The organism is Agrobacterium tumefaciens, from assembly GCF_017726655.1.
Taxonomy (GTDB): domain Bacteria; phylum Pseudomonadota; class Alphaproteobacteria; order Rhizobiales; family Rhizobiaceae; genus Agrobacterium; species Agrobacterium tumefaciens_B.
Genome location: NZ_CP072309.1, coordinates 484248 through 540824, shown reverse-complemented (window position 1 = coordinate 540824; position 56577 = coordinate 484248). Strand labels below are relative to the sequence as shown.

The 56577-nt window shown below is 59.4% G+C and carries 52 protein-coding genes and 1 tRNA gene (2 of these 53 running past the window's edge); 22 read left to right on the top strand and 31 right to left on the bottom strand.

Annotated elements, in window-relative coordinates; all coding sequences use genetic code 11:
* On the bottom strand, positions 1-88 hold the start of the coding sequence (rpsU, locus tag AT6N2_RS16595) for a 30S ribosomal protein S21 (RefSeq protein ID WP_209090271.1). It extends 140 nt beyond the left edge of the window; the window shows 88 of its 228 coding nt (coding positions 1-88); its start codon is at positions 86-88; the stop codon falls past the left edge of the window.
* 317 nt (positions 89-405) lie between these two features.
* Here rpsU and AT6N2_RS16590 point away from each other — a divergent pair, with 317 nt between their 5' ends.
* From AT6N2_RS16590 to AT6N2_RS16570, 5 genes are read left to right on the top strand one after another with little or no spacing between them, the layout of a single operon-like run.
* The gene (locus tag AT6N2_RS16590) at positions 406-1659 is read left to right on the top strand and encodes a sarcosine oxidase subunit beta family protein (RefSeq protein ID WP_209090270.1); all 1254 of its coding nucleotides are present in this window, start codon (positions 406-408) and stop codon (positions 1657-1659) included.
* Positions 1659-2069, top strand: coding sequence for a hypothetical protein (locus tag AT6N2_RS16585; protein WP_209090269.1), 411 nt, complete (start codon positions 1659-1661; stop codon positions 2067-2069). Before AT6N2_RS16590 ends, AT6N2_RS16585 begins: the two co-directional genes overlap by 1 nt.
* 11 nt (positions 2070-2080) lie before the next feature.
* Positions 2081-2395, top strand: coding sequence for a sarcosine oxidase subunit delta (locus AT6N2_RS16580; protein WP_063947158.1), 315 nt, complete (start codon positions 2081-2083; stop codon positions 2393-2395).
* A complete protein-coding gene (locus AT6N2_RS16575) occupies positions 2392-5352 on the top strand; it encodes a sarcosine oxidase subunit alpha (protein WP_209090268.1) in 2961 nt (986 codons plus the stop codon). The genes AT6N2_RS16580 and AT6N2_RS16575 overlap by 4 nt, the downstream gene beginning before the upstream one ends.
* Complete coding sequence (locus AT6N2_RS16570) at positions 5345-5899, top strand: sarcosine oxidase subunit gamma (RefSeq protein ID WP_209090266.1); 555 nt, start codon at positions 5345-5347, stop codon at positions 5897-5899. Before AT6N2_RS16575 ends, AT6N2_RS16570 begins: the two co-directional genes overlap by 8 nt.
* A 145-nt stretch (positions 5900-6044) precedes the next feature.
* On the opposite strand, the gene AT6N2_RS16565 is transcribed toward AT6N2_RS16570, so the two are convergent.
* The 10 genes from AT6N2_RS16565 to AT6N2_RS16520 form a co-directional block, all read right to left on the bottom strand.
* The gene (locus tag AT6N2_RS16565; RefSeq protein WP_209090264.1) at positions 6045-7085 is read right to left on the bottom strand and encodes a DUF2332 domain-containing protein; all 1041 of its coding nucleotides are present in this window, start codon (positions 7083-7085) and stop codon (positions 6045-6047) included.
* 22 nt (positions 7086-7107) lie between these two features.
* Positions 7108-7596, bottom strand: a complete 489-nt coding sequence (locus tag AT6N2_RS16560) for a MaoC family dehydratase (protein ID WP_209090262.1) — start codon at positions 7594-7596, stop codon at positions 7108-7110.
* Between the two features lie 55 nt (positions 7597-7651).
* Positions 7652-9610 carry a glycogen debranching protein GlgX gene (gene glgX / locus AT6N2_RS16555; RefSeq protein ID WP_209090260.1) on the bottom strand — a complete coding sequence of 653 codons (1959 nt, stop codon included), beginning with the start codon at positions 9608-9610 and terminating at the stop codon, positions 7652-7654.
* 231 nt (positions 9611-9841) lie between these two features.
* Positions 9842-11470, bottom strand: a complete 1629-nt coding sequence (locus tag AT6N2_RS16550; protein WP_209090258.1) for an alpha-D-glucose phosphate-specific phosphoglucomutase — start codon at positions 11468-11470, stop codon at positions 9842-9844.
* Positions 11471-11474: 4 nt separating this feature from the next.
* Positions 11475-12917: a glycogen synthase GlgA gene (glgA, locus tag AT6N2_RS16545; protein WP_209090256.1), complete on the bottom strand. Its 1443-nt coding sequence runs from the start codon at positions 12915-12917 to the stop codon at positions 11475-11477.
* A 5-nt stretch (positions 12918-12922) separates the two neighbouring features.
* On the bottom strand, positions 12923-14185 hold the full coding sequence (glgC, locus tag AT6N2_RS16540) for a glucose-1-phosphate adenylyltransferase (protein WP_063947166.1): 1263 nt from the start codon (positions 14183-14185) through the stop codon (positions 12923-12925).
* Positions 14186-14206: 21 nt separating this feature from the next.
* Entirely contained in the window at positions 14207-16414 is a 2208-nt protein-coding gene (gene glgB, locus AT6N2_RS16535; protein ID WP_209090254.1) for a 1,4-alpha-glucan branching protein GlgB, read from the bottom strand.
* Positions 16414-18876 (bottom strand): glycogen/starch/alpha-glucan phosphorylase, encoded by a 2463-nt coding sequence (locus AT6N2_RS16530; RefSeq protein ID WP_425292745.1) that lies wholly within the window; start codon positions 18874-18876, stop codon positions 16414-16416. The genes glgB and AT6N2_RS16530 overlap by 1 nt, the downstream gene beginning before the upstream one ends.
* Before the next feature lie 473 nt (positions 18877-19349).
* On the bottom strand, positions 19350-20120 hold the full coding sequence (locus tag AT6N2_RS16525; protein ID WP_209090252.1) for a class II glutamine amidotransferase: 771 nt from the start codon (positions 20118-20120) through the stop codon (positions 19350-19352).
* Complete coding sequence (locus AT6N2_RS16520) at positions 20121-20834, bottom strand: aspartate/glutamate racemase family protein (RefSeq protein ID WP_209090251.1); 714 nt, start codon at positions 20832-20834, stop codon at positions 20121-20123. It abuts the gene before it with no gap.
* Between the two features lie 166 nt (positions 20835-21000).
* On the opposite strand from AT6N2_RS16520, the gene AT6N2_RS16515 reads away from it, so the two are divergent.
* Positions 21001-21462 carry an Lrp/AsnC family transcriptional regulator gene (locus AT6N2_RS16515; RefSeq protein ID WP_063947169.1) on the top strand — a complete coding sequence of 154 codons (462 nt, stop codon included), beginning with the start codon at positions 21001-21003 and terminating at the stop codon, positions 21460-21462.
* A gap of 7 nt (positions 21463-21469) precedes the next feature.
* On the opposite strand, the gene AT6N2_RS16510 is transcribed toward AT6N2_RS16515, so the two are convergent.
* The 3 genes from AT6N2_RS16510 to AT6N2_RS16500 form a co-directional block, all read right to left on the bottom strand.
* Positions 21470-22462 (bottom strand): aldose 1-epimerase, encoded by a 993-nt coding sequence (locus tag AT6N2_RS16510; protein ID WP_063947170.1) that lies wholly within the window; start codon positions 22460-22462, stop codon positions 21470-21472.
* A gap of 142 nt (positions 22463-22604) precedes the next feature.
* Positions 22605-23498 carry an NAD(P)-dependent oxidoreductase gene (locus AT6N2_RS16505; protein ID WP_209090250.1) on the bottom strand — a complete coding sequence of 298 codons (894 nt, stop codon included), beginning with the start codon at positions 23496-23498 and terminating at the stop codon, positions 22605-22607.
* Positions 23499-23550: 52 nt separating this feature from the next.
* The gene (locus tag AT6N2_RS16500) at positions 23551-24306 is read right to left on the bottom strand and encodes an SDR family oxidoreductase (RefSeq protein ID WP_063947172.1); all 756 of its coding nucleotides are present in this window, start codon (positions 24304-24306) and stop codon (positions 23551-23553) included.
* Between the two features lie 206 nt (positions 24307-24512).
* Between AT6N2_RS16500 and AT6N2_RS16495 the strand changes: the two genes are divergently transcribed.
* Entirely contained in the window at positions 24513-25544 is a 1032-nt protein-coding gene (locus AT6N2_RS16495) for an L-idonate 5-dehydrogenase (protein ID WP_209090249.1), read from the top strand.
* Between the two features lie 203 nt (positions 25545-25747).
* Here AT6N2_RS16495 and AT6N2_RS16490 read toward each other — a convergent pair whose 3' ends face one another.
* The 7 genes from AT6N2_RS16490 to AT6N2_RS16460 form a co-directional block, all read right to left on the bottom strand.
* Positions 25748-25936, bottom strand: a complete 189-nt coding sequence (locus AT6N2_RS16490) for a hypothetical protein (RefSeq protein WP_063947174.1) — start codon at positions 25934-25936, stop codon at positions 25748-25750.
* A gap of 22 nt (positions 25937-25958) precedes the next feature.
* Positions 25959-26390, bottom strand: coding sequence for a DUF3597 domain-containing protein (locus AT6N2_RS16485; RefSeq protein WP_063947175.1), 432 nt, complete (start codon positions 26388-26390; stop codon positions 25959-25961).
* A gap of 12 nt (positions 26391-26402) precedes the next feature.
* Positions 26403-26654, bottom strand: a complete 252-nt coding sequence (locus AT6N2_RS16480) for a GlsB/YeaQ/YmgE family stress response membrane protein (protein WP_003508605.1) — start codon at positions 26652-26654, stop codon at positions 26403-26405.
* 146 nt (positions 26655-26800) lie between these two features.
* The gene (gene nadC / locus AT6N2_RS16475; protein ID WP_063947176.1) at positions 26801-27667 is read right to left on the bottom strand and encodes a carboxylating nicotinate-nucleotide diphosphorylase; all 867 of its coding nucleotides are present in this window, start codon (positions 27665-27667) and stop codon (positions 26801-26803) included.
* Between the two features lies 1 nt (position 27668).
* Positions 27669-29237: an L-aspartate oxidase gene (locus AT6N2_RS16470; RefSeq protein ID WP_063947177.1), complete on the bottom strand. Its 1569-nt coding sequence runs from the start codon at positions 29235-29237 to the stop codon at positions 27669-27671.
* Complete coding sequence (gene nadA / locus AT6N2_RS16465; RefSeq protein WP_063947178.1) at positions 29234-30205, bottom strand: quinolinate synthase NadA; 972 nt, start codon at positions 30203-30205, stop codon at positions 29234-29236. The genes AT6N2_RS16470 and nadA overlap by 4 nt, the downstream gene beginning before the upstream one ends.
* Before the next feature lie 69 nt (positions 30206-30274).
* Positions 30275-31177: an NUDIX hydrolase gene (locus AT6N2_RS16460; RefSeq protein ID WP_063947179.1), complete on the bottom strand. Its 903-nt coding sequence runs from the start codon at positions 31175-31177 to the stop codon at positions 30275-30277.
* Between the two features lie 208 nt (positions 31178-31385).
* Between AT6N2_RS16460 and AT6N2_RS16455 the strand changes: the two genes are divergently transcribed.
* Positions 31386-31760, top strand: a complete 375-nt coding sequence (locus AT6N2_RS16455) for a PAS domain-containing protein (RefSeq protein WP_063947180.1) — start codon at positions 31386-31388, stop codon at positions 31758-31760.
* Positions 31761-32029: 269 nt separating this feature from the next.
* Here the strand turns inward: AT6N2_RS16455 and AT6N2_RS16450 are convergent.
* A tRNA-Ala gene (locus tag AT6N2_RS16450) sits at positions 32030-32105 on the bottom strand.
* Between the two features lie 153 nt (positions 32106-32258).
* Positions 32259-32645: a TIGR02300 family protein gene (locus AT6N2_RS16445; RefSeq protein ID WP_063947181.1), complete on the bottom strand. Its 387-nt coding sequence runs from the start codon at positions 32643-32645 to the stop codon at positions 32259-32261.
* 226 nt (positions 32646-32871) lie between these two features.
* Here AT6N2_RS16445 and cmk point away from each other — a divergent pair, with 226 nt between their 5' ends.
* Positions 32872-33504: a (d)CMP kinase gene (gene cmk / locus AT6N2_RS16440; RefSeq protein WP_063947255.1), complete on the top strand. Its 633-nt coding sequence runs from the start codon at positions 32872-32874 to the stop codon at positions 33502-33504.
* 169 nt (positions 33505-33673) lie between these two features.
* Positions 33674-35374 (top strand): 30S ribosomal protein S1, encoded by a 1701-nt coding sequence (rpsA, locus tag AT6N2_RS16435; RefSeq protein ID WP_063947182.1) that lies wholly within the window; start codon positions 33674-33676, stop codon positions 35372-35374.
* A 92-nt stretch (positions 35375-35466) separates the two neighbouring features.
* Here the strand turns inward: rpsA and AT6N2_RS16430 are convergent, their stop codons facing one another.
* From AT6N2_RS16430 to AT6N2_RS16415, 4 genes are all read right to left on the bottom strand, one after another.
* Complete coding sequence (locus AT6N2_RS16430) at positions 35467-37023, bottom strand: hypothetical protein (RefSeq protein ID WP_063947183.1); 1557 nt, start codon at positions 37021-37023, stop codon at positions 35467-35469.
* A 247-nt stretch (positions 37024-37270) separates the two neighbouring features.
* Positions 37271-37579, bottom strand: coding sequence for a hypothetical protein (locus tag AT6N2_RS16425; RefSeq protein ID WP_209090247.1), 309 nt, complete (start codon positions 37577-37579; stop codon positions 37271-37273).
* Between the two features lie 48 nt (positions 37580-37627).
* A complete protein-coding gene (locus tag AT6N2_RS16420; RefSeq protein ID WP_063947185.1) occupies positions 37628-38860 on the bottom strand; it encodes a hypothetical protein in 1233 nt (410 codons plus the stop codon).
* An 84-nt stretch (positions 38861-38944) separates the two neighbouring features.
* Positions 38945-39571, bottom strand: coding sequence for a ribonuclease D (locus tag AT6N2_RS16415; protein ID WP_063947186.1), 627 nt, complete (start codon positions 39569-39571; stop codon positions 38945-38947).
* Between the two features lie 160 nt (positions 39572-39731).
* Between AT6N2_RS16415 and AT6N2_RS16410 the strand changes: the two genes are divergently transcribed.
* The 8 genes from AT6N2_RS16410 (at position 39732) to AT6N2_RS16375 (ending at position 48197) form a co-directional block, all read left to right on the top strand.
* Positions 39732-40343, top strand: coding sequence for a nucleoside 2-deoxyribosyltransferase (locus AT6N2_RS16410; protein WP_209090246.1), 612 nt, complete (start codon positions 39732-39734; stop codon positions 40341-40343).
* The gene (locus AT6N2_RS16405; protein ID WP_063947188.1) at positions 40340-41089 is read left to right on the top strand and encodes an SDR family oxidoreductase; all 750 of its coding nucleotides are present in this window, start codon (positions 40340-40342) and stop codon (positions 41087-41089) included. Before AT6N2_RS16410 ends, AT6N2_RS16405 begins: the two co-directional genes overlap by 4 nt.
* A gap of 531 nt (positions 41090-41620) precedes the next feature.
* Positions 41621-42808 (top strand): M24 family metallopeptidase, encoded by a 1188-nt coding sequence (locus tag AT6N2_RS16400; protein ID WP_209090245.1) that lies wholly within the window; start codon positions 41621-41623, stop codon positions 42806-42808.
* 117 nt (positions 42809-42925) lie between these two features.
* Positions 42926-44530, top strand: a complete 1605-nt coding sequence (locus tag AT6N2_RS16395) for an ABC transporter substrate-binding protein (RefSeq protein WP_063947190.1) — start codon at positions 42926-42928, stop codon at positions 44528-44530.
* 63 nt (positions 44531-44593) lie between these two features.
* The gene (locus AT6N2_RS16390; RefSeq protein WP_004437854.1) at positions 44594-45601 is read left to right on the top strand and encodes an ABC transporter permease subunit; all 1008 of its coding nucleotides are present in this window, start codon (positions 44594-44596) and stop codon (positions 45599-45601) included.
* Positions 45598-46512 carry an ABC transporter permease subunit gene (locus AT6N2_RS16385; protein ID WP_063947192.1) on the top strand — a complete coding sequence of 305 codons (915 nt, stop codon included), beginning with the start codon at positions 45598-45600 and terminating at the stop codon, positions 46510-46512. Before AT6N2_RS16390 ends, AT6N2_RS16385 begins: the two co-directional genes overlap by 4 nt.
* A gap of 3 nt (positions 46513-46515) precedes the next feature.
* A complete protein-coding gene (locus AT6N2_RS16380) occupies positions 46516-47355 on the top strand; it encodes an ABC transporter ATP-binding protein (protein ID WP_063947193.1) in 840 nt (279 codons plus the stop codon).
* On the top strand, positions 47352-48197 hold the full coding sequence (locus tag AT6N2_RS16375; protein ID WP_209090243.1) for an ATP-binding cassette domain-containing protein: 846 nt from the start codon (positions 47352-47354) through the stop codon (positions 48195-48197). Before AT6N2_RS16380 ends, AT6N2_RS16375 begins: the two co-directional genes overlap by 4 nt.
* Positions 48198-48246: 49 nt before the next feature.
* On the opposite strand, the gene AT6N2_RS16370 is transcribed toward AT6N2_RS16375, so the two are convergent.
* Both AT6N2_RS16370 and AT6N2_RS16365 read right to left on the bottom strand, forming a co-directional pair.
* Positions 48247-49716: a mannitol dehydrogenase family protein gene (locus tag AT6N2_RS16370; RefSeq protein WP_209090242.1), complete on the bottom strand. Its 1470-nt coding sequence runs from the start codon at positions 49714-49716 to the stop codon at positions 48247-48249.
* Between the two features lie 105 nt (positions 49717-49821).
* Positions 49822-50496 (bottom strand): GntR family transcriptional regulator, encoded by a 675-nt coding sequence (locus tag AT6N2_RS16365; RefSeq protein WP_209090241.1) that lies wholly within the window; start codon positions 50494-50496, stop codon positions 49822-49824.
* Positions 50497-50726: 230 nt separating this feature from the next.
* Here AT6N2_RS16365 and AT6N2_RS16360 point away from each other — a divergent pair, with 230 nt between their 5' ends.
* Positions 50727-51845: a mandelate racemase/muconate lactonizing enzyme family protein gene (locus tag AT6N2_RS16360; protein ID WP_209090240.1), complete on the top strand. Its 1119-nt coding sequence runs from the start codon at positions 50727-50729 to the stop codon at positions 51843-51845.
* A gap of 186 nt (positions 51846-52031) precedes the next feature.
* Here the strand turns inward: AT6N2_RS16360 and AT6N2_RS16355 are convergent, their stop codons facing one another.
* Both AT6N2_RS16355 and AT6N2_RS16350 read right to left on the bottom strand, forming a co-directional pair.
* Positions 52032-53054 carry an LLM class flavin-dependent oxidoreductase gene (locus AT6N2_RS16355; protein WP_209090239.1) on the bottom strand — a complete coding sequence of 341 codons (1023 nt, stop codon included), beginning with the start codon at positions 53052-53054 and terminating at the stop codon, positions 52032-52034.
* A 135-nt stretch (positions 53055-53189) separates the two neighbouring features.
* Complete coding sequence (locus AT6N2_RS16350) at positions 53190-54107, bottom strand: LysR family transcriptional regulator (protein ID WP_063947199.1); 918 nt, start codon at positions 54105-54107, stop codon at positions 53190-53192.
* 211 nt (positions 54108-54318) lie between these two features.
* Here AT6N2_RS16350 and AT6N2_RS16345 point away from each other — a divergent pair, with 211 nt between their 5' ends.
* The 3 genes in view from AT6N2_RS16345 to AT6N2_RS16335 are tightly spaced (at most 27 nt apart) and all read left to right on the top strand, a layout consistent with a single transcriptional unit that may run on beyond the window.
* Positions 54319-55527 (top strand): ABC transporter substrate-binding protein, encoded by a 1209-nt coding sequence (locus tag AT6N2_RS16345; RefSeq protein WP_209090238.1) that lies wholly within the window; start codon positions 54319-54321, stop codon positions 55525-55527.
* 27 nt (positions 55528-55554) lie between these two features.
* Positions 55555-56340, top strand: a complete 786-nt coding sequence (locus AT6N2_RS16340) for an ABC transporter ATP-binding protein (RefSeq protein ID WP_209090236.1) — start codon at positions 55555-55557, stop codon at positions 56338-56340.
* 1 nt (position 56341) lies between these two features.
* A protein-coding gene (locus AT6N2_RS16335; RefSeq protein ID WP_063947202.1) for an ABC transporter ATP-binding protein crosses the window boundary here: on the top strand, positions 56342-56577 show its 5' end (the start). 466 nt of this gene lie beyond the right edge of the window; 236 of the gene's 702 nt are visible here — the first part of the coding sequence; it begins with the start codon at positions 56342-56344; its stop codon lies beyond the right edge, outside the window.

Below are 56577 nucleotides of genomic sequence, written 5' to 3'. Positions count from 1 at the left end.
TTTCACGGAAAATGCCTTCGCGCTGCATCTTTTTCTTCAGGGCGCGGAGCGCCTGATCGACGTTATTGTCGCGGACTAGTACCTGCACGTGTATCCTGTTCCTTTAATTTTGCTGTCTTGCTGGGCGAATAAAGGTATTCGCACGCAAATAAAATTCGTTCATCCGGCCGTAAGGCGGGGCGATTGATCGCGTGGAATATCAGATCATTGGCAACAAGTCCAGCCGCAGACGCATAATCCGCCTGTAAAACGCCTCCAGCAGACGATTCCTGTCGCGATGTCGAAACAAAATCATTGCGGCGTCGCAAAATGGATATTGCCTCCCATCCTGATTTGCCATGTGTAATGATATGGACCGGAACGATGTTGCCGGTCTCTTGCCGGTTCTTAAGGAGCAGACCGAGAATGCGCAAATATTCCGTTTTTGCCGTGGCGCGTGAGGCGCTCAGGGGTCATAAAGGGTGGGATGCGCAATGGGCCTCACCTGAGCCGCGCAAGGAGTATGATGTCATCATCATTGGCGGCGGCGGTCACGGTCTGGGTGCTGCCTATTATCTTGCCAAGGAACACGGTATTACCAATGTCGCAGTTCTCGAAAAAGGCTGGCTCGGCGGCGGCAATACCGGGCGCAACACCACCATTATCCGCTCCAACTATCTCTATGAAGAGAGCATGGATATTTACGAGCACTCCCTGAAGCTTTGGGAAGGCTTGAGCCAGGATCTCAATTACAACGTCATGTATTCGGCGCGCGGCGTGATGATGCTGTCGCACAATATCCATGATCGGCAGTCCTTCAGCCGTCATATCAATGCCAACAGACTCTATGGCATCGACAACGAGTGGCTGACGCCAGAGCAGGCAAAGGCGTATTGTCCGCCGCTCGATATATCAGGCAATGCGCGTTACCCGATCAATGGCGCTGCCCTTCAGCGTCGCGGCGGCACGGCTCGCCATGACGCTGTCGCCTGGGGCTATGCGCGTGCTGCTTCCGATCGTGGCGTGCACATCATCCAGAATTGCGAGGTCACGGGCATTCGCCGCGGGCCGGACGGAGCGGTGACGGGTGTGGAGACCAATCGCGGTTTCATCGGCGCCAAGAAAATCGGCGTTTCCGCCGCCGGCCATTCGTCCGTGATCATGAAGATGGCTGACGTTCGTGTTCCGCTGCACTCAAACCCGCTGCAGGCGCTGGTGTCGGAGCCGCTAAAACCGATCTTCCCCTGTGTCGTCATGTCCAACACGGTGCATGCCTATATTTCGCAATCCGACAAGGGCGAGTTGGTCATCGGTGCCGGTACCGACCAGTATAATTCCTATTCGCAGACCGGTGGTCTCCAGATCATCACCCATACGCTGGACGCCATCTGCGAGCTGTTCCCGATCTTCCGGCGCGTGAAAATGATGCGCCAATGGGGCGGCATTACCGATAACACACCCGATCGGTCCGCCATCCAGAGCGTGACACCGGTGCCGAATCTCTTCGTCAATTGCGGCTGGGGCACGGGCGGCTTCAAGGCGACGCCGGGTTCGGCCAATCTCTTCGCGCATCTCATCGCCCGCGGGGAACCGCATCGTCTGGCGGCTGGCCTGACGCTCGACCGGTTCCGCACAGGCCGGCTGATCGATGAGGCTGCTGCTGCGGCGGTGGCGCATTGATGCTGGCGGCGGCCATGCTTGCGATCAACGTCTCCGGTGCGGCCGACGTCGTGCCTGCCGTCAGCGTCATTCCCGATGCAAAGGATTTCCGCAGCCAGAAAATCCAGAAGATGCAGGGCGAGAAAGACTGGCCCTTCATGGCGGAAAAAGGCCTGCTTTTGTGTGCTCCAAGCCTCGCGAACAAGATGGTCTATTTTGTCGGCGAGAAGGAGGATGGCGAGCAGGACTATCCCTTCGCGATCGATACCGACATGATGGCGGTTGCCATCGTCAATCTGGGCCGGGCCTCGGCGCTGCGCCCCTTCGATAATTTCGAGCAGCTTTTAAAGCGGCTTTCCCCCTTCGTAGCCATGGGGAAGCGGCTGTGTGACCAACCCGCCGGAACGATCCTTCCGGAAAATTCTCTCTAGGTGGAGCGACGATGCTTCTGATCCATTGCCCCTATTGCGGGGAAGACCGTTCCGAACTGGAATTCCGCTGGGCGGGCGAAGCCCATATAGCGCGGCCGGAAAACATCGCCGATATCTCCGACGAGGCCTTCGCGGAGTATTTCTTCATTCGCGACAATGACAAGGGCGTCGTTTTCGAACGCTGGCGGCACATTCACGGTTGCGGCCGCTTCTTCAACGCCGCCCGCGATTCGGTGAGCGACAAATTCCTGATGACCTATAAGGCGGGTGAACCGAAACCCGATGCCGAAACGGTCCTTTCCGCAGAAAAGGGAGCCGGGCAATGAGCGGCGATTATCGTATCAAGGGTGCGGGCCGTCTTACTCCAGCGAGAACCGCGCGCTTTACATTCGACGGCAAGATTTATCCGGCACTGGAGGGTGATACCGTCGCCTCCGCGCTGCTGGCCAATGGCGTGCATCTGGTCGGCCGCTCATTCAAATATCACCGCCCGCGCGGTTTCCTCTCCGCCGGGCCGGAGGAGCCGAATGCGCTGATCGACGTGTCGCGCGACAGCCTGCGTAAGCAGCCCAACGTGCGCGCCACGGTGCAGGAAGTGTTCGACGGCGCGATCATCGCCTCGCAGAACCGTTTCCCGACGCTTTCCTTCGATCTCAGCGCCGTCAATGACCTCCTGTCGCCGATGTTTGCCGCCGGTTTCTACTACAAGACGTTCATGTGGCCGAAGGCCGCCTGGCACAAGATTTACGAACCGCTGATCCGCCGAGCCGCCGGTCTTGGCAAGGCGCCGAGCGAACCTGATGCCGATCATTATTCCGGCCGCTATGCCCATTGTGACGTGCTCGTCGCCGGTGCAGGCCTGGCCGGCCTGACGGCGGCGCTGTCGGCGGCAAAAACCGGTGCCAGCGTCATTCTGGTTGATGAGAATGCCGAGGTCGGCGGTGCGTTGCGCTTCGACACTGGCGCGGTGATCGACGGTCTGCCCGGTTATGAATGGGCGCAGAAGGTTCTTGCCGAACTGCAATCCATGCCCAACGTCCGGGTTCTGACCCGCACGACCGCCTTTGGATATTACAATCACAATTTCGTCGCGCTCGCCGAACGCGTCACCGATCATCTCGCGACACCGGCCAAACACCAGCCGCGCGAGCGCCTCTGGCAGGTCCGTGCCAAAAAGGTCGTATTGGCGGCGGGCGCGATCGAGCGCCATATGGTTTTCGCCAATAATGACCGGCCCGGCATCATGCTGGCTTCAGCGGCCCGCATTTATCTCAACCATTATGGTGTGTCCGTCGGCCACAATGTCGGTGTCTACACGGCGCATGACTCAGCCTATGAGACGGCTTTCGATCTGAAGAAGGCCGGGGTGAAGATCGCCGCCATCGTTGATTGCCGTGAGAACCCGGATCAGCGTCTGCTGGATGAGGCCCGGGCGCTCGGCATCGAAGTGCTGGCGGGCCACAGCGTATACAACACCGCCGGCCGCCTGCGCGTATCCTCGATGACCGTCGGACGCAATGGCGGCTCCAACAAACGCAAGATTGCCATCGATGCGCTTGTCGTTTCCGCCGGCTGGACACCGTCGGTGCATCTTTTCTCCCAGTCGCGCGGCAAACTGAAATTCGACGCGGCGAACCAGCGCTTCCTGCCTGACGTCCATGTCCAGAACTGCGTCTCCATCGGCGCCTGCAACGGCACGGATGATCTTGCCGCAATCATTGCCGAAGCCGCAGCGGCTGGCGGCGGATCGGTCGCGTTTTCGGGCGAGAATGCCAGGGCGTGGACTGGCGGCATGATCGGTGCGGCGGAAGGTGCTGGCGAGGGAACCGGAGTCAAGGCGTTCATCGATTTCCAGCACGATGTCTGCGCCAAAGATATCCGCCTTGCGGTTCGCGAGGGCATGCATTCGGTCGAGCATATCAAGCGCTTCACCACAAATGGCATGGCGTCCGATCAGGGCAAGATGTCGAACATGCATGGCCTCGCCATCGCATCGGAAGCGCTGGGCCGGGACTTGCCCAAGGTCGGTCTCACTACCTTCCGCCAGCCCTATACGCCGGTTACCTTCGGCACGCTCATCAATCATTCGCGTGGCGCGCTGTTTGATCCGGCGCGCAAGACACCGATGCACGACGAAGAACTCGCGGCCGGTGCGGTGTTCGAAGATGTCGGCAACTGGAAGCGTGCCTGGTTCTTCCCGCGTGCAGGCGAGGACATGCATGAGGCGATCAACCGCGAGTGCAAGACGGTGCGTGACAGTGTCGGCGTGTTCGATGCCTCCACGCTGGGCAAGATCGAGGTGGTTGGCCCGGATGCGGCAAAGTTCCTGAACCTCATCTACACCAATGCCTGGGACACGCTGAAGCCCGGCCGCTGCCGCTATGGCATCATGACCCGTGAAGACGGCTTCGTTTACGATGACGGTGTCGTCGGGCGTCTGGCCGAGGACCGCTTCCATGTGACGACGACGACGGGCGGTGCGCCGCGTGTTCTCCAGCACATGGAAGACTATCTTCAGACCGAATTTCCGGATCTCGATGTCTGGCTCACGTCGGCCACCGAACAGTGGGCGGTGATTGCCGTGCAGGGACCGAAGGCGCGGGAGGTGATCGCACCTTTCGTCGAGGGTATCGATATCTCGCCTGACGCATTTCCCCATATGGCGGTGGCCGAGGGCAAGTTCTGCGGCGTGCCGACGCGGCTTTTCCGCGTCTCCTTCACCGGTGAACTCGGTTTCGAAATCAATGTGCCTGCCGATTATGGCGCAGCTGTCTGGTCCGCGATCCGCGACCGGGCGGAAGCCGTGGGCGGCTGCCTCTATGGCACCGAGACGATGCACATCCTGCGTGCCGAAAAGGGCTATATCATCGTCGGTCAGGACACGGATGGCACGGTGACGCCTGACGATGCCGGGCTTGCCTGGGCCGTCTCCAAGAAGAAGACGGATTTCGTCGGCATTCGCGGGCTGAAACGCATCGATCTCACGCGGAGCGGCCGCAAGCAGCTCGTCGGTCTGAAGACGAAGGACCGGCTGACCGTACCGGACGAGGGCGGTCAGATCGTTGCCGATCCGAACCAGCCAAAGCCGATGACCATGCTCGGCCATGTGACCTCGGCCTACTGGTCGGAAAATCTTGGCCATTCCATTGCTTTCGCCCTGGTGGCGGATGGCAGGGCGCGCATGGGCGAAACGCTCTACATCCCGCTTGCCGATAAAACCATTGCCGTCGAAGTGACCGACATGGTCTTCCTCGACAAGGAAGGAGCCCGTCTCAATGGCTGATATGCTGCACGCGAAACGCAAATCCGTACTTGAGGATTTTCACGGCGGCTCGCCCTTCGTGTCTCTGAAGCCAGCGGCTTCGGCCTCGCGGCTGGCATTGCGCGCACGGGAAAGCGCCATCCCTGCCTTGTCAGAAGCGCTTGGTCTTGCCCTGCCGATGAGGCCGAAAACATCTGTCACCTCGGGCCTGCGCTCCGCCCTGTGGCTGGGGCCGGATGAATGGCTGGTGATTGATCAGGGCGAAAGCGACCTGTTGGCGGCGCTTGCCAATGTGTCCGGTCTGTTCTCGGCAACAGACGTTTCCCATCGCAACAACGCCATCATCGTGTCGGGTGCGGGCGCTGAAGCTGCGCTAAATGCCGGCTGCCCGCAGGATCTGTCGCTTGCGCGTTTCCCGGTCGGCGCCTGCTCACGCGCCGTGTTTGGTAAGGCGGAAGTTGTGCTGCTGCGCACGGCAGATGACACGTTCCGGGTGGAGTGCTGGCGTTCTTTCGCGACCTATGTCGGCGGTTTGTTGCAGGAAGCGGCGCAGGACGTGATGATATAAGATGTTGAAGAAAAGGGTGCCAAGGATCTACCCAAAAACGTCCTGGAGCATTTTCAGACGAAGCGTGTTCGCTTCGGCGTCGGACAATGGGGCAAAGCGAAAGGGATAGAGCATTAATTGTGATCCCGTAATCACCGTAAATACTCTAGGTCTGCCAACCTCGCCACTCGACCCATCGCCCATGGAAATCGGCTCGGCCGATTTCCTGCTTCTCGCCCGTAGGCCATAGTTGCAGGGTGATCGCGGCACCATTGGGAGCCGCATCTGCCTCCATCTGGAGGCGAGCAAGCGGAGCCTCTGCCGTTGCCCGCGCTCCGGCCTCTGCCATTAGCGCCTCTCCCGCCTCTTTGAGGTGGTCCGGCAGATATTGCCAGGCGATCGAGTGGTAGATCACGTGCGTCGCGCCTTCATACCGCTGCGCCAGGCGCGATTTTAGCCAATCAACCGCGTCAGCCTTTTCGACATGCAGGCCGTGTTCCTGCGCAAGGCGCAGTGCTGCCACTGTTCTTTCCAGCCTGTCCGTCTGGTCGGCCCAGACGTAAGAGATCAATCTCAGCCGATCCTCCTCAGATGACGGGTCAAGCGGATTGAGATCGCAGCCGGCGCGCGAGATAACCTCAATCTCTTCACGGGGCGGGTTCCCGCCGTGCCACTCCGGTGACAGGAGTACCTCCGATTGCGGACCCCAATCGAGGTCACCCAAACGATACTGGTAGCGGTCGAATTGCAGATTGAGCCCAGCGCTGGCACCAATTTCCGAAAGCACAAGCCTCCTGCCGGTCAATGTCGCGAGCGTAAGGAAACCGGGTAAGAGAACGGCTGATCGGCGAACCTCGTTGGTCTGCGGAGCCGATTTCAATCGTTCGAGAATGAAGGCAGCGTGGAAACGCAGGGCACTGGCACAGGCACGCCAAAGCGCGTCCTCATCGTCAGGGCCGATATCGACAAGAGGGGCGATCTTTTCCTCAATCGCAAGGGCATGCAACGCCCCGGCCAACCGCAGGGGAACGGAATCGCCGGAAGGTCCAACATCGCCGGGCCAGGACAAGATAGTCTCGCCCACCTCGGTCTGCCGGTCGAGCCGTGTGGCGACAACGCGACAAAGCTGCGCGGTAAAGGGAGATCCGAGGCTGTCACAGGCTTTTGCCTGAACCAGAAACGCATTCCTTACGGCTTCGTCATGCATGCGGGTCCTCCCTGCCTGCGCCTCAGGCGTCCTGTGGCCGATCTTGTGCGTTAAACTGGCTGATCGTCGTCCAGCGGGCGGTGAGGGCAGGTTTCTTTTCGTTTTCGATTTCCACCGTCACATCGTAAGTCGTCATCAACATGGTGGCGCCGCGAAAGCGGGTTTCTGCCAGCGTGAAACGACCGCGCACCCGCGCACCGCTTTTGACAGGAGCGACGAAGCGGACGGCGTCAAAGCCGTAATTGATGCCCATGGTTTGCTCACGAATACGGGCCAGGGCCTCATAGTTGAGGGCTGAAAGAAGAGAGAGCGTCAGAAATCCATGGGCGATGGTGCCGCCGAACGGGCTTTCTGTTTTCGCTCTCTCTGGGTCGGTGTGAATGAACTGGTCATCGAGCGTCGCTTTGGCGAAGGCATCGATCATCGACTGGTCAACCGTAATCCAGTCGGAAACGCCCATTTCGCTGCCAACGTGGTTTTTCATATCCGCCAGCGCAATTTCTTTTGTCATATTACCTCGTCCGCATTGGTTTACCGCGACTTATACGGCTGGTGACGCGACGTGATCAACCGCGCAGATAAAAGACAACCGAACGGGCTGGAAGGAAGGCGGGATTGCCGAAATCCGTACCGATCGCGGACCAGCCATCGCCCGGCAGGGCGAACGGCACGATGTTCCGGCTGCGGTTGATCAGCACGGCTAGCTCTGCGTCTTCACCAGTTTCACGGTCCAGAGAGAAAAGCACCATGGCGAAGGCCTGCACCTCCTGGCTTTCCCAATCTGCCACCGTCATCTCCTGACCGCCCGGTGCGAGCCAAACGACATCACCGCGCCCGGTGAAGAAATCGGCCTTGGCAAACACATCGAAGCGCCTGCGCAATGTGGCAAGAAACGCCGTATGGTCGATCAATTCGGGGACAAGCGACGACCAGTCGACCCAGCTGATGGCGTTGTCCTGACAATAGGCATTGTTATTGCCCTGCTGGCTGCGCCCTCCCTCGTCGCCTGCCGTCAGCATCAATGTGCCGCGACTGACAAAAAGCGTGGATAGTAACGCTTTCACATCCGCAAGCCGCGCTGCCATGATGGCAGGATCGTCCGTCAGACCTTCGAAACCATTGTTCCAGGAATGGTTGTCGTTATGGCCGTCGCGATTGTTCTCACCATTTTGATCATTGTGCTTGCGCTCATGGCTGACGAGGTCGAACAGGGTGAAGCCGTCATGGGCGGCAAGAAAATTGACGCTCCGGCTTTTAGTCCGCCCGTGTCTGGAGAAAATCGGCGACGAGCCGGATAAGGCATCAGCGAGTGCGCCTGTCATGCCGGCATCCCCACGCCAGAAACGGCGCATGTCGTCGCGGGCGCGGTCGTTCCATTCGAGAAAGCTTTCCGGGAAATTGCCAAGCTGATACCCGCCGGGCCCGATATCCCAGGGTTCAGCGATCAGCACCCGGTCGTACAAAACAGGATCGGAATGCATGGCGGCCAATGTTTCGCTGGCCATGTCGAAACCCGCCGCGGTTCTCCCGAGCACGGGTGCCAGATCGAAACGGAAGCCGTCCACCCCCGCATGAAGAACGAAGTGTCGCAGCGAATCGATGATGAGCTGGCGAATATAGGGGTGGTCGCAGGCGACTGTATTGCCGGTGCCGGTATCGTTGACGAGCTCGCCCGGCTTTCCCGGCATGTGACGGAAGGCGGTGAGATTGTCGAGGCCGCGCAGCGACATGGTCGAACCCTCGATATCGCTTTCACCGGTGTGGTTGAAGACCAGGTCAAGAATAACGCCGATGCCCTGCGCATGCAATGCCGCAACCGTGTCGCGCAGTTCCGGCACGCCGCCCGGGCAAAGGCGCGGATCGAGCGCCATGAAGCCAATCGGATTGTACCCCCAGGCGTTGGAAAGACCGAGAGGCGGCAAATGTCGTTCGTCTATCCACGCCGTGATTGGCATCAGTTCGACCGCATCAACGCCGATCTTTTTCAGATGGGCGAGAATGGCGGGATGCGCAAGCGTCGCGACGGTGCCCCTGATATCGTCGGGTACCTCAGGATGCAGCTGGGTGAAGGATTTGACGGCGAGTTCGTAAATCAGCCCGCCTTCGGCAAAAAGTGGCGGCTGGCGTTGAAGCGGGTGATGATGGGAAAGAATTGCCTTGGGCACGATGTGGCCCGTGTCCTGACCAAAGGCATGTAGCGCGGGATCGTGGCGAAACGGGCGGTCAATTTCCGTTGCATAGGGGTCGAGTAGCAGCTTTGCCGGATCGAACCACAGACCATGGTCGGGTGAATAAATGCCGTGGGCGCGAAAGCCATAGCGTGTGCCGGTGCTGGCGTCGGAGACAGTCAGCCGGTGAACATCATCCTCGCCGCGCACCATCGGCAGGCGCGCCGATTCTTTGTCACCGGTTTTATCAAAAAAAAGGCAGAGATCGATCTGGGAAGCATGCCGCGAATAGACCGCGAACTCCGTTCCGTTTTCCGTCCGCTGCGCGCCTTTGGGAAAAACGGAAGGTGTCTGCATGCTCTCTCTCTAATAGGGTATTTGCCTCATAAAAGGCGCCGACAGTCTTAGGAACGAAACCTTCCCTCTGTCATCCACGGGCTTGACCCGATGATCCAAACCCCGGACACCCAGTAGATCCTCGGGTCAAGCCCGAGGATGAAGCCGAGTGTGACGAGGGTTGCTTCACTCTCGCAAACCCATCGTCATGCGCGCGGCGCCGGCTCCGCTGGGGTCAGCGTCGCGGTGGCCTCAGGTAATAACGCTCGGCGCGCTGCGCCCGGTATGGGCCTTGATGCCCGCGATCGTATCGGCAACGGCGATCAGATCGGCGAGTGCTTCCTGCGTTTCGATACCGTGCCGTGCTGCATCCGGCTCGTAACGCTCGACATAGAGACGAAGCGTGGCGCCGGCCGTGCCTGTGCCGGAAAGACGCAGCACGATGCGCGAGCCGCCTTCAAAGAGAATGCGTATACCCTGGTTCTTGCTCACGGACTGGTCGACCGGGTCGTGATAGGCAAAATCATCCGCCGAAGCGACCTTGAGATTGCCGTAGCTGGTGCCCGGCAACGTCGCGAGCTTTTCACGCAGGATGGCCACGAGCGTGTTGGCGGCGTCGGCGTCAACCTCTTCGTAGTCATGGCGCGAATAATAGTTGCGGCCATACTCCGCCCAATGTTTGGTGACGATGTCCTTGACGCTTTCCTTGCGAACGGCAACGATATTCAGCCAGAAAAGCACGGCCCACAGACCGTCTTTTTCACGCACATGGTTCGAGCCGGTGCCGAAACTCTCTTCGCCGCACACCGTAACCTTGCCGGCATCCAGCAGGTTGCCGAAAAACTTCCAGCCGGTCGGTGTCTCGTACATGCCAAGGCCGAGCTTTTCCGCGACGCGGTCCGCCGCGGCGCTGGTTGGCATCGAGCGGGCGATGCCTGAAATGCCGCCAGCATAACCGGGCGCCAGTTTGGCATTGGCGGCAATGATGGCAAGACTGTCCGACGGCGTGACGAACATACCCTTGCCGACCACCATGTTGCGGTCACCGTCGCCATCGGAGGCGGCACCAAAATCCGGGCCCTCCGGGCTCATGACGTCGTCGTAAAGCTCCTTGGCATGGACAAGGTTCGGATCTGGGTGGTGGCCACCGAAATCCGGCAGCGGCGTCGCGTTGCGGACCGAACCCTTGGGCGCACCAAGCCGCTTTTCGATGATCTCGACGGCATAGGGGCCGGTAACCGCGCTCATGGAGTCGACCACAACCTTGAAGCCACCGGCGATGAGTGCACGAATGGCATCGAAATCGAACAGTTCTTCCATGAGGGCCGCGTAATCCGCGACCGGGTCGATCACCTCGACCGTCAGGTCGTCCACCTTGAAGCTGCCGGCCTTGTCGAGGTCGATATCGGCAGCGTCGGAGATTTTGTAGCTGTCGATGACTTTGGAGCGGGCATAGATCGCGTCCGTGATCTTCTCAGGGGCGGGACCGCCGTTGCCGATATTGTATTTGATGCCGAAATCTTCGGTCGGGCCGCCGGGATTGTGGCTCGCGGAAAGCACGATACCGCCGAAGGCCTTGTATTTGCGGATGATGTTGGATGCGGCCGGCGTGGAAAGAATGCCGCCCTGACCGACCATCACCTTCCCAAAGCCGGCGGCTGCGGCCATCTTGATCGCTTTCTGGATGACTTCGCGGTTGTAGTAACGGCCGTCACCACCGATAACCAAGGTCTCCCCTTGGAAGCCTTCGAGAGAGTCGAAGATCGACTGAATGAAGTTCTCGGCGTAATTTTCCTGGGCAAAGACGGGCACCTTCTTGCGCAGTCCTGAAGTGCCCGGTTTCTGATCCTGATAGGGCGTCGTCTGAACGGTCTTTATCATTGGTTCAATGGCCTTTCGATATAAGCTGGTTGTAAAGCGCGGCGTAAAGAGCGGCGCTCTTTTCCCAGGAAACATCGGATTTCATTCCGAGTTTCTGCATTTGTGTCCAGAGTTTGGGGTCGTGATAATAACGGACGGTCCGACGGATTGCCTGTTTGAGGCCATCGAGCGTCACCGGTGAAAACTGTACGCCCGTCGCCGATTTATTAGCGATCGCGGCATGATTGGCGTCGATGACGGTATCGGCAAGCCCGCCCGTGCGGGCGACGACCGGAATGCAGCCATAACGCAGCGCATAAAGCTGGGTAAGCCCACAGGGCTCAAAGCGCGAGGGAATGATGATCGCATCGCACCCCGCCTGCATCAGGTGCGACAGCGGCTCATTATAACCGATGGCGACGCCGACACGGCCATGGTGGCGGGAGGCTGCCGCCAGAAGTGCCCCTTCCAATGCCACATCGCCGGCGCCAAGCACGACGAGCCGTCCGCCGAGGGAAACGACCTCATCCACCGCATCGGCCATGAGATCGATGCCCTTTTGCCAGGTGAGGCGGGAGATGACGCAGAATAGCGGGCTGTCATCAGCATCGATCCGGAAATGTTCGGCGACGGCCTTCTTGTTTAACGCCCGGTTCTTTAGGTTGGCTGCGGAGAAATTGTCATGGATCAGGTGATCGGTTGCCGGGTTCCAGACGTTGGCGTCGATGCCGTTGACGATGCCATGCAACACGTGCGCGCGGCTGCCGATGACCCCGTTGAGACCCATGCCGAATTGTGGGGTGAGGATTTCCTCTGCATAGGAAGGGCTGACCGTGCTGAGCGCGGTTGCCGTCTGCAGGCCGCCCTTCAGGAAGCTGACATCGTTGTAATACTCCACGCCTTCCATGCTGAACGCATGGGCCGGCAGGGCAAGCTTGCTGAAGATGTTGGCGCCGAATTGCCCCTGGAAAGCGATGTTGTGGATGGTGAGCAGGCTCGGAATCTCAGGCGTTTCGGCATAACGCATGTAGACCGGCGCCATGGCGGCTTGCCAGTCGTGAGCATGCACGAGATCCGGGCGCCAGCCCGGAAATTCGCCAGCCGCAAGGCGTGCTGCCGCCAGCGAAAGCGCTGCAAAGCGCCTCCAGTTGTCAGGATAATCCTTGCCGGTCTGGTCGAGATAGGGGCCGCCGGAGCGCTCGTAATAGGCAGGCGCATCAAGAATAAGGAGATCAAGCCCCTCGTGCCGCGCTTCGAGCACCTCGGCTTTTTCGCCGAGAAGATCGGTAAATTCGAAACATTTGACGGCATCCGTCACAGCGGCTTTTACAGCCGGGTATCCGGGGATCAGAGTCCGCGTCTTGATGCCAAGCGCTTCCAGCGCGATGGGGAGCGCGCCGGCAACATCGGCGAGCCCTCCAGTCTTGATCAGGGGATAAATTTCGGATGAAACCGAAAGGACATTCATCGGCGCTACAGGTCCAGCTTGTCGATCATCGATTGGGTGATAAGGCAGATGCCGTTTTCAGTGCGGCGGAAACGTTTGGCATCCAGTTCAGGGTCTTCTCCTACAATCAATCCTTCCGGAATGACCACGCCATGGTCGATCACGACATTGCTGAGCTGGGCGTGACGCCCGATCTTCACACTCGGCAGTACTACGGCATTCTCAAGGCGTGAGTATGAATTGGCTCTGACGCCTGTGAACAACAGGCTGCGGTTCAGCGATGCGCCCGAAATGATGCAATCACCGGAAACGACCGAAGAAACGGCCGAACCGCGGCGGTTCTCGTCATCGTGCACGAATTTAGCCGGCGGGGTGATTTCCGCATAGGTCCAGATCGGCCAGGATTTATCGTAGATATCGAGGTCGGGCACGATGTCCGTGAGGTCGATATTGGCCTGCCAATAGGCGTCGATCGTGCCGACGTCTCGCCAGTAAGGGCCATGCTCGAAATCCGAGCGCACACAGGAATCCGCGAAGCGATGGGCGACGGCTTTGCCATGCTCAACGATATAGGGAATGATGTCCTTGCCGAAGTCGCGGCTGGAGGTCGGGTCGGCGGCATCACGGCGCAGCGCTTCCATCAGGAATTTCGTGTGGAAGACATAGATGCCCATGGAAGCGAGCGCGAAGCCTTCATTGCCGGGAATACCGGGCGGATCGGCCGGCTTCTCGATGAAATCGATGATCTCGTCTTTTTCATTCACATGCATCACGCCGAAGCCGGTCGCTTCCATGCGCGGGACTTCAAGGCAGCCGATCGTCACGTCGGCACCGGAATCCACATGCTGCTGCAGCATGTATTCGTAGTCCATTTTATAGATATGGTCGCCGGCGAGGATGACCATGTATTCCGGCCCATAGGGCTCGATGATGTCGATGTTCTGGTAAACTGCGTCTGCGGTGCCTTCATACCATTGCGTTTCTGAAACGCGCTGGGAGGCGGGCAGGATGTCGAAGCTTTCGTTGCGTTCAGGACGGAAGAAGTCCCAGCCCCGCTGCAGGTGTCGAATAAGCGAGTGCGCCTTGTATTGGGTGGCGACGCCGATACGGCGAATGCCGGAATTGAGCGCGTTGGAGAGCGCAAAATCGATGATGCGCGCCTTGCCACCGAAATAAACGGCGGGTTTTGCCCGGCGGTCTGTCAACTCCTTGAGGCGGCTGCCTCTGCCGCCCGCGAGGACATAGGCCATTGCATCACGCGCCAAAGGCTGAACTCTTTTTTCCGACATGGTGTCCTCCCTCTGTATGTATCAGTTTTCCGGTTCGAGCATGATCGTGGCGAGCGGCGGCAGGACGAGCATCGCCCCGATATTGCCGCCGGCATCGACCGCCTGAACGCGTCCGCCATTTCCCTTGCCGCTGCCGCCATAGATTTCGGCATCGGTATTGAGAATTTCCCGCCACCGCCCTGCCTGGGGCAGCGGCACGTAATAATTTTCCCTGTAGACCGGCGTGAGGTTGCAGATGACCGCCACCGGCTTTTCACCAGGCGCCGTGCGCAGCCAGGCGAAGACGGAATTCTCGTGATCATCGACCACAAGCCAGCGGAACCCTTCGGGTTCGCAATCGCGGGCGTGCAGGGCGGCTTTGGACCGATAGGTGAGGTTGAGGTCGCGCACCAGCCGGCGCATGCCCTCATGCATCGGATATTGGCGCAGGTTCCAGTCGAGTGACCCCTTTTCGCTCCACTCGCTCCATTGCGCGAATTCCTGTCCCATAAACAGCAGCTTCTTGCCGGGATAACCCCACATGAAGCCGTAATAGGAGCGCAGATTGGCGAATTTCTGCCAGTCGTCGCCGGACATTTTGGCGATCAGCGAGCCCTTGCCGTGCACCACCTCGTCGTGGGACAGCGGCAGCACGAAATTTTCGGTGAAGGCGTAAAGCAGACCGAAGGTCAGTTCCTGATGGTGGAACTTGCGATGCACCGGCTCACGCGCGAAATAGCTGAGCGTGTCGTGCATGAAGCCCATGTTCCATTTGAAACCGAAACCGAGACCGCCCTCATGAACGGGCTGCGACACTTTCGGCCACGAGGTGGATTCCTCGGCAATCGTCATGACGCCCGGATGGGTGCCATAAACGAGGGAATTCATGTTCTGCAGGAAACGCACGGATTCGAGATTTTCCCGTCCGCCATATTCGTTCGGGATCCACTCGCCTTCCTTGCGTGAATAATCGAGATAGAGCATCGAGGCGACCGCATCGACGCGCAGGCCATCGAGATGGAATTTCTCGGCCCAATAGAGCGCGTTGTTGATGAGGTAAGACATCACCTCGACGCGACCGAAATTATAGATCGCCGTGTTCCAGTCTGGATGAAAACCCTGGCGCGGATCGGCGTGCTCATAGAGTGCCGTGCCGTCGAACCAGCGAAGCCCATGTTCGTCGGTCGGAAAATGCGCGGGAACCCAGTCCAGCAAGACGCCGATGCCAACCTTGTGCGCACCGTTGACGAAACGGGCAAAGCCTTCCGGATCGCCAAACCGTGCGCTCGGTGCGTAGAGACCCGTCGTCTGGTAACCCCAGGAGGGATCATAGGGATGTTCGGTAATCGGCAGGAACTCGATGTGGGTAAAGCCCATATCGGTGCAATAGGGAATAAGCTGCGCGGCGAGTTCATCCCAACTCAGGAAGGTGCCGTCTTCGCGCCGCTGCCATGAACCCGCATGCACTTCGTAGATGCTGATCGGCTGGCGACGCTGGTCCACCTGCGCCCAATGTTCCCGGTGGGCCTGATCTTCCCATTTCTGCGACAGTTCGGTGGCGGTGACGGATGCATTTTTCGGTCGCAACTCGGCACGGCGCGCGTAGGGGTCCGCTTTCAGCGGCAGCAACTCGCCATTCGCGCCGAGGATTTCGAACTTGTAGGCGCAACCGGCATAGACGTCAGGCGCGAAGATTTCCCAGATGCCCGTATCTTTGCGGAAGCGCATGACGTGGCGGCGGCCATCCCAATTATTGAAATCGCCAACCACCGAAACGCGCCGCGCATTGGGCGCCCAGACGGCAAAATGGAAGCCTTCGACACCTTCAAGTTTCAGAGGATGTGCACCCATCCGGTCGAAGAGCCGCAAATGCGATCCCTCGCGGACGAGATAATCATCCATCGGTCCGAGAACCGGGCCAAAACTGTAAGGATCGGTCACTGCCCACTCGGCATCATCGCGGGCAGCGCGGTATCGGATCGGCTGGCGTTTCTGGAGGTCGATCGGGCCTTCAAAAAAACCATCGGGATCCAACCGCTTCAATTCGCCGACGAAAGTCCCGTCCAGTGTCAGGACAGAGACTTCCTCCGCACCGGGAATGAAACAGCGGGCAAGAAACCCTTCCGGCGTTTCGTGAACACCGAGAAGGGCGAAGGGGTTGGAATGCAAACCGCTCTTAATCGCCTCGATTTCAGCCTTCGTGATGTCGACAGTCTTTTTCTCTTCGGCCGAATTGAGCGGTTTTTTCATCAGGCTCTCCAGATCTCGGTGGCATATTGACGGATCGTCCTGTCGGACGAGAACCAGCCCATACGCGCCGTGTTGCGCACTGCTTTGGTGTTCCAGCTATCCTGATCGCTCCAGATCGCATCTACTTTGCGCTGAGCCTCGGCATAGGCGTCGAAATCGGCGGCGACCATGAACCAGTCGCTGTTGTAAATGCCGTCGATAAGGGCGGAAAACCGGGAACGGTCGTCGGGTGAGAACACACCCGACGCGATGGATGACAGCGCCTGCGACAATTCCGCAGACCCTTCGATAATGCCACGGGGATTATGACCATCGGCACGGGCCTTGGCGACATCTTCCGCGGTCATGCCGAAGATGACCATGTTGTCGGCGCCGACATGTTCCAGCATTTCCACATTCGCGCCATCGAGCGTGCCGATGGTGAGTGCGCCATTGAGTGCGAATTTCATGTTGCCGGTGCCGGACGCTTCCATGCCGGCCGTCGATATCTGCTCGGAGAGATCGGCAGCGGGAACCATGATTTCCGCGAGCGAGACGTTGTAATTCGGAACAAAAACCACCTTCAGAAGTCCGCGCACGGCCGGGTCGTTATTGATCACCCGGGCAATATCGTTGGCAAGCTTAATGATCAGCTTCGCGTTGTGGTAACTCGGCGCTGCCTTGCCTGCAAAGAACTTAACGCGCGGCACCCAATCCAGTTCCGGATGCGAACGGATTTGATCATAGAGTGCGACGGTTTCGACAAGGTTCAAAAGCTGCCGCTTGTATTCGTGAATGCGCTTGATCTGGATATCGAACATCGCAGAGGGGTCGACGCGGATGCCCATGCGCTGCGCCACCGTATTGGCAAGGCGGACCTTGTTCAGGCGCTTCACCTCGGCGAATTTTTCGCGGAAACCGGCGTCCTCGGCAAAGCGGTCGAGAGCGGTCAGTTTTTCCGCATCATCGAGGAAATCGTCGCCGATCGTCTCGCGCAGCAGGCTGGTCAGGCCGGGATTGCACTGCATCAGCCAGCGGCGTGGTGTGATGCCATTGGTCTTGTTGTTAATCCGCTCCGGATACAGGCTGTGCAGATCGGCAAACACCGTTTCTTTCATCAGATCGGTGTGAAGGGCGGAGACGCCGTTGATGGAATGCGAGCCGATGAAGGCGAGGTTGCCCATGCGCACACGTCTCTCGCCACCTTCGTCGATGAGAGAAATGGAGCGGATCTGCTGGTCCGCCATCTTCTTTTCCTTGCGGGCAAAGAGCAGAGTATTGGCGTTGATCGCATAAACGATCTGCATGTGTCTTGGCAGCAGACGCTCAAGCAGCGGCACCGGCCAACTCTCCAGCGCCTCGGGAAGCAGCGTGTGGTTGGTATAGGAGAAGGTGCCCTGCGTGATCTTCCAGGCTTCCTCGAACTCCAGACCGTGCACATCGCACAGAAGGCGCATCATTTCCGCGATGGAAATGGCCGGATGGGTGTCGTTGAGCTGTATAGAGACCTTGTCCGGTAGAGAGGTGAAATCCGGATACTGCTGCAAGTGGCGGCGCAGGATGTCCTGCAGCGAGGCGGAAGAGAAGAAGAATTCCTGTCGCAGGCGCAGTTCCTGGCCGGCCGGCGTTGCGTCCGCTGGGTAAAGAACGCGCGTCAGGCTTTCCGCCTTGTTGCTCTCGCGAAGAGCCCCGATATGGTCGCCGGCATTGAAGGCGGCGAGGAGAATGGGGTCTATCGGCTGTGCCGACCAGAGGCGCAGCGTGTTGACGCGGGTGCCGCGCCAGCCGACGACCGGCGTGTCGTAAGCCATGGCGATGACCCGCTCGGCCGGTTTCCAGACGAAGCGCTGCGGGTCTTCATATCCGCCGATCGTCTCCACCGAGCCGCCGAAGCCGATTTCATAAGAGCTTTCGCGGCGCTCGAATTCCCATGGGTTACCGTGGGCAAGCCAGGTTTCCGGCAGTTCCACCTGCCATCCGTCAGCCATCTGCTGGCGGAAGAGGCCATGCACGTAACGGATGCCGTAGCCATAGGCGGGAATATCAACGGTCGCCATGGATTCCATGAAGCAGGCAGCAAGACGCCCAAGACCGCCATTACCCAGTGCCGCATCCGGCTCCAGCCCGGCGATAACGTCAAGATCGACGCCGAGGGAGGACAGCGCGTCACGAATCTCGTGCATCAGGCCGATGTTGGAGATGGCGTCGCGCATCAGGCGGCCGATCAGAAATTCCAGCGACAGATAATAAACGCGCTTGGAATTGTTGGCATAGGCCTTGCGGGTGGATTCCATCCACTTGTCGATGATGCGGTCACGCACGACGAGGATGGTTGCGGTCAGCCAGTCATGCGGTTTTGCAACCTTAACGTCTTTGCCGATGCGGTAGGTCAGTCGCTCGATGATTTCCGCGGCCATGATTTCCGGGTTGGAACTGCGCGGCGCGGGGCGGGGAAGATCGGCGGCGTTGAGATTATTGATCATTGGTCGGTCAGCACCTTGGTGGGAGGAGAGGGTCTGAGAGGTTGATCCGTATTGCCATTGCTGATGTCAGTTTATGCATCGATATGGAGGCGTGGCAACAGCAATTTTCGCGGAAAGTGATGTGGGCTAGAATTTTGAAAAATAAGAGTTTTTTCACGCCCTGAAGGACACAAAGAATGTTCTAAGCCTCATATCCGCAGTTTGTGAGGCTGTTTGCGTCGGCGGTGCGATGTCTGGCATCGTTCAAAAGAGAATGAGGCTGCAAAAGTTTGAAATGGTTCACCGGTCCTGAAATCTGTTCATTTTATTATATCCATGCACCAGACTGGAAACCGTCCGTGGTTTAGCCGAATGCCTCAACGTACACACTAGCCTTCGCAGCCGCAAAAATTCAATGAAAATAAATAAGCCGCCACGGCGCAAATTGGATGGCGGCTTTATGCTCTTGGCAAAATCGTCTCGGATAAGAATCTCTATTGCAGGAAAAAAGGTGCCGCCGTCATTTCTCCCGCGCGGATCGTCAGGCTGGTGTTCGGCGGAACGGCGCACCAGGGCGTGCAATCGAAGGAGAAAGGCTCCGAACTGAGCGCGATGCCGTCATCGAGCATGCGCCAATAGAGCGTCGGCGGCTTGTCGTCGCTCGACCAGCGAAAGGCATGCACGCAGTCGCCATCCATGAGCACGGCGCTGAAGCGAAGCGCAGAGGATACGCCTGCCGCGACCATCTTTTTATGGCAGAGCCGCAGCGCCGTCGCGATCGCGCGGACGGGATCGGCTTCAAGGCCGAGCCCCGCGGCAATCAGAAAAATGGCTTCGCTGTCGCCGGTGCCGCGCCTGTTTGCATAGAGGTCGTCTGGAATGAGGGAATCGATGTCGCGCCTGATCTGCTCATAGCCGCCGATTTGGCCGTTATGCATGAACAGATATTGGCCATGGGAGAACGGGTGGCAATTGGCGCGGGAAACTTCGCCAGATGTGGCGGAGCGCACATGCGCCATGAACATGCCCGAGCGAAGCTGGTGGCAAAGCGCCGCCAGATTGGCATCCGACCAGGCAGGTCGCGTGTCGCGAAAGACGCCGGGCGTTCCGCGCTCGCCATACCAGCCGAGGCCGCAGCCATCGCCGTTCACAACGGTTTTGGCCTCTCTCGCGGCCATGGACTGGCTGACCAGCGATGCTTCGGGCTCGATCAGAAGGCTGTCGAGCCAGACCGGTTTACCGGAATAAGCAAAGAGGCGGCACATTCACGCGGCTCTGTCGAACGCCTTGTTCCCAAGCGCGAAGGCGACCGCGGCCTCCGCATGAATGGCTGTCGAATCGTAACCCGGCAACGGCAGCGCGTTGGGGTCGATCAGCAGGGAAATTTCGGTGCAGCCGAGAATGACGGAATCAACACCCAGCGCACGGGCTTTTTCGATTACTGCAAGGTAGCGCTCGCGCGAACAGGACTTGATTTCCCCCTGGCAGAGCTCGCCGAAAATAATGTCATGAATTGCAGCCCGGTCATCCGCTTCGGGCACAACGACGTCGATGCCCTGGCGACGCATCCGATCGGTGTAGAAGCCGTGTTCCATCGTGTAACGGGTGGCGAGCAGCAATGGCTTGCGGCGTCCATCCGCCTTCAGGGCGGCGGCGGTTTCGTCGATAATGTCGATCAGGGCGACGCCTGACATTTTTTCGACCGTGTCTGCGACAAGATGCATGGTGTTGGTGCAGATGAGCACGCAATCGGCACCGGCATTGGCGAGGCGTGCGCCGGCAGCGCCCAGAAGCGCGCCTGCTTCATCCCAGCGGTCAGCCTTCTGAAGGGCGACAACTTCGGAAAAATCGAGCGAATGCATGACGATATCGGCCGAAACCAGCCCGCCGCGGCTGTCGCGCACTGCCTCGTTGATCATGCGATAATAGGTTGCGGTGGATTCCCAGCTCATGCCGCCAATCAGGCCGATGCGTTTCATCTGTTTCCCCTTATCAAAATTGATTGCGACAAGGATGCCATCGCCGTCACGAAAACGGCGTGCGTTTTTCCTGCGATTTTTAGGCGGAAGTGCAAGTCTGGAGCGGGATGGCCGGTAAATGCGCAAATTTCTTGCGAAAATATGTTAACAGGTGCATTCTTTTCGGATGATTGATGATCGAGACCGCCGAATCCTTGCGATTCTCCAGGAAAATGCGGAAACGCCGCTCGCCGATATCGCCGAGGAGGTTTCGCTGTCGCTATCGGCCTGTTCGCGGCGCATTACCCGGTTGCGCACGGAGGGATATGTGACGGGCACGATGGCGCTGTTGGACCGGCGAAAAATCAATCTGCCGACCACGGTTTTCCTGCTGGTGAGAACGGGCCTGCATGCCGAGGATTGGTTGGACAAGTTCCATGCCGCCGTCAGCACCATACCGGAGATTGTCGAGGTTCACCGCCTGACGGGTAATTTCGACTATATTCTCAAACTCGTGCTGCCTAATGTCGAATATTACGACACCGTCTACAAGCAAATCCTGCGTCGCGTTCAGCTTTACGATATGTCGGCCTTTATCTCGATGGAGACGGTGAAGCTGTCGTCATCGCTGCCGACGACGCACATCTGAGCGCCCATCAACGCGTCGTCGATTGGCCGTCGAAACGAAAACCAAAGCGGAAGCTGCGCGTTTCTCCCGGGTTCAATGTTATCGCGTCCGCGAATTCGGGCTGGTTGAACGCATTGGTGGGCGTTTCCACGGGTTCCAGGGCTATAGAGTGGCGCCTGCCGCGCGCGAGGGTATCGCCGGTAAAGACATGCATATGACCCCGCTCCTGCCATACCGTCAGGCTCGCGCCGCTATTACGGTCTTCCAGCCTCGTTTCGTAAAGCCCGTTTTCGGATGCATTCAGATCGGTGAAGCATAAATCGAGCACATGGCCTGATAGCGGCGTTTGGACAAAACCAATGTCGTCCCGTTTGACGACAGCGCCTTTTGGGTCACGAAGGGGGATCAGATTTGCGTCTGTTTCGATAACGGTCTTCGAGGGCAGCGTAAGAAGAAGGTTATCGATAGACGTCGTGCCGGGCAGGCGGAAATAGGGATGCCAGCCGGCCGCGAAGGGCATGGTCTGCTCACCGCGGTTGATGCCGCGGATGTCGATGGCAACCTCATGGCCGGAGAAACGATATTCCACCTCGATGGTGAGCCGGTATGGATAGCCCGCAAAATCGGCAGGCCGTATATCGGCGCGAAACAGCAGAATGTGGGCGTCATCCGCCTTGTCGGAATGGACAAGAATGAAGGGCAGGGCTCTGGCAAATCCGTGAAAAACCAGGGCTTCATGGGCAAGTACCGGTTCAATGCGATGGTCCTGCCCGCCAAAGCTAAAGCGACCATCCGCAATGCGGTTGGTGAAGGGTGCGAGAATGCCGTTTCTCACTCCATTCTGCGAGCCAATGTCGGAAGGGTTCAAATATCCGTCGATGAGGTTCTCGTTCCCAGCACCGTCTGCAGAGAGGGGTCGCCAGCTCAGGAGCGTCGCGCCCTCGTAGGCAATTTCGGCAGAAAACCCATTCCCGGAAACGGTGACACCGGCAATTCCCGCGCCTGTGGTCGAAATAGTCATCGGGAAATGTCCTCTGCATGTATATCTGCGGTCATACGGCAAATGCCCTGCCGATTCGCCGATCATCGTCGGTGCGGGACCATTTCGCAATGGGACGGCGCGGGAGTTTCAACAGCCTCCCGCCATCCGCTATTTCCGGGCATCAGCCCGAAAGGTTGCGTTTTGCGCCGCCGAAAAACTCCATCAGTGCAGCTTGGTCTTCTCCGCCAAGTCCGGCTGCCGTCAACATCCGGTGCACCTCGGCGCAGACGGCCGTCAGTGGCATGGCAGTGTTGGTTCGCCGGGCAAGGTCCTGCGCGCCATTCAGATCTTTCACCATGTTATCGATGCGGCCGGTCCGGCGGTAATCCTTTGCTACATAGCGGGGCATATACTCCTGAAGGATGGCGCTGTCGGCGCGCCCGCCCTTTAGCGCCTGCGGTATCTTTGCGGCATCGACGCCAGCATCGAGTGCGAGCTGCGTTGCTTCCGCCACGGCGAGAAAGTTCAGCCCGCAAAGAACCTGATTGATAAGCTTGGTGGTCTGGCCCGCCCCGCAGGGCCCCATATGGGTATAGTTGCTTGCGACATGTTGGAGCACCCGGTGAGCATCGGTCACATCCTTTTCACTACCTCCGGCCATCAATGTCAGTTGCCCGATGAGCGCCTTGGGCGCGCCGCCGGAAAGCGGGCTGTCCACCCAGCGCAGGCCTTTATCTGCGGCGTCAGCCGCCAGTTCCTTAGTCGCTTCCGGGTCAATCGAGGACGTGTCGATGATGAGCGTGCCGGGTTTTGCGCCGGCCGCCACGCCATCCTTGCCGAACACAGCGATGCGAACGATTTTCGGCGAGTTGAGGCTGAGGATAACCACATCGGAAGCCGAAGCCGCCTCCGCAGCCGTGCCGGCGCTCTGTGCGCCAAGGTTCGTCAGCGCCGACACCTTTTCCGCGTCGAGATCGAAAACCGTCAGATGATTGCCCGTCTCGATGAGCCGCGTGCCGATAGCGCCGCCCATAGCGCCAGCACCGATCAGGGCGACTTTGTTCTTCTCGCTCATGTTGCTCACGGCCTCCTCCCAAAGTGTCGTGGTGTCGTCCGACTGCCGTTTTTTACAGCGAAGCGGTAATGCCGCCATCGACATAGAGAATATGTCCGTTCACGAAGGACGAAGCGTCTGACGACAGGAAAATGCAGGCGCCGACGAGTTCGTCCACCTTGCCCCAACGACCGGCGGGTGTGCGCTTTTCAAGCCACGCAGAAAAGGTGGGATCAGCCACCAGTGCAGCATTGAGCGGCGTGTCGAAATAGCCAGGCGCTATAGCGTTGCATTGCAGGCCATATTTCGCCCAATCCGTCGCCATGCCCTTGGTCAGGTTGCCGACAGCGCCCTTGGTGGCGGTGTAGGGCGCAATGCCCGGCCGAGCGAGGGCGGTCTGGACGCTGGCGATGTTGATGATCTTGCCGCGGCCTCGGGTGATCATATGGCGCGCGGCTGCCTGACCGGCATGGAATACCGAGGCGATATTGGTTTGCAGCAGGCGCTCGAAGGCATCGGCCGGGAAATCCTCGAGAGGAGAGCGGTGCTGCATGCCGGCATTGTTGACGAGGATATCGATCGGACCAACCTCTGCTTCAAATTGATCGATAGCGCTGCGCACAGCGGCATGGTCCGTGGCGTCGAAGGGCAGTGTTTTAGCGCCTTTGATCCGCGTGGCGGCATCATCCAATTTCACTTCATCACGGCCGTTCAGCACCACGTCGGCTCCCGCCTCCGACAGGCCTTGCGCCAGCGCAAAGCCGATGCCCTGGGACGAGCCGGTGATCAGGGCTCTGCGCCCGGAAAGATCAAACAATTTCAGGCTCACTATTTCCTCCAGTCTCTCCCGGCATTGACCTCATGCCGATTTATGTTATCGATAACATTCATCCGTTTCAGCTCTGAATGTCAAGGCTGAAACGCTCGCCTCCTGTAAGCGGCGAGTGGATGTCCGCACGCGATACATTCGTGGAGGCGACGGATGTAAGCTATATTTGTCACGTCGCGGAGGGGCGACGTCAAACGGAGATATCAATGAGAGCGATTGTTGCCCACGGGGCGAAGGATGTCCGCATCGAAGAGCGGCCTGAGGAGATGCCGGGGCCGGGTGAAGTGCGGCTTCGTCTGGTCCGGGGCGGAATCTGCGGCAGCGATCTGCATTATTACAACCATGGCGGCTTCGGCGCGGTGCGCCTTCGGGAACCCATGGTGCTCGGGCATGAGGTCTCGGCCATTATCGAAGAGCTGGGCGATGGTGTGGAGGGGTTGAAGGTCGGTGGGCTTGTTGCGGTTTCGCCCTCCCGCCCATGCAGGACATGCCGCTATTGCCAGGAAGGCCTGCACAATCAGTGTCTCAACATGCGCTTTTACGGCAGCGCGATGCCTTTCCCCCATATTCAGGGCGCTTTCCGCGAAGTTCTGGTGGCAGATGCATTGCAGTGCGTACCGGCCGATGGCTTGAGCGGTGGAGAAGCAGCCATGGCGGAACCCCTGGCGGTGACGCTGCATGCGACGCGCCGCGCTGGCGATCTGTTGGGAAAACGGGTGCTTGTGACTGGCTGCGGCCCCATCGGCATTCTTTCCATTCTCGCCGCCCGCCGTGCGGGTGCTGCTGAGATCATCGCGACCGACCTTTCCGATTTCACGCTCGCCAAGGCGCGTGAAGCGGGGGCGGACCGTGTCATTAACAGCAAGGACGAACCTGATGCGCTGGCGGCCTATGGTGCCGACAAGGGGACCTTCGATGTTCTCTATGAATGCTCTGGGGCTGCGGTGGCGCTCGCGGGCGCGATTCCGGCGCTGCGTCCGCGGGGGATTATCGTTCAGCTTGGTCTCGGCGGCGATATGAATCTGCCGATGATGGCGATTACCGCGAAAGAACTCGATCTGCGCGGATCGTTCCGCTTCCACGAAGAATTCGCTACCGGCGTCGAATTGATGCGCAAAGGCCTGATCGACGTCAGACCGTTTATCACGCAGACTGTCGATCTAGACGATGCTATCTCGGCTTTCGAATTTGCCTCGGACCGCGGTCGTGCCATGAAGGTGCAGATCGCGTTTTCGTAATGCGACCGTGTGAGCGTCGGCCATATCCGCACCAATGGCACTGACGAGGGCTGGCATTCGCTGTGTGTTACCGATATCATTACAAGACTGATCGGTCTGGCGAGCTAAGATGGGATGGCAGTGGTCACGTGGACATTGAAGAAGGGCAGCATCCAGTCGGGATGCTGCCCCATTTTAATCAGTCGCGTCTGAAGGACCGGCCGTCAGTGAATGGAGATGCCGCGCTTGTCCGCTTCTTCTTTGATGATGTCTTCGACGACGGTCCTTTTCAGATCAGGATTTCCGAGAAGGTAATCGTCGGCGATTTCGAAGATCGACTTGGGATTCTCGGTCCTGTGCAAGGTGTCGAGGTCCTGACCGATCTGCTCTCGAAGGCTGGAATAATCGTCCATTGCGGCGCTCCAAAATTATCGTTCAGTCGAGAAGCTCGGCCGGAACCTTGCCACCATTTTCGGAAAGCTTCTTGATAACGGCCTTGTGCAGCCAGATGTTCATGGTCGCCGAGTCCGAAGTGTCGCCGGTGTAACCCAGTTCGCTCGCCAGCTCCTTGCGGGCCGTGAGGCTGCTGTCGAGGTCGAGGGCTTTCAGAAGATCAACGATGGAGTGTTTCCAGTCGAGTTTCTGGCCGTTCTTTTTGACAGCGGCATCAAGAATGGAGGCGACGTCAACATTGCCTGTTGCTGCGGGGGCCGGCGCCGCGGTTGTTGGCGCAGGCGCGGCAGGTGCTGCCGGGCTTGTCGCCGTCGGGCTCGCGGTGGATGTCGGCGTTGCGGCAGGCGCGGAGGTCTCTGGTGCCGCTTCGGCCTTGCCGAAAATCGCGTTCTTGATCTTGTCGAAAAAGCTCATGGTGTCCTCCCCTTACCTGCGGAATGCCCGCCCGATCGCGATGAGTATGCAGGCACCGATGAAGCCGGCGATGAGGTAACCGATCCAGCCGCCGAGCGAAATGCCCACAAGTCCGAGAAGGAAATTCGCGACAATCGCGCCAATGATACCGAGAATGATGTTCATGAAAACACCCATATTGCTTTTCATGAACTGTTCGGCGAGCCAACCGGCTACGCCGCCGATGATGATTGCTGCAATCCAGCCAACTTGTGCGTCTTCCATAACAGGCCTTTCCTTTCTTATGAGAGGTCAGGAGGCTTATGGACCCGCATGTTTACGCACGTCCCCCCGCCTTGAAATGACCCCAGGCGGGATTATAACGACGGTGCGGAAATTTTGTTCCGCGCGGCGTGTAAGCTTCGACCGTTTCAACCCTGAGCCTTAAAATCCAGCCCGATGTCGAGCACCGGTGCGCTGTGCGTCAGCCAGCCAATCGAAATGAGGTCGACGCCGGACGCGGCAATGGCCGGCGCGGTCTGAGGATTGATGCGGCCGGAGGCTTCGGTAATGGCGCGACCGGCGACGAAGTGGACCGCCTCGCGCAATTGTTCTGGCGTCATGTTGTCAAGGAGGACGGCGTCCACGCCTTCTTCCATCGCCTCTTGCAACTGCGCCAGCGTATCGACCTCCACCTCGATCTTGACGAGATGCCCGACACCCGTCTTTGCGCGGCGGATGGCGTGGCGCACGCTCCCTGAGACGGCGATATGGTTGTCCTTGATCAGAACCGCATCATAAAGGGCAAAGCGGTGGTTCATCCCGCCACCGGAGCGCACCGCATATTTTTCCATCGCTCTAAGCCCCGGTGTCGTCTTGCGGGTGCAGGCGACCGAAGCCTTGGAACCGGCAATGGCCGCGACGATTCTTGCCGTCACGGAAGCGATGCCTGAGAGATGGCCGAGGAAATTGAGCGCCGTCCGCTCTGCCGTCAAAAGGCCACGGGACGGGCCCTCTATCGTTGCGATGATGTCGCCCGGTTCGACCGTTGCACCGTCCATCACATTCCGGTTCATGACAATGGCGGGGTCCACCAGCTGAAAGGCGAGCTCCGCGGCATCGAGACCGGCAATAACGCCCGGTTCGCGCGCGGCCATAACGACCACGGAGCGATGATCGGCAGGAACGACGGCGTTGGAGGTGATGTCGCCCGCCGGGCCCAGATCTTCCAGAAGGGCGTTACGAACGATTGGTTCGAGGAGGAGCCGGGGCAGGGGTGGAAGGGTGGAAACGGTCATATCAGGCGCTCCGCGCAAAGCTGGCCGCCGGGCGGTCGGACGACACAAATTCATGGGCGATGGTGGTGATGTTGCTGAGGTTCAGCCTGCGCCTCGTGGCGACGGCGTGCCGCCCGGGAAAATCGTCGCGGAAATGCGCGCCGCGCGATTCTGCGCGCAGCGCCGCGAAGACCGCGACGGCTAGTGCAACAAGCGCTGGATCCGATGCGGCGCCATTTCTCTCTGCCAAGGGCAGAAGATCGCGGATCGCATTGGTCAGTCCCTCTGCATGTCTTGCAATACCGAGGTGGCGTGAAACGATGGGCCTGATGAGAGAGAGATCGGGCGCAGGAAAATCCGGTAGGGGCAGCGTCGGTATAGTTGCCGCCGCTCTTCCGGCGGAGGCGGGTCTGCCGGCAATGTCCTCCGCCGCCCGCATGCCCATGGCGGCCGCTTCGAGCAGGGAATTGCTGGCGAGCCTGTTTGCCCCGTGCAGGCCGGTGCAGGCGGCTTCGCCGGCAACCCAGAGGCCCGGCACGGAGCTGCGCCCATTGCCATCGGTTGCGACGCCGCCCATGTGGTAATGCACGGCCGGGCGGACGGGAATGAGGTCACGGGCCGCGTCTATCCCCGCTTCCCTGCAGAGCAGGTCGATTGCGGGGAAACGGGTAGAGAACTTTGAGCCGGGCGACTTGCGCGCATCGAGAAAGACCTTGCCGCCGCGCTCGATTTCACGGTTGATGGCACGGGCGACGATGTCCCGCGGCGCGAGTTCCCCACCCGGCGTGGCAGCCATGAAACGGTCGCCACTTTCGTTGACGAGCACCGCGCCTTCTCCTCGCACGGCCTCGCTGACCAGCGCCAGCGGCCGCCGGGTCGAAGAAAGTGCGGTGGGGTGAAACTGCACGAACTCCATGTCGGCAAGAATGGCGCCGGCGCGCGCGGCAAGCATGATGGCCTGCCCGAAATTGGCCGGTGGGTTGGTCGTCGCGTCGTAAAGCCCGCCGAGGCCGCCAGTCGCCAGGACAACTTCCGCAGCCGGAAGGGTAAAACAGCCTTTCGGACCGAGGCATGCAACGCCGGCGACCGCGCCGTCCTGCGTCAGCAGCCGACGCACGTCCGTGCCATCAAGAACCGAGATCGATGGCGTGCGAAGAACGGCCGCTGCAAGCGCGCTGACGATCGCAGCGCCCGACCCGTCGCCTTCCGCGTGGAGAATGCGACGCCGACTATGAGCGGCTTCGAGCCCGAACACGTAGTTGCCCTGGGCGTCGCGGTCAAAGCGAACGCCCGCCCGCTCCAGTGCGTCGATGACGGCGGGTGCCGATGAAACAATTTCGACTGCGAGATCCTCATCGCAAAGGCCATCGCCTGCAGCAAGTGTATCGGCCAGGTGAAGCGCGGGGCGGTCATCAGGCCCAAGGCTTGCTGCGATGCCTCCCTGCGCCCAGGCACTGGAGGTTTCGCCGCCCAAGGCGGCACGCGTGAGAAGCAGCACGGGCCGCGGGGCAAGCGTCAGCGCCGTCATAAGACCGGCAATGCCGCTTCCGACGATGACGGTCCAGCCCGCTTGCGGATGGCCCTTCCTCATATGTTCAGCATCCTCTCCACAGCGCGGCGCGCGGCAACGGCGATGGCCGGATCAACCGTCACTTCGTGGCGGTTTTCCTCCAGCGCCGTGCGGATGTTGCCAAGCGTGATGCGTTTCATATGCGGGCAGAGATTGCAGGGACGGATGAATTCGACATCCGGGTGATGCACGGCGACGTTGTCGCTCATCGAGCACTCGGTTAGCAACACCACGCGGGCGGGGCGCTCGCGGGTGACATAGTCGGACATGACGGCGGTTGAGCCGGAAAAATCTGCGGCATCCACGACATCGGGTGGGCATTCCGGATGCGCCAGCACGGTGACGCCGGGATGGCTTTCCCTGAGTTCCCTGATGTCATCAGCGGTGAAAAGCTCATGCACCTCACAATGGCCGCGCCATGCTATCAGCTCCACATGGGTTTCGCGCGCGACGTTTTTCGCCAGATATTCGTCCGGCAACATCAGCACACGGGGCACGCCGAGCGATTCCACCACCTGACGCGCATTGCCTGAGGTGCAGCAGATATCGGAGGCGGCCTTCACGGCCGCAGACGTATTCACATAGGTCACTACAGGCACGCCGGGATAGGCTTTGCGCAGAAGGGCGATATCCTCGGGCGTGATGGAATCGGCGAGCGAACAGCCAGCACCCATATCCGGAATGAGCACGGTTTTTTCCGGGTTGAGAAGCTTCGCCGTCTCCGCCATGAAATGCACGCCTGCGAGGACGATCACATCCGCTTCCACCTCCATTGCCTTGCGGGCGAGCGCCAGGCTATCGCCGACGATGTCCGCCACGCCATGGAAGATTTCCGGTGTCTGGTAATTGTGGGCGAGGATGACGGCGTTGCGGTCGCGCTTCAGCGCGAGGATGGCGTTTACATCGTCCTGAAAGCTCATCCATTCCGCTTTGGGAATGACGCGGGAAACGCGGTCGTAAAGGCTTGCAGCGGAAATCGGTTCGTTCACGGACGCCTCCCATTAATGCTCTAATTGAGCATATGTCCTTCAAATACATATTCTCATCATGAGCATATGTCAATTGCGAGAGAGGGGAAGCTTTGATCCGGAAAGCGCGCGTTCATCAAGAACGGTTTGACGAAAGCGGAAGAGTTTGGCTGGCCGTCCGCCGGTCTCGGTAGTCACGTCGCCGGTTTCTTCGACCAGCTGCTGCAACTCGATCAGTCGGCGGAAATTCTGTTTGTGCAGCGTGAGGCCCGCCAGCGCCTCGACCGCGCGTTGAAGCTGGAGGAGCGTGAAGGCATCCGGCATGAGTTCGAAAACCACCGGACGATATTTGATCTTCGCTCGCAGGCGCGCGATGCCGGTGGCAAGGATGCGGCGGTGATCGGCAAACATCGGCTTGCCGAAATTGATCCGTGGTTCGCCCTGCGCTTCCTCGACCAGCCCGGCTTCATAGAGCAGCTCGTACCGTTGCAGGGTAAGTTCTTCGTTCCATCCGCCGCCATCGAGGCCGAAGGTGAAGTCGGCCCGCAGATGACGCTGGTCCTTGCAGGCAGGGTCGGAATCGGCCCAGTCGCGGAGCCGGTCGATGATACTGCCCAGAATTTCGGGACGGCCCTTGCGATGATCCTCCCAGGGGAAATAATCGTACCAGCCGTGCCACAGCGCGCGTCTCCTGCCCGACGCTTCCTGCTCGCGCACCAGGCCGAGATAACCGATCGAGATCGTTCTCCCGCCTGGAATGTCGTTGTTACGGTCGCGATCGGCGAAGGTGTAGAGCTGCTCCAGGTAACCAACCGGGTGGTGCGTCTGCTCGTGGATCCATTCACGCAACCCGCTCTGGAGTGTCCTGTGTCCGAATTCGAAAGGCCCGGAGGGTAGGGCGATACCTTCCCGAACGGTCATCACACGCGGTTCATCCGTCGTCATCGCGGTAACGACGGCAATGAGTTCGGCGTGGGCAAGCCCGATTGTCACGGCTGGTCCTTTTATCGTTGTCCCCAGGATCAATCTTCTTTGGCACAGGATGCCTGGTTCGCCAACATGGCCGCTAAAATGCGCTGTCGATAAAACGCCTGTTCGCACAATCGCGGCCCGTCAGACAAAAGGATGAACTCTTGGCATTAGCCGTCCGGCATCAGCTATGTTACAGAGCCGCCGCAAGCATTTCAGACCATAAAGGCTAGTGTTGGACAACATATCTTTCGAAGAGACACTTGTGGGTTATTACACCTGGAACGTCGGGCCGAATCTGGTTTATCTGGATGCCGTAGCCGCCCATCTGCGCGAATTTTCCCCGGAACAGGGCGCAAGAGGCATTCCGGTCGAGGATTTCATTGCCCAAATCGAAAACGGTTCGCGCGCACGCGTTGCTCAGGCCGTCTATAATTCCCTCACCAATGGCGTGTTTTATGATCAGGAATACCGCATCCAGCTGAAGGCGGGCGGTTTTCGCTGGTTGCGCACGACGGGACGAGTAATTCTGGACAGCGACCGTCTTCCGATCATGGCGATGGGCACGGTGAGGGATGTGACGGCCGGCAAGGTTCTGCTGATGTAGCAGATGGCTGGTCGCCATGAAGCCGGCTGATCAATTCCTGCATTGCCTGATGGTGCAGTGAGGTTCTGGGCCGGAGTGCGTGCTACCGGTCAACACATCATCGGCCTCCGCCTGCTGCACGCGGGCTCACCGGTGCTGAAGCGTCGTCTGTGTGACAAATATCTGGATGCTCGCCTCAGGCACGAGGATGTACGGCGTGGCGACAAAACGCGATGCTCGTGCATCGTTTTACGTTTTTGCGCAAAGAGATTTTACTGCTGAGAAGGATTTGGTGGAGCTAAGCGGGATCGAACCGCTGACCTCTTGCATGCCATGCAAGCGCTCTCCCAGCTGAGCTATAGCCCCATAAGGGTTCCGGCATTTCTTCCGGTTCCGGGAACCGAAGCGGTTGTTGTTTCCGTTCGGTGGCGGCTTACTACTTCGGCTTTCCGGTGAGTGCAAGCATAAAAAACGGCCCGGCGTCATTTTTTTGTCGCCGGGCCGGATTATCATGGAAAATCAAGCTTCTTCGTCGTCACCCGGTACGCCGATGATGCCGGACATGTCGTCGTCGTCATCTTCGTCGTCGGTTTCGAGGAAGGTGTCGTCATCGTCGTCGATTTCGACGTCATCGTCGTCACCCAGATCAGGGATGTCGTCGCCGCTGTTGTCGCCATCGGCATCTTCCAGCGAGACGAGTTCGACTTCCGTGTTTTCGGTATCGACTTCCGCCACTTCCTCTTCTTCAGCCTGCTCCATCTTGGCCTGGGCGGTGCTTTCCTCGAAGAAGGAGAGCGGCCAGGACTTGCCGGTGTAGGGAGAAACGACCGGGTCGCGGTTCAGATCGTAGAACTTCTTGCCGGTATCGGGGTCTGTGCGCTTGGTACCAAGTTCCGCTTTTGCCACTGTCTAAGCCTCAAATTGTCGAATGAGTTTCGGTGTGTACGCCGTGAAACCGGCATAGACGGTAAAATTTATAGCCGGTCCCCTTAATCGTTGCGCTCTTTCGTGTCAAAGACAAACTTCGCGTGCTACCTCCGCTGGCGCAAGCCCTATGCGTCTATGCTGATGTAATAGGAGAGGCTTCGCACACATTATTAAAGTGACGACGGATGCACGGACGGAACGCTTCATGACCTTCACCATTGCCATAGATGGGCCAGCCGCGGCCGGCAAAGGAACCCTTTCCCGCAGGATAGCCGAGACCTATGGCTTTCATCACCTTGATACAGGCCTCACCTACCGCGCGACCGCCAAAGCTCTTCTGGATGCCGGGTTGCCGCTCGATGATGAGACGGTCGCGGAGAGAATAGCGCTGGAGGTCGATCTTGCCGGCCTGGATCGCGCCGTGCTTTCCCGGCACGATATCGGCGAGGCTGCGTCAAAGATTGCGGTGATGACGCCCGTGAGGCGCGCGCTGGTCGAGGCGCAGCAGCGCTTTGCCGCAAAGGAGCCCGGTACGGTGCTCGACGGTCGCGACATCGGGACCGTCGTCTGCCCGGACGCGCCGGTGAAGCTCTATGTGACGGCTTCTCCAGACGTGCGGGCGCGCCGGCGCTACGATGAAATTCTGGAGAGTGGCGGCGCCGCGGATTATGATTCCATTTTCGCCGAGGTGAAAAAACGTGACGAGCGGGACATGGGACGTGCCGACAGCCCGTTGAAACCGGCTGAAGACGCGCACTTGCTAGATACGTCGGAAATGAGTATAGAGGCGGCGTTTCAGGCCGCGCGCACGATTATCGACGCCGCTCTGAAGAGATAGGTTTTTCGCGGAACGGCTTGTCGCCATCTGCGTTTAGTCCGGAATTGCCTGAAGACATGTCCTTGCGCCGGAAAGCCTCTTGAAGAGGCGGGCATGGGTTCGGGTATCAACAACACTAGCCCACCGGCGCTTTGTATTCGCCCCCGTGCGGATGCATTCAGGAGATTTCATGTCAGTATCTACCCCCACGCGCGACGATTTCGCAGCGCTTCTCGAAGAATCCTTTGCCTCTAACGATCTTGCCGAAGGCTATGTTGCCAAGGGTATCGTCACGGCAATCGAGAAGGACGTCGCCATCGTTGACGTCGGCCTCAAGGTCGAAGGTCGCGTTCCGCTCAAGGAATTCGGCGCGAAGTCCAAGGACGGCACGCTGAAGGTCGGCGACGAAGTTGAAGTGTATGTCGAGCGCATCGAAAACGCTCTCGGCGAAGCTGTTCTCTCGCGCGAAAAGGCTCGTCGTGAAGAAAGCTGGGTCAAGCTCGAAGCCAAGTTCGAAGCTGGCGAGCGCGTCGAAGGCGTTATCTTCAACCAGGTCAAGGGTGGTTTCACCGTCGATCTGGACGGCGCTGTTGCCTTCCTTCCGCGTTCGCAGGTCGACATCCGTCCGATCCGCGACGTGACCCCGCTGATGCACAACCCGCAGCCCTTCGAAATCCTCAAGATGGACAAGCGTCGCGGCAACATCGTCGTTTCGCGTCGTACGGTTCTCGAAGAGTCGCGTGCCGAGCAGCGTTCTGAAATCGTTCAGAACCTCGAAGAAGGCCAGGTTGTTGACGGCGTCGTCAAGAACATCACCGATTACGGCGCGTTCGTCGACCTCGGCGGCATCGACGGCCTGCTGCACGTCACCGACATGGCATGGCGCCGCGTCAACCATCCTTCGGAAATCCTCAACATTGGCCAGCAGGTCAAGGTTCAGATCATCCGCATCAACCAGGAAACCCACCGTATCTCGCTCGGCATGAAGCAGCTCGAGTCGGATCCTTGGGATGGCATCTCCGCCAAGTACCCGGTTGGCAAGAAGATCTCCGGTACGGTCACGAACATCACCGACTACGGTGCATTCGTTGAGCTGGAGCCGGGCATCGAAGGCCTGATCCACATCTCCGAAATGTCCTGGACCAAGAAGAACGTACACCCCGGCAAGATCCTGTCCACGAGCCAGGAAGTTGACGTTGTCGTTCTCGAAGTCGATCCGTCCAAGCGCCGCATCTCGCTCGGTCTCAAGCAGACGCTTGAAAACCCGTGGCAGGCGTTCGCTTACAGCCATCCGGCTGGCACGGAAGTCGAAGGCGAAGTCAAGAACAAGACCGAATTCGGCCTGTTCATTGGCCTCGAAGGCGATGTCGACGGCATGGTTCACCTGTCGGACCTCGACTGGAACCGTCCGGGCGAGCAGGTCATCGAAGAGTACAACAAGGGTGACGTCGTTAAGGCTGTCGTTCTCGACGTTGACGTTGAGAAGGAACGCATCTCGCTCGGCATCAAGCAGCTCGGCAAGGACGCTGTCGGCGAAGCCGCTTCTTCCGGCGACCTGCGCAAGAACGCAGTCGTTTCCGCTGAAGTCACCGCGGTCAACGATGGCGGCATCGAAGTGAAGCTCGTCAACCACGAAGACCTCACCTCGTTCATCCGTCGCGCTGATCTCTCCCGTGACCGTGACGAGCAGCGCCCTGAGCGTTTCTCCGTTGGCCAGGTTGTCGACGCCCGCGTCGTCAACTTCTCGAAGAAGGACCGCAAGGTCATGCTTTCGATCAAGGCTCTGGAAATTGCTGAAGAGAAGGAAGCAGTCGCACAGTTCGGTTCCTCCGACTCGGGCGCTTCGCTCGGCGACATCCTCGGCGCGGCTCTGAAGAACCGCGGCGAATAATCGTCAAGATCGTTGAACTGAAGAACCCGCCGGAATTTCCGGCGGGTTTTTTATTGCTTGCAACTCATCCTTAGGGGGTAACGAGCCGCTTTTCAGAGCATGCCGCTCATCTTCAGGTAATAGTTTTCTGCACTGTCGTCGGACGTTGCTGGGGACCCGCTCACCTGCTCCCCGCTCGTGTCATTGGCGGCGATGCGTTCTTCCTTGTCTTCCTGATTATCGGGATCCTCAGCCCCGGCCTCGGCTTCCTCTCCCGCCTCTTCCTCTGAAAACGGTCCACCACCCCGCGGTGGCGTTTCCGATTCGTAGTCCTCATCCGCTGGCGGGTAGGCGACGATTGGTAGTGGCGTGCCGTCTTTCGCAAGAGCCGCGGCGAGCAGGGATTGCGAGGCCGATTGCTCCAGCATCGCCATTCTCGCTTCCGGGTCGAGTGTCGCGCGCGGCGACATCTGGGGTTCCGGGCGATTGGCCGCAGCGTCCGTCTCGTCGCCAACGGGATGAGATGTAGGCGTTGCGAGGGCGGCTTTTTCCGTGGCCTGATCGTCAGACTGCTGTTGCGCAGCGCTTTGCGGCGCGGGCAGCGCCTGCTGCGGAACGGCTGCCTTGAGCGGAAGCCTGCCTGTTGCGGCCGCAAGCAACAGGGTGTTTATGGTCTCGGCATCTTTCGTCAGCGGACCGGATGGTGGGATGACACCCGTGCGGGTTTCCTTCGAATCGGTCTTGGCCAATTCCCGATGCGCAACGGCAGGGCGCGTTTCACCATTGTCGATGCGGGGCAAGTTTGGCAGACGGTTGTCACCTGACATCTCCTTCGCCCCGCCGCCGGCTTGCGGCGGAAGCGGACGTGCGGCGTCGTTCGCCCGTCCATCCGGTTTGGCGATACTGCTCGGCACCTCATCCGTGTGGGCCAGTACGACTTGCTTTGTGGTGCGAAATTCGGGCGGTGTAGTCAGAGCCGCGACCGTTGCTTTCACCGCTGCGCCACTGAGGACGAGCGGGCCGATGAGCATGGGAAGAAGTTTGGTGGCGCCTGCGGCGTTCGCCGCCGGCGCTGTGGGGGCGAAGGATGGGCGGGGTTCGATAGTCTGATTTGGTGCTGTCTGTTGTCTCGGCTGGTTGGGCGGTGCAGCGGTCGTCTCGGAATGAGCCGCGTTGTTCTGCTGATAGAATGAAACCGCGGCCCTGGCCGCCAAATCCGCACCCTTGGATCGGGAAAGCTCTATCAGCAGCGCCAAACGGGCAGCATCCGGCCCCGTCGGCTGTTTGAGAATTTCGGCGAGCATTGTCAGGGTCAAACCCTGCAGCGCCTTGCCGACCTGTTGTTCCAATGCCAGCCGCTGCGATGCTGGCAGGGCGCGGAGCGCCTCCGTCAGTCGCGTCACGTAGGTCTGGATAGCCTCGCCGTCCCGGCGTGGCAGGTTCATAAGCTTGCCCAGCGCTTCTGCCAGAACAGCAGTGCTGCGGGATAGCTGAAATTCGCCGGTGAGCGAGGCGACGGCGGCCCGGGCGAAGAGGCTGCCACTGGTTTCAGGGGCAGGATCGCCCATCCGTGTCGGCACGATTTCTTTCACCGGCGTGCGCGTGGTCACCAAAACGGTGGTACCATTGGCGGCGTCGGCTGCGGCGATTTTCGGTACAGGCGGTAACATGCTGCGCTCCGTTCCTATCGGTGGCCGCCGCTGGCTGCGAGAAGCCAATCCCCATTGGCTTCGTGATCCGCATCTGGCTCGAATGGTGAGAAATCGCCGCGCCGGTGATGTACAGGTGTCATCTCGCCCGCTCATGCGGGAGCGCCGTATGCGTCTCTGCCCGCGTCATCGGTTCCAGCGCATACAGAATCATCTGGTTCAATCCTGGCTTGCAACTGTTAAGATTTGGCTAACCGGCCCCGCGCCGTCAGGGAGAGACGCCGATGAACATGCGATAGAGGCCGTTATCGTCGGAATTCACCGAGGAAATATGGTCCGCGTCGCTTGAAGGAGCTTTGTACGAAACCGGTGGCATGGCATCAAGCCAACTCGCCATGGGCAGGCTGCGCTCCGGCCGCCTCTCCACCGTGGATATGGGTTGCTCCTCGTCGGCGGCTGCAGCAATGGTCGCGTCGTCGGGAACAAGCGGCGGGGTGGCCATGGATAGCAGGGCTTGCGCCACATTGTGCTCATCGTCGTAAAGGACCTCGCCGGGCAAGCCGGGAATATCGGTCATGTCTGAACTCACATCATGTTTCGCTCAAGGGAATGGTCCGAACGGCAGTCATGCCGCCTTTTTCTTCAGCAGTTCGTAAAGCCCATTGTCATCGATCGAGATCGGCAGAATGGCGGCGCGGGCGTCATTAACAACCGCCTGCGCTTTAAGCAGTTCTTCAGCATCATTTTCCACGTCAGCTGGACTTTCGGCCGCCGCTTTTGCCTTTGCCGGCTCATCTTGGTTTTCAGTTGGAGCGGTGTCTTCCTTCGATGTCGCTGCTAATACGGAGATGAGCGTCGTTTCAGGCAAGGGATCGCTCGGCTTCTGCTTGTTGGTGCCGTCTGCCTTTTTGTCCATGGAAGCATCGATGTGCTCCTTCACGACATCCTGAAGCTCCTGCACGTCCTCAAGCTTGCCCTGCGCATTGAGCGCCTTGATTTCCTCCTCGCGCTCGGCCTTGACTTCGGCATCGTTGATTTCGCCAATCTCTTCCTTGCCGCGTTCGGCTTGCAGCTCCTCTTTGGTCTTCGGATCGGCGACATCTTCAAGGCGCTGGATAATCTTCAACGTCTCCCGCGTCATGAATTGCGTGCCCTGCACCTGCTCGTTCAGGGCATTTTTCACCGCGCGCGCCTCGTCCCCATAGGGGTTCGCGATAGCAGCGATCATCTGTTTTGCCGAAATGCCGAGTTCCTTGAGCCCCGTGACCTCTTCGAGCTCGGTGTCGTTTTTCGGCAAGGTTGCACGCATGGCCATGATGACCGTCGACATCTGCGCGCCGAAATTCTCCTCCTGACCCGTCAATCCCGCGCGCTTTGCGATGCGGGCGGCGAGAGCAGCCATGGCATCGGTCTTGGCAGTGATACCGTTGTTCAGCACGTCCACAACCTGCGCCTCCGAAACGCCGAAGGATTTCAGAGAAATCGTCGCGGCTTTTCCCTGCGCGTCGGTTTTGCTGAAACTCGTGGTCAGGGTGAGGGCGTCCTGAAGCCGCCGCGCGAAGGAGAAGCTTGATTCATCGGCTTCCTGTGTGACGCCAAGGGCGGAGGAAAAGCGGGAGACAAGGGATGCGAATGCGTTCGGGTCCTGTTTCATGAAACCGAACAGATAGGCACTGATCTTTTCGTTGGCGATACGATGGCTTTTGTCCGGCTGCGGCTGGGTCTTGACCGCATCATCCCTTTTGGTGCCGTTCGCCTTTTCCTGCTCTTCGCGCCGGCGGTCCTCTATGGCTTCCACCATCGACCGCATGAGGTCGCTGACAGCAATACCCGCTGTCTGCTGTAGCGGAGTGATCATCCTTCACGGTTCCCGGCTGCCCAAAGTTGCAGCCGAGAATAGGCAGTTCTGGTAAATCAGACCTTAAACACAGGCTGGGGACGCTCAACTATGGGCGAAAATATCCGTTTCGTCCCAACCGAGAAGATCAAGCTTGGAGCGGGTCGGCAGGAAGGCAAAACAGGCGTCGGCATGATCGATGCGGCCGTCACGGATGAGGCGCGCGGTCAGCTTGTCACGTAGTGCGTGCAGATAAAGCACGTCGGAGGCGGCATATTCGAGCTGTGCTGGCGACAGGGTCTCCGCCGCCCAGTCGGAGGATTGCTGGGCCTTGGAGATATCGACTTCCAGCATTTCCTTGAGGTTGTCCTTCAGCCCGTGCCGATCCGTATAGGTGCGGCAGAGACGCGACGCGATCTTGGTGCAGAAGACCGGCGTGGTCGTGACCCCGAACGTATGGAACAGAACGGCGATATCGAAACGGCCATAGTGAAAAATCTTCTGATGGGCGGGGTCGGCCAGCATTCGGACGAGGTTCGGGGCCTCCGTCTGGCCGGCAGCAATGCGGATGACGTCAGCCGTGCCATCGCCCGGTGAAAGCTGGACGACGCAGAGACGGTCGCGGCGCGGCACCAGCCCCAGCGTTTCCGTATCGATGGCGATGGCACCGGTGTAACGGGCGGCATCTTCGGCGGAAATATCGCCCTCGTGGTAGCGGATGGTGGCTGCCATGTCTTGCTCCGAATTTTCCTGTCTGTCGAACCGGCTATAACGCAAAGGGCATCGGGGCGATACTGTTTATGGGCGGTTTCCGCCCTTCATCGGCTTGCCTTTGCGAAAGAGCCCGGGTTAGGTTCAACACATTCCTTCCTTCAGATTGCATGAATTCCCCATGACAAAGAAAATCTATCTCGCTGGCCCGGAAGTTTTCCTCCCGAATGCGCGTGAGATGCTTGACCTCAAGGCAGCGCTCGCCCGGGAAGCCGGGTTTACGCCGCTCTCTCCAGGTGATTTGCAAATACCGCCGGCGGATACCAGGATCGGCCACGGCTGCAATATCAACGAAGTGGACGAGCGGATGATGCTCGAGGCCGATGCGGTGATTGCCAATCTCACGCCCTTTCGCGGGATCGCCGCCGATACCGGCACAAGCTACGAGCTTGGTTTCATGTGCGCGCTGGGTAAGCCGGTTTTCGCTTACACCAATGTCGCCGCTAACCATTTCTCGCGTATCAAGGCGCATTACAACGATGTTGCCACGATGGATGAAATGGGGCGGTATCGCGGACCGGACGGGCTATCCATCGAAAATTTCGACATGGTCGACAATCTCATGCTGCACGGCGGCATCCTGCGCCGGGGCGGGGTTGTTATTGTTGGCGATGCCGCAGAAGAGGCGCTGTATACGGATCTCGAAGCGTATAGACGCTGCCTTGCAGTGGCAGCCCAAAGATTGCTGACTGAAACCTATCCTGAAAAAACGAATGTGGAGGCATCATCATGAGCGGCACCATCCTTATAACCGGCGCGACATCCGGTTTTGGCCAGGCGACGGCCCGGCGTTTCGTCAAGGAAGGCTGGAAGGTCATTGGCACCGGCCGGCGGGCGGAAAGGCTGGAGGCCCTATCGGCAGAACTCGGGTCCGCATTCCATGGGGCAGCCTTTGACATTACCGATCAACCGGCGACCGAAGAGGCGTTGGCGGCTTTGCCGGAGGAATTCAAGGGCATCGACATTCTCGTCAACAATGCGGGTCTTGCTCTCGGCACCGCGCCCGCGCCGCAGGTGCCGCTGAAAGACTGGCAGACGATGGTCGACACCAACATCACCGGTCTGCTCAACATCACCCATCATCTTTTGCCAACGCTGATTGAGCGCAAGGGCATTGTCGTCAATCTTGCCTCGGTCGCCGCGCATTATCCGTATACGGGCGGCAATGTTTACGGCGGGACGAAGGCTTTCCTGCGCCAGTTTTCGCTGGGCCTGCGTTCTGACCTGCATGGAAAGGGCGTGCGCGTAACGTCGATTGAGCCCGGCATGTGTGAAACCGAATTCACGCTGGTGCGCACCGGTGGAAACCAGGAAGCGTCGGACAATCTCTACAAGGGCGTTAACCCGATTACGTCCGAGGATATCGCCAACACGATCTACTGGGTGGCTTCACAGCCAAAACACATCAATATCAACAGCCTGGAGCTGATGCCAGTCAACCAGTCCTTTGCCGGTTTCCAGGTCTACCGCGAAAGCTGATGTCCCGCTGAACGATGTGTGCTGAAAAACAGAGCAAGATTCGGGGAGCTATGCAGATTTGCAATGCTGCATTGCGAGACTTGCTCTGTTAAAAATCGCAGGAACCGCTATATTCCAATCATCGAAGCGACGCACTCCTCCTCCCAGCGTCGCTCGATGTGGATCGGTGGTACTCCTCCTCCCAATCACCGATCAAGTTTGAAGCCTGCCGCACCTCCTCCCGCGGCAGGCTTTTTCCTTTTCTGGACTTCTCTTCGCAGAAATATTTTGGTGGCCGCTCCCCGTTGCCGGCTGACAATACCCTTGGATTTCCGGGGGCGCGCCAATTCAAGTCGTCAAGGCGACGGCAACCGAAATCGGGACGGTGTCGATCACATTTTCGTTATGTCTAGATAAATTTGCACAGTTTTCGCTTGCCACTCTCCAGCGGCCCATTGCTTCGCTCCATGGCTCTGTTTAAGCATGAGCAAAAGAACGCTTGGGAGGTGGCTGGCACTTTGATGTCTGCGGCCCCAAAGCGACGGGGAAAGAATGGCAGACTTACAAGAGGCGCTGAAACGTTTTCAGCCGGTCGCGGTTTCATCGATCGCTGAAGATGAGTTCAGGCTGCGGCTGCGCGGCCTTCAGGCGCGGATGATCCGTGAAAATGTGAAGGCGGTCTGGCTCGATGCTTCGTCGTCGCTGACCTATTATACCGGTTTGTCGCTTGGTCTGTCCGAGCGTATTCATGGTGCTCTCATTCCTTCCGAGGGCGCGCCGCTTTATATCAGCCCGACCTTCGAAGAACCGAAGCTGCAGACGCTCATCCGCATTCCCGGTGACGTCGCCGTTTGGGAAGAAGATGAAAATCCCTTCGATCTGATGTCTGATCGCATCGACGCTTTGAGCTGTCCTGGTCATCGCGTTGCGATCGATCCTGCTACGCCCTTTGTGTTTGCATCGGCGCTCATGCAGCGGCTGGAAGGGCGGATCATCTCCGCCCAGCCAATGATCGTTGCGCAACGGCAGGTCAAGTCCGCAGCCGAAATCGCCATCATCCAGACGGCAATGGACGCGAGCTACAGCGTGCAGAAGGCAGTGTTCGAAGGTCTTCGACCCGGAATATCGACGACCGAAGTCGCCGATTTTGTCAATGCCGCCCATATTGCGCTTGGCCTCAAGCCCCTTTTTGTGGCGGTGCAATTCGGTGAGGCGACGGCCTATCCGCACGGCGTTGCCCATGCACAGACGCTGAAGGCCGGCGACATGGTGCTCGTCGATCTCGGGGGTATTCTCCATGGATATCGCTCAGACATCACCCGCACTTACGTTTTCGGCACGCCGACCGATCGCCAGCGCTTCCTCTGGAACGCAGAGCGCGATGCTCATGCCGCAGCCTTTGCCGCTGCGCGCCCCGGCGTCGCCTGTCAGGACGTCGACAAGGCCGCGCGCGACAGCCTGAAGGCGGCCGGTTTCGGTCCCGCTTATCAGGTTCCCGGCCTGCCGCACCGCACCGGCCATGGGCTGGGGCTGGATATTCATGAAGAACCCTATATCGTTGCTGGAAATGCGACGGTGCTGGAGCCGGGCATGTGTTTTTCCATTGAACCGATGCTGTGCGTCTATGGTGAATGCGGCGTCCGTCTCGAGGATATAGCTTATATGACGGAGGCAGGGCCGCGCTGGTTCTGCCCGCCGGAAACGAACCTCGACCGGCTGTTTCAGCCGGTTGCCGGGTAATTGGTCGGGAGGCAAAAGACCGAACGGCGACACGGAACCCATGTCGCTGCTGACCAGAAGAGGTAGGCCCCTGGAGGGGGCCGCAGGAACTCAGAAAAAGAGGGAAAGGACCATCAGATGAAAATGCTGACCCGCAGTTTGCTTATCGCTTCTGCACTTGCGATGACTTCCGCCATGCCAGCCATGGCGAAGACCTTCGTTTATTGCTCCGAGGCATCGCCGGAAGGCTTCGATCCGTCGCCTTATACCGCAGGCGGCACCTTCGACGCTTCCGCGCATCCGGTCTACAACCGTCTGACGGAGTTCAAGAAGGGCACGACCGAAGTAGAGCCCGGCCTTGCGGAAAAATGGGACGTTTCCAAGGATGGTCTCGAATACACTTTCCACCTGCGCAAGGGCGTCAAGTGGCACTCCAACGACAAGTTCACGCCGAGCCGCGAATTCAACGCTGACGACGTGATCTTCAGCTACAACCGCCAGGGCGACGCGAAGAATCCGTGGAACCAGTATATCGCAGGCATCACCTACGAATATTACAACTCCATGGAAATGCCGTCCCTGATCAAGGAAATCGTCAAGGTCGACGATTACACGGTCAAGTTCGTGCTGACCCGCCCGGAAGCGCCGTTCCTCGCCAATATCGCCATGCCTTTCGCTTCGATCGTGTCGAAGGAATATGCCGATACGCTTGAGAAGGCCGGCACCAAGGAAGACTTCAACAACCTGCCGATCGGCACGGGTCCGTTCAAGTTCGTCGCCTACCAGAAGGACGCGGTCATCCGCTATCAGAAGAACGCCGACTACTGGGGTGAAGCCCCGAAGATCGACGACCTGATCTTCGCGATCACGCCTGACGCCGCCGTTCGCCTGCAGAAGCTGAAGGCCGGCGAATGCCACCTGATGCCTTATCCGGCTCCGGCTGACCTCGCCACCATCCGCGCCGACAAGAACCTCAAGCTCGATGAACAGCCGGGCCTGAACGTCGCTTACTTCGCCTACAACACGACCGTTGCACCTTTCGACAAGCCGGAAGTGCGCAAGGCGCTGAACATGGCGATGAACAAGCAGGCGATCATCGACGCCGTGTTCCAGGGTGCAGGCCAGGTTGCCAAAAACCCGATCCCGCCGACCATGTGGTCCTATAACGACAGCATCAAGGACGATGCTTACGATCCGGAAGCAGCCAAGAAGGCTCTCGAAGCCGCTGGCGTCAAGGATCTGTCTATGAAGATCTGGGCAATGCCGGTTCAGCGTCCGTACATGCCTAATGCCCGTCGCACCGCCGAGCTGATCCAGTCGGATTTTGCGAAGGTCGGCGTCAAGGCTGAGATCGTCTCCTTCGAATGGGGTGAATATCTCAAGAAGTCCACCGAAACGAAGCGCGACGGCGCCGTCATCCTCGGCTGGACCGGCGACAACGGTGACCCGGACAACTTCCTCAGCGTTCTCCTGTCCTGCGCCGCAACAGGTGAAGGCGGTGCGAACCGTGCACAGTGGTGCAACAAGGAGTTCTCGGACCTGCTCGCCAAGGCAAAGCAGACCACCGACGTTGCGGAGCGCACCAAGCTTTATGAGCAGGCCCAGGTGATCTTCAAGGAACAGGCTCCGTGGGCGACGCTTGCGCACTCCACGCAGTTCGTTCCCATGTCCGCCAAGGTTTCCGGCTTCACCATGAGCCCGCTTGGCGACTTCACCTTCGAAAACGTCGACATCGCGGAGTAATCCCCGAACAACCGGACGCGCGGAAGAACCCTGTTCTTCCGCGCGTCTATTCAGGAAAAAACCATGATCCGGTTCATTCTCGGCAAACTTCTCTATCTCGTTCCGACCTTCCTCGGGATTACCATCGTCGCCTTCGCCTTCGTGCGCGTCCTGCCGGGCGATCCCGTGCTGTTGATGGCGGGCGAGCGTGGTATTTCGCCCGAACGGCATGCGCAGCTTGCCGAACAGCTCGGCTTTGCACAGCCCGTGTGGCAACAATATCTCCATTTTCTCGGACGGCTGCTTCAGGGCGATCTCGGCAATTCGCTGGTCACCAAGAAGCCGGTTCTCACCGAGTTCCTGTCGCTCTTTCCCGCGACGGTCGAGCTCGGTCTCGTCGCCATCATCATCGCAACGCTCATCGGCGTGCCCGTTGGCGTCATCGCCGCCATCAGACGTGGTTCCTGGTTCGACCAGATTTCCATGACGACGGCTCTGGTTGGCTTTTCCATGCCGATCTTCTGGTGGGGCCTGCTGCTCATCATCATGTTCTCCGGTATCCTGCAATGGACGCCGGTTTCGGGCCGTATCTCGCTGATGTATTTCTTCCCCTCCGTCACCGGTTTCATGCTGATCGACAGCCTGATTTCGGGGCAGAAGGGCGCCTTCGCCTCGGCGTTTTCGCATCTTATCCTGCCCTCGGTAGTGCTTGCCACCATTCCGCTTGCCGTCATTGCGCGCCAGACGCGCTCGGCCATGCTTGAAGTTCTGGGTGAGGATTATGTGCGCACGGCTCGCGCAAAGGGCATGTCGCCTTCGCGCGTCGTTGGCATTCATGCGCTGCGCAACGCCATGATCCCTGTCATCACCACTATCGGTCTCCAGATCGGCGTGCTGATGGCGGGTGCCATTCTGACAGAAACCATCTTTTCCTGGCCGGGTATCGGCAAGTGGATGATCGATTCTATCTCGCGCCGCGACTATCCGGTCGTGCAGAGCGGCCTGCTGTTGATTGCGGGCCTGGTGATGATCGTCAACCTGCTCGTCGATTTGACCTACGGCCTCATCAATCCAAGGATCCGTCACAAATGAGCGATGTGACCACAGCTCCGGTCGTCAGACTTTCTGACGCCGCCATCCGCCGCCGGATGATCGCCGATTTCTGGTTTTATTTCCGCCAGAACCGCGGTGCCGTCATCGGCCTTGCTGTCTTCATCCTGTTGGTGCTTGTCGCGGTGTTTGCGCCGCTCATCGCGCCGCATGATCCAACACAGCAATATCGCGACGCCCTGCTCGTGCCGCCGGTCTGGCAGGAAGGCGGCCGTGCCGGCTTCTTCTTCGGCACGGACGCCGTCGGGCGTGACATGTTGTCCCGCCTGATCTACGGCGCGCAATATTCGCTGTTCATCGGTATCGTTGTCGTTTCCATCGCGCTCGTCGGCGGCATCGTCATCGGTCTCATTGCCGGCTTTTTTGGTGGCTGGGTCGATTCCGTCATCATGCGCGTCATGGACGTCATCCTGGCGTTTCCATCGCTGCTTCTGGCGCTGGTGCTTGTCGCGATCCTTGGGCCGGGCCTCACCAACGCGATGATTGCGATTGCCATCGTTTATCAGCCGCATTTTGCCCGTTTGACGCGCGCTGCCGTCATGAGCGAGCTTCGGCGTGAATATGTCACGGCCGCGCGCGTGGCCGGTGCCGGCAATCTGCGGCTGATGTTCAAGACCATCCTGCCGAACTGCCTTGCGCCGCTGATCGTGCAGGCAACGCTTTCGTTCTCGTCCGCCGTTCTCGACGCGGCCGCACTCGGCTTCCTCGGCATGGGCGCTCAGCCGCCTGCCTCCGAATGGGGTACGATGCTTGCCGAAGCGCGTGAGTTCATTCTGCGCGCCTGGTGGGTTGTCACCCTTCCGGGCCTGACGATCCTGATCTCGGTGCTTGCCATCAACCTGATGGGTGACGGGCTGCGCGATGCGCTCGATCCCAAACTGAAGCGGAGCTGAGAGATGAGCCTGCTGAAAATCAAGAACCTGACGGTTAAATTCGCCACCGCGACAGGCGCGTTCACCGCCGTCGATGGCATCGATGTCTCCGTCGACAAGCACGAAGTGCTGGCGATCGTCGGTGAATCCGGTTCGGGCAAATCGGTCTCGATGCTCGCCGTCATGGGGCTTCTGCCCGATACGGCGACGATTACGGCCGATGAAATGGTGTTTGACGGCATCAACCTGCTGGCCATGTCGCCGCAGGAGCGCCGCAAGTTGATCGGCCGCGAGATTACCATGATCTTTCAGGAGCCGGTCGCCTCGCTCAATCCGTCTTTCACGGTCGGTTTCCAGATCGAGGAAGTTCTGCGCCTCAATCTCGGCATGGGCGGCGCTGCCGCGCGCGCCCGGGCGCTGGAACTGTTCCGCGCCGTCGGTATTCCCGATCCCGAGACGAAGCTGAAGGCCTATCCGCATCAGATGTCGGGCGGCCAGTGCCAGCGCGTGATGATTGCGATTGCGATCGCCTCCAAGCCGCGCCTTCTGATCGCCGACGAGCCGACGACTGCGCTCGACGTGACCATCCAGAAGCAGATCCTCGACCTCTTGATGAAGCTGCAGGAAGAATACGGAATGGCGCTGATCCTCATCACCCATGACATGGGTGTCGTGGCGGAAACCGCCGATCGCGTCGTGGTGCAATATAAGGGTCGCAAGATGGAGGAGGCAGATGTCTTGAGCCTCTTCGAAGCCCCGCAGCATCCCTATACCAAGGCATTGCTTTCGGCCCTGCCGGAAAATGCCACCGGCGACCGTCTGCCCACTGTCTCCGATTTCTTTGGCAAGGAGGGCGTTCGATGAGTATCGTTGTCGAAGGCAAGGGGATCACCCGCCATTACCACGTTCCCGGCGGCATTTTCGGCGGCGCAAAGACCGTTCAGGCGCTGAAGGGCATCGATTTTGCCGTCGAGCGCGGCAAGACGCTCGCCATCGTCGGCGAATCCGGATCGGGCAAGTCGACGCTCGCCCGCATCATCGCGCTGATCGACCCGGCATCCGGCGGTGAGCTGAAGATCGAGGGCAAACCGGTCGATATCGCCAAGCGCCGTCCGGACACGCAGATGCGCTCCAAGGTGCAGATGGTGTTCCAGAACCCCTATGGCAGCCTTAACCCGCGCCAGAAGGTGGGCGACGTGCTGATGGAGCCGCTCATCATCAACACCAAGATGCCGGCTTCCGAGCGTCGCGAGCGGGCCGAAGCCATGCTGGTAAAGGTCGGCCTTGGTCCTGAGCATTTCAATCGGTATCCGCACATGTTCTCGGGTGGCCAGCGCCAGCGCATCGCCATTGCGCGCGCGCTGATGCTGAACCCGGCGCTGCTGGTGTTGGACGAGCCGGTCTCGGCACTCGATCTTTCGGTGCAGGCACAGGTCTTGAATCTGCTGCGCGATCTGCAGGAAGAGTTCGAGCTGACCTATGTCTTCGTCAGCCACGATCTTTCCGTGGTCCGCTATATTGCTGACGACGTGCTGGTCATTTCCAAAGGCGAAGCTGTGGAGCAAGGCACGCGTGAGGAGCTTTTCGCCGGTCCGAAGCATCCCTATACGCGGCAGCTTTTTGCCGCCACGCCCGTCACGGATGTGGAGGCAATCCGCGCCCGCGTTGAACGCCGCAAGGCGGCGCGACAGGGCGCAGCAGCTTAAGCAGACGAAAGCACTGATGACAGGCCGGGTTTTCCGGCCTGTTTCATTTTCAGGACTTTAAAAACTTTCCGATGGCGGCAAGTGCGCCGAGCTCTCTGATGTCACCGTAAGCCGCCTTCAGGCTCGAAACGAAGGCCTCGTTGTCAGGCAGATCATCAGCGAAGACGCGTTTGAAGGCCAGAAATCGGTCGACAACCTCATCCGGCGCCATTTTCAACTGATCCGGTGCATCCCACTCGATGAAGGCGGGATCGAGAATCGTGACCGGCTCTCCCTTTTCGTTTCTCCCCGCACAGGACCTGATCCACAGGGCGACGGCGAGAATGATGGCGCGGCTTTCGGCGTTCTTCTCGAGCAATTCGCGCAAGGGTGCAAGAATGCGTAGCGGCACTTTCTGCGAGGCATCGGAGGCGATCTGCATCGTCTTGTGTTCTAGCGACGGATTGGCGAAACGCTCCCGCAGCCCGGCCGCGAATTCCACACCATTGACGGCAGGTGCGAGCGTCCGGCCGACTTCTCGCCAGTAGGCATCGATGAAATCGCGCACGGTCTTTTCAGCCCAGGCGTCGGCCACGGTCGCGAGGCCGGTAATCTGGCCGATGGCGGCGATGGCGCTGTGGGAGCCGTTCAGCATCCTCAGCTTCATATGCTCGTAAGGTTCGACATCATCGACGAATTCCACGCCTGATTTCTCAAGCTCCGGCCTGCCATGCGGAAAGTGGTCTTCGATGACGAAACGGAAATAGGGTTCGGCAACGACCGGCCACGTATCACGCAAGCCGAGTGCGGCAGAAATCGCATGCCGGTCCGCATCAGTGGTGGCGGGAACGATACGGTCGACCATCGAGCAGGGGCAGGCAATATTGTCTTCGATGAAGGATGCCAGTTCCTCATCCGCAAGGCGCGCGAAGTCGAGCAGCAGCTTGCGCAGCATGTGTCCATTAGCGGGCAGGTTGTCGCAGGACAGCAGCGTCAGGGGCAGGGAACCCTCTGCACGTCTGCGTCGGGTCGCTGTAAGGATGAAACCGAAGATCGAGCGCGGCCGCTGCGGATTTTCGAGATCGTGGACGATATCTGGATGGTCGCTCAGCAGGCTGCGGGAGGCGAGGTTCGTCAGGTATCCCTTCTCCGTAACGGTCAGGGTAACGATGAGGACGCTCGGGTCGACCATCCGCTCTACCAAGCGCTGCGGGTTTTCCGGGACGACGACGGTTTCAACAATCGAGCCGATGATGCGCAGGCGCTCGCTTTTGCCGTCGCGAAGGCAGAAGGTGTAGAGATTATCCTGCGGTTCGATGGCGTCGCGGGTGTCCGGGCTGCGCAGCGATGCGGCGATGATGCCCCATCCTGTTTCGCCGCGATTGAGGCAATCGTCGATGAAAACCGCCTGATGCGCCCGGTGAAAAGCGCCGACGCCGAGGTGCACGATGCCGGGCGTGATCGTCTCCCGGTCATAGGTAGGCGTTGCGACCGTCGGTGGCAGGTGGGCGAGGGTTGCGACGCAAAGCCGGTCTGGCATGGAGGGAAATCTCCGTCTGGAAGGATAGGGATTCGGTTGGCAGCGTGGGCCTCATGATTGACGCCGTTTCGGTGTCCTCGTCCATCCCATCTGGCGCTCGCTCTTTCAGGCGCTGGCCTCTTTGAGGAGCCGAACCTGACGCAGCGTGTTCTGGCGGCTGCGCTCCAGATGCCGCCATAGCGCATCGATGATCTGGGCCTTACTGCCGGCGGCAATGGCATCGGCAATATTCTGGTGCTCCTCGACCGAGCGGGCGTAATCACCGAGGATCGAGACGAAGACCGTGTGGGTCTGGTCGAGAATGCGCTCATGCGAGCCGGAAATGACGGGAATGCGCGCCGCCGACACAAGGGTCGTATGGAAGCTGCGGTCATAAAAAAGCGCTTTCGACAATTCGTCCAGCGTCCAGCCCTTGGCGAACTCGCGATGTTTCGCAAGGCTTTCCAGCAGTGTCGCGTGCAGCGCTCCGTCCAGTTGGCCGGCATCGAAGGCCACGTCTACCGCACCTTTTTCGAGCAGCATTCTGGCGGCGTAAAGTTCCTCAACGTCCTCCACGGTGAAATCGCGCACCACCATGCCGCGACGGGAGGAATTGACCACCAGGCCATCGGCCTCGAGTTTCAGGCAAGCTTCCTTGACCGGCGTGGGGCTGATGCCGAGATCGGCGGCAAGCTCATTGGGCAGCAGCCGTTCGCCGCCGCGCAATCTGCCGCTGACGATGCGCGCGCGCAGTTCCTGATGCGCCTGTTCGGCGAGCGTGACTTTGACCAGCGAGTTCATGGCGGCATCATTGCCCAGCTTCGAAGGACTGGCAATGGCTGAATATTAAAAATAAAAAATTTTTTATTTTACAAATGCCGTTTTTCCTTTAGCTCTATCCATCGTCGGAAGCCGGCTGCTGGAGGAGGGCGGTCAGGCCATTTCCCGAAAGCCATCTTCGCGGCCATGGTCGCGGGGACGCGGCGTCTATTCCTCCCTGCAAGCAATCAGCAATCGAGGAATGACCGATCATGAAAATCACCACCGTCGAACCCTTCATCCTGCACCTGCCGCTGACCTCGGACTCCATTTCGGATTCCACCCACAGCATCACGCATTGGGGCGTCGTCGGCGCGAAGATCACCACCAGCGATGGCCTTGAGGGCTATGGTTTCACCGGCACTCATGCGCATCTGGCGTCGGACAGGTTGATTACATCCTGTATTAGCGATTGTTATGCACCATTGCTCGTCGGCGAGGATGCGTCGGAGCATTCACGGCTCTGGATGAAACTCGCCCGTTATCCCTCGCTCCAATGGGTCGGCAGGGCCGGCATCACGCATCTGGCGTTAGCCGCGATCGATGTGGCTCTCTGGGACCTGAAGGCGAAAAAGGCGGGTGTGCCGCTGTGGCACTATCTCGGCGGTGCACGCACGCCGGCGGTGGAAGCTTACAATACCGATATCGGCTGGCTTTCCTTCTCGTTGGACGATTTGCTCGCAGGCAGCACAAGGGCCGTGGAGGAAGACGGCTTTACCCGATTGAAGATCAAGGTCGGGCATGACGATCCGAATATCGACATCGCCCGGCTTGCTGCCGTGCGCAAACGCGTCGGCTCATCCATCCGCATCGCCATCGACGGCAACGGCAAGTGGGATTTGCCCACATGCCAGCGCTTCTGTGCGGCAGCGAGGGATCTGGACATCTACTGGTTCGAGGAGCCGCTGTGGTACGACGATGTGACAAGCCATGCCCGGCTGGCGCGCAATACCACTATCCCGATTGCGCTGGGCGAGCAGCTCTACACGGTGGATGCGTTCCGTTCGTTCATCGATGCAGGCGCGGTCGCCTACGTCCAGCCTGACGTGACGCGGCTTGGCGGCATCACCGAATATATCCAGGTCGCAGATCTGGCACTCGCCCATCGCCTGCCTGTCGTGCCGCACGCCGGCGAGATGAGCCAGGTGCATGTGCATCTGAGCTACTGGCACCCGGCTTCGACCATTCTCGAATATATACCCTGGATCAAGGATCATTTTGAAGAACCGATCCAGGTGCGTGATGGTGTTTACAAACGGCCCGAGCAGCCGGGTGCGAGCACCACGCCGCTGACGGAAAGCTTCGCCCGTTATGGCAAGGCGGTGAAATGAACAGCGGTACACAGCCCGGATTTTAATGGAGGTAAGTCCGTCCTCCGTCATGCCGGACTAGCTCCGGCATCCAGCCACGGCGCGTCTGCGCCGTGAAAAGAGTCTTTCGCGATCAAAGACTTGATCGCGCTGGACCCCGGATCTAGTCCGGGGTGACGGAGTGTGGATGGTGCAATTTTTCCAAATTTAGCGCCAGCCGAGTGCCGGCGCCACCTGCTTCAGGATGGTCTCGATCACATGGGTGTTGTAATCGACGCCCAGCTGGTTCGGCACGGTCAGCAACAGCGTGTCGGCCTCGGCGATGGCTTCGTCGGCCCTCAGCTGTTCGATCAGCTTTTCCGGTTCGGCGGCATAGCTGCGTCCGAAGATCGCGCGCGTCTTGTCGTCGATATAGCCGATCTTGTCGTCGCCTTCGTTACCGTAACCGAAATAGGCGCGGTCGCGATCATTGACGAGGGCGAAAATGCTGCGGCTGACGGAGACGCGCGGCTCGCGGGCATGTCCGGCCCCCTTCCAGGCTTCCCGGAAGGTGCGGATCTGCTGCGCCTGCTGGTCGTGGAAAGGCTCACCCGTTTCGTCCGTCTTGAGCGTGGAACTTTGCAGGTTCATGCCAAGCTTTGCCGCCCACACCGCCGTTGCATTGGAGCTCGAGCCCCACCAGATGCGATCGCGCAAGCCTTCCGAATGCGGCTCCAGCCGCAGAAGGCCGGGCGGGTTGGGGAACATCGGCCGCGGGTTCGGCTCGGCAAAGCCTTCGCCCTTCAAAAGCTCGAGGAAGACCTCGGTGTGCTGACGCGCCATATCTTCTTCGCTCTGGCCCTCAGCCGGTCGGTAACCGAAATAACGCCAGCCGTCGATGACCTGTTCAGGCGAGCCGCGGCTGATGCCGAGCTGCAGGCGTCCACCGGCGATGAGGTCGGCCGAACCGGCATCCTCCACCATGTAGAACGGGTTTTCGTAGCGCATATCGATGACGCCGGTGCCGATCTCGATCTTCTTCGTGCGGGCGCCGACGGCGGCCAGTAGCGGGAAGGGCGAGGCCAGCTGACGGGCGAAATGGTGCACACGGAAATAGGCGCCGTCAGCGCCCAGTTCTTCCGCAGCCACGGCGAGGTCTATCGATTGCAGCAGCGTATCGGCTGCCGAGCGGGTCTGCGACTGGGGGGAGGGCGTCCAGTGGCCGAAGGATAGGAATCCGATCTTTTTCATAGTGATCTTCCAGATGTCGGAGGATGCCGGCTCTGCAAGCCAGCTCTGTTGTTGTCCCTCATATAGGCAATGGGGCAGTTCCTCCAACCTGCCGGGCGTAGACAGGGTGTCGCCAAAATGTGAACGATCGCGATTTCAGACCATGATGCCGCGGTTGAGAATAAAGAGCTTTTCGTGGGCGCGCGCGGTGGTGAGGATGAAATCCATCAGGGAGCGCACCCGTGGCACGTTGGCAAAGTCCTGGTGGCTGGTAAGCCAGTAACCTCGCCGCAGCTCGACCTCACCCGGAAGCACCATCTGTAAATCCGGAAAGCGCGCGGCGATGAAATTCGGCAGGATGCAGAGCCCTCGCCCTCCGAGCGTGGCGGTTAGCTGTGCGAAGATGCTGGAAGACTGGAAATTTGGCCGCAGGCCTGGAAGCACGTCGCGCATGTAATCGAGGCCGGGCGAAAAGATCAGATCCTGCACGTAGCCGATGAAGAAGTGGTCGAGCAGGTCTTCCCGCTTCGTGATTTTCGGCTGTCCGGCGAGATAGGACCGTGAGGCGTAAATATGCAGCGTGTAATCGATGATCTGTTCATTGATATAGGGACCGGCCTTCGGCGGATCGAGCGTGACAGCCACATCCGCCTCCTTACGGGAAAGCGCCATGATCTGCTGGATCGTCACCATTTCCACCATGATGTGCGGATGAGTGGCGGCGAAGTCCTTCAGCCTTTCGACGAAGAAAAAATTGGAAAAACCTTCAGGGGCGCTCAGGCGCACAACGCCGCGCAGCAGGCTGCCGCTTTCGGAAATATCCGATTGCAGCCGTTCAGCCTCAGCCTCTATGCGCTCGACGGTATCCACCAGTCGACGACCCACCGTTGTCAGTTCGTAACCGCGCGGGTTTCGCTCGAAGAGCTTGGTTTTAAGCGAAAATTCCAGCCGGTCGATATGGCGGGAGACGGTGGCGTGGCTGGTGCGCAGGCTTCTGGCGGCGGATGAGAGTTGTCCGGTGCGGGCCACGGCCAGGAAATATTGCAGGTCGTCCCAGGTGAACGGCGTGGCCATATTCGTCTCCCATCAGGAGTTCTGTTCAAAAATGAACAGTTCCTGTTCGCAATTTGATGATGACTTGCTCTTGTGTCAACGGCCGAATTCGAGAAGTCTACGCTCAGGATGCACCGCTTTGAGGAGGGCGGTGCGGCCATTCATGTGCAGGGTTTCGGTTCACCGCTGCACAGACAATCTGAGGCTCGCAATCTCTCTGGGAGGAGAAGTCATGCGCAAGAGTATCGTTTTATCCACGGCCATGGCACTGGCCGCTGGCACCGCTGCCTATGCTGCCGAGATTTCGGACGGCAAGGTCAAGATCGGTATCCTGAACGACCAATCCGGCGTTTACGCCAACTTCGGCGGCAAATACTCTTACGAAGCCGCGAAGATGGCGGTCGAGGATTTCGGCGGCAAGGTGCTCGGTGCGCCGGTGGAAGTGGTGACCGCCGACCATCAGAACAAGGCTGACGTTGCCTCCAATATTGCCCGGCAGTGGTACGACACCGAACAGGTCGATTCCATCATGGAACTGACCTCGTCATCGGTTGGCCTTGCCGTGCAGGCGCTTTCCAAAGACAAGAAGAAGATCACCGTCAATACCGGTGCTGCCACCACCGAGCTGACCGGCAAGCAGTGCAGCCCGTATGGTTTTCATTGGGCCTATGACACCTATTCGCTGGCTGTCGGCACCGGTGGGGCGCTCGTCAAACAGGGCGGCGACAGCTGGTTCTTCCTGACAGCCGACTATGCCTTCGGTTATTCGCTGGAAGAAAATACGTCCAATTTCGTCGAGGCCAATGGCGGCAAGGTGCTGGGCTCCGTGCGCCATCCGCTGGCGACGACCGACTACTCGTCCTTCCTGCTGCAGGCGCAGTCCTCGGGCGCGAAGGTTATCGGTCTTGCCAATGCCGGTCTCGACACCTCCAACGCCATCAAGCAGGCGGCGGAATTCGGTATCGTTGCCGGCGGCCAGCGCCTTGCAGCGCTTCTCTTCACGCTAGCCGAAGTCCATGGCCTCGGCCTTGAGGCAGCTCAAGGATTGACGCTGACGGAAGGTTTTTATTGGGACCGCGACGATGAATCGCGGAAGTTTGGTGAGCGCTTCAAGGAACGCACCGGCGCCATGCCGAACATGGTTCACACCGGCACCTATTCCGCTGTCTTGCATTATCTGAAGGCGATCGAAAAGGCCGGCACCGACGATGCCGATGCCGTCGCGAAAGCCATGAAGGAAATGCCCGTCAACGACGTCTTCGCCAAGGACGGCCATGTTGCCGCCAATGGTCGCATGATCCACGACATGTACCTCATTGAAGTGAAGAAGCCTGACGAAAGCAAGCAGCCCTGGGATTATTACAAGGTTCTCGCCACCATCCCCGGCAAGGAAGCCTTCATGGACCCCGCAAAGAGCGGTTGCCCGCTGGTGACGCAATAAAAGACTGATGCAATAAAGGGGAAAGTCATGACGATCGCTCCCGCCCCCGCCGGGCAGGCAGAACCTCGCGTCGTTCTTTCGGCGCGTGGTCTCACTAAAACCTTCGGCGCATTCGCAGCCGTGAAAAACGTCGATCTCGACGTGCATCACGCCCGCGTCCATGCGCTGATCGGCCCCAACGGCGCCGGCAAGACAACGGTCTTCAACCTGTTGACCAAGTTTCTCCAGCCGACAGGCGGGGCGATCACCTTCATGGGAACGGATATAACAAAGACGCCACCGGACAAGGTGGCGCGTCTCGGCCTCGTGCGCTCTTTCCAGATATCGGCGGTGTTTCCGCATTTGACGGTTCTGGAAAATGTCCGGGTTGCGTTGCAGCGGCCGAATGGCCTTGCAACGCAGTTCTGGCTGCCGCTCTCCTCGCTCGACAGGCTGAATGCCCGCGCCGAGGAGCTGATCGCAACGGTTGGCCTGACACGGGAAAAACATGCGCTTGCGGCCGATCTTTCTTACGGTCGCAAGCGGGTTCTCGAAATCGCCACCACGCTGGCGCTTGATCCCAAAGTTCTGCTGCTGGACGAGCCGATGGCGGGCATGGGTGGAGAAGATGTCTCGCATGTGGCCGAGCTTATTCGTGAGGTCGCAAAGACCCGCGCGGTGCTGATGGTCGAACACAATCTGAAGGTCGTGGCCGATATCTGCCATCAGGTCACGGTGTTGCAGCGCGGCGAAATTCTGGCGGAGGGCGATTATGCCACGGTTTCTGCCGATCCGCGTGTGCGCACGGCCTATATGGGCACGGAGGAGGCTTGATATGGCGGCGATGCTCGAAGTCTCCAACCTGAAATCCTGGTATGGCGAAAGCCAGGCCCTGCACGGCGTCGATCTGACGGTCGGCGAGGGTGAAACCATCACCATTCTCGGCCGCAATGGCGTGGGCAAGACCACGACGTTGCGCACCATCATGGGCATCATCCGCAACCGCAAGGGCGTCATCAAGCTCGGCGGCAAGGATATGATGCCGGTGCCGCTGCATCGCACGGCGAAATA

What these genes read in the sequence shown, in the direction of transcription:
- AT6N2_RS16590 (WP_209090270.1), top strand. Translation starts at nt 406, where the DNA reads ATGCGCAAATATTCCGTTTTTGCCGTGGCGCGTGAGGCGCTCAGGGGT.
- AT6N2_RS16585 (WP_209090269.1), top strand. Translation starts at nt 1,659, where the DNA reads ATGCTGGCGGCGGCCATGCTTGCGATCAACGTCTCCGGTGCGGCCGAC.
- AT6N2_RS16580 (WP_063947158.1), top strand. Translation starts at nt 2,081, where the DNA reads ATGCTTCTGATCCATTGCCCCTATTGCGGGGAAGACCGTTCCGAACTG.
- AT6N2_RS16575 (WP_209090268.1), top strand. Translation starts at nt 2,392, where the DNA reads ATGAGCGGCGATTATCGTATCAAGGGTGCGGGCCGTCTTACTCCAGCG.
- AT6N2_RS16570 (WP_209090266.1), top strand. Translation starts at nt 5,345, where the DNA reads ATGGCTGATATGCTGCACGCGAAACGCAAATCCGTACTTGAGGATTTT.
- AT6N2_RS16565 (WP_209090264.1), bottom strand. Translation starts at nt 7,085, where the DNA reads ATGCATGACGAAGCCGTAAGGAATGCGTTTCTGGTTCAGGCAAAAGCC.
- AT6N2_RS16560 (WP_209090262.1), bottom strand. Translation starts at nt 7,596, where the DNA reads ATGACAAAAGAAATTGCGCTGGCGGATATGAAAAACCACGTTGGCAGC.
- glgX (WP_209090260.1), bottom strand. Translation starts at nt 9,610, where the DNA reads ATGCAGACACCTTCCGTTTTTCCCAAAGGCGCGCAGCGGACGGAAAAC.
- AT6N2_RS16550 (WP_209090258.1), bottom strand. Translation starts at nt 11,470, where the DNA reads ATGATAAAGACCGTTCAGACGACGCCCTATCAGGATCAGAAACCGGGC.
- glgA (WP_209090256.1), bottom strand. Translation starts at nt 12,917, where the DNA reads ATGAATGTCCTTTCGGTTTCATCCGAAATTTATCCCCTGATCAAGACT.
- glgC (WP_063947166.1), bottom strand. Translation starts at nt 14,185, where the DNA reads ATGTCGGAAAAAAGAGTTCAGCCTTTGGCGCGTGATGCAATGGCCTAT.
- glgB (WP_209090254.1), bottom strand. Translation starts at nt 16,414, where the DNA reads ATGAAAAAACCGCTCAATTCGGCCGAAGAGAAAAAGACTGTCGACATC.
- AT6N2_RS16530 (WP_425292745.1), bottom strand. Translation starts at nt 18,876, where the DNA reads ATGATCAATAATCTCAACGCCGCCGATCTTCCCCGCCCCGCGCCGCGC.
- AT6N2_RS16525 (WP_209090252.1), bottom strand. Translation starts at nt 20,120, where the DNA reads ATGTGCCGCCTCTTTGCTTATTCCGGTAAACCGGTCTGGCTCGACAGC.
- AT6N2_RS16520 (WP_209090251.1), bottom strand. Translation starts at nt 20,834, where the DNA reads ATGAAACGCATCGGCCTGATTGGCGGCATGAGCTGGGAATCCACCGCA.
- AT6N2_RS16515 (WP_063947169.1), top strand. Translation starts at nt 21,001, where the DNA reads ATGATTGATGATCGAGACCGCCGAATCCTTGCGATTCTCCAGGAAAAT.
- AT6N2_RS16510 (WP_063947170.1), bottom strand. Translation starts at nt 22,462, where the DNA reads ATGACTATTTCGACCACAGGCGCGGGAATTGCCGGTGTCACCGTTTCC.
- AT6N2_RS16505 (WP_209090250.1), bottom strand. Translation starts at nt 23,498, where the DNA reads ATGAGCGAGAAGAACAAAGTCGCCCTGATCGGTGCTGGCGCTATGGGC.
- AT6N2_RS16495 (WP_209090249.1), top strand. Translation starts at nt 24,513, where the DNA reads ATGAGAGCGATTGTTGCCCACGGGGCGAAGGATGTCCGCATCGAAGAG.
- AT6N2_RS16490 (WP_063947174.1), bottom strand. Translation starts at nt 25,936, where the DNA reads ATGGACGATTATTCCAGCCTTCGAGAGCAGATCGGTCAGGACCTCGAC.
- AT6N2_RS16485 (WP_063947175.1), bottom strand. Translation starts at nt 26,390, where the DNA reads ATGAGCTTTTTCGACAAGATCAAGAACGCGATTTTCGGCAAGGCCGAA.
- AT6N2_RS16480 (WP_003508605.1), bottom strand. Translation starts at nt 26,654, where the DNA reads ATGGAAGACGCACAAGTTGGCTGGATTGCAGCAATCATCATCGGCGGC.
- nadC (WP_063947176.1), bottom strand. Translation starts at nt 27,667, where the DNA reads ATGACCGTTTCCACCCTTCCACCCCTGCCCCGGCTCCTCCTCGAACCA.
- AT6N2_RS16470 (WP_063947177.1), bottom strand. Translation starts at nt 29,237, where the DNA reads ATGAGGAAGGGCCATCCGCAAGCGGGCTGGACCGTCATCGTCGGAAGC.
- cmk (WP_063947255.1), top strand. Translation starts at nt 32,872, where the DNA reads ATGACCTTCACCATTGCCATAGATGGGCCAGCCGCGGCCGGCAAAGGA.
- rpsA (WP_063947182.1), top strand. Translation starts at nt 33,674, where the DNA reads ATGTCAGTATCTACCCCCACGCGCGACGATTTCGCAGCGCTTCTCGAA.
- AT6N2_RS16430 (WP_063947183.1), bottom strand. Translation starts at nt 37,023, where the DNA reads ATGTTACCGCCTGTACCGAAAATCGCCGCAGCCGACGCCGCCAATGGT.
- AT6N2_RS16425 (WP_209090247.1), bottom strand. Translation starts at nt 37,579, where the DNA reads ATGACCGATATTCCCGGCTTGCCCGGCGAGGTCCTTTACGACGATGAG.
- AT6N2_RS16420 (WP_063947185.1), bottom strand. Translation starts at nt 38,860, where the DNA reads ATGATCACTCCGCTACAGCAGACAGCGGGTATTGCTGTCAGCGACCTC.
- AT6N2_RS16415 (WP_063947186.1), bottom strand. Translation starts at nt 39,571, where the DNA reads ATGGCAGCCACCATCCGCTACCACGAGGGCGATATTTCCGCCGAAGAT.
- AT6N2_RS16410 (WP_209090246.1), top strand. Translation starts at nt 39,732, where the DNA reads ATGACAAAGAAAATCTATCTCGCTGGCCCGGAAGTTTTCCTCCCGAAT.
- AT6N2_RS16405 (WP_063947188.1), top strand. Translation starts at nt 40,340, where the DNA reads ATGAGCGGCACCATCCTTATAACCGGCGCGACATCCGGTTTTGGCCAG.
- AT6N2_RS16400 (WP_209090245.1), top strand. Translation starts at nt 41,621, where the DNA reads ATGGCAGACTTACAAGAGGCGCTGAAACGTTTTCAGCCGGTCGCGGTT.
- AT6N2_RS16395 (WP_063947190.1), top strand. Translation starts at nt 42,926, where the DNA reads ATGAAAATGCTGACCCGCAGTTTGCTTATCGCTTCTGCACTTGCGATG.
- AT6N2_RS16390 (WP_004437854.1), top strand. Translation starts at nt 44,594, where the DNA reads ATGATCCGGTTCATTCTCGGCAAACTTCTCTATCTCGTTCCGACCTTC.
- AT6N2_RS16385 (WP_063947192.1), top strand. Translation starts at nt 45,598, where the DNA reads ATGAGCGATGTGACCACAGCTCCGGTCGTCAGACTTTCTGACGCCGCC.
- AT6N2_RS16380 (WP_063947193.1), top strand. Translation starts at nt 46,516, where the DNA reads ATGAGCCTGCTGAAAATCAAGAACCTGACGGTTAAATTCGCCACCGCG.
- AT6N2_RS16375 (WP_209090243.1), top strand. Translation starts at nt 47,352, where the DNA reads ATGAGTATCGTTGTCGAAGGCAAGGGGATCACCCGCCATTACCACGTT.
- AT6N2_RS16370 (WP_209090242.1), bottom strand. Translation starts at nt 49,716, where the DNA reads ATGCCAGACCGGCTTTGCGTCGCAACCCTCGCCCACCTGCCACCGACG.
- AT6N2_RS16365 (WP_209090241.1), bottom strand. Translation starts at nt 50,496, where the DNA reads ATGAACTCGCTGGTCAAAGTCACGCTCGCCGAACAGGCGCATCAGGAA.
- AT6N2_RS16360 (WP_209090240.1), top strand. Translation starts at nt 50,727, where the DNA reads ATGAAAATCACCACCGTCGAACCCTTCATCCTGCACCTGCCGCTGACC.
- AT6N2_RS16355 (WP_209090239.1), bottom strand. Translation starts at nt 53,054, where the DNA reads ATGAAAAAGATCGGATTCCTATCCTTCGGCCACTGGACGCCCTCCCCC.
- AT6N2_RS16350 (WP_063947199.1), bottom strand. Translation starts at nt 54,107, where the DNA reads ATGGCCACGCCGTTCACCTGGGACGACCTGCAATATTTCCTGGCCGTG.
- AT6N2_RS16345 (WP_209090238.1), top strand. Translation starts at nt 54,319, where the DNA reads ATGCGCAAGAGTATCGTTTTATCCACGGCCATGGCACTGGCCGCTGGC.
- AT6N2_RS16340 (WP_209090236.1), top strand. Translation starts at nt 55,555, where the DNA reads ATGACGATCGCTCCCGCCCCCGCCGGGCAGGCAGAACCTCGCGTCGTT.